This window comes from Streptomyces sp. NPDC093261, assembly GCF_044753645.1.
Taxonomy (GTDB): Bacteria; Actinomycetota; Actinomycetes; order Streptomycetales; family Streptomycetaceae; genus Streptomyces.
In genome coordinates this window covers 1-56,880 of the sequence record NZ_JBIVNO010000002.1, presented here as the reverse complement: position 1 = coordinate 56,880, position 56,880 = coordinate 1, and the positions used below count along the sequence as shown (strand labels likewise).

Genomic DNA, 56,880 nt, shown 5'->3' with positions numbered 1-56,880 from the left:
GGTTCGGGGGTGGGTCTGTACGGGTTGGGAGGCGGCCCCGGCGGACCCGTACGGGGTCGAGGGCGGACGCGACCGGTTCGCCGACCGCGCCCTGACCCCGGAAGCCCGTGGCGGACCACGAGTGCGTCGACCGCGGCGGTCTGCGTCTCCTGGCTGCCGGTGGTGCGTGGGACCCGTCGGAGCGGGCGAAGGGGGTACGGCTGCCGTCGACCACGGCGACTCCGCGCACCTCACCGATCCCGAGGGAACCGGTCATCTCGACTCGCTCCTCCTGTACGACATAACCTTACCCCCGGTAACCTTACTCTGGAGTAAGCAGTCGAACGAGCTGGAGGCCGGACGATGACCGACCGCTATCTGCGCTTCACGGGGAGCGCCCCGGGCCGGTTCCTCACCCGGCGGCTCGGTCTGCCCCAGCCCGTGACGCTGCACCGCTGGTCGGCCGAACGCCCCACCTTGGACGGGCCGTTGTTGCACCTCACGGCGGGCACGTCCGCACTCGACCCGGCCCCGGTGCTCGCCCGGACCGGACTGTCCGCCGGGGACGGCCGTCCCGCCGCGGTGGTCCTCGACGCCACCGGCGTACGGGAGGTCGAGGCCCTCGCCGAGGTGCACGCCGCGCTGCACCCGGTCGTGCGCTCGGTCGCCGAGAGCGGGCGCGTGGTGGTGCTGGGCGCGCCGCTCGACGCGGCCGACCACCACCAGGCGGCGGTGCAGCAGGGCCTTGAGGGGTTCACCCGCTCCCTCGGCAAGGAGATCGGGCGGGGGCGGACCGTGACGCTGCTGCGGCTGACGGACGCCGCGGCCGCCGAGTCGACACTGCGGTTCCTGCTCTCACCGATGTCCGCGTATGTGAGCGGGCAGGTCATCGAGGTCGGCGGGGGGCCCGTCGCCACGCCCGAGGACGGGGCGCGACCCCTCACCGGGCGGACCGCGCTGGTGACCGGGGCCGCGCGCGGGATCGGCGAGGCGGTCGCGGAGGTGCTGGCGCGGGACGGGGCGCGGGTGGTGTGCCTGGATGTGCCGGCCGCCCGGGCGGAGGTTGAGCGGGTGGCCGGGCGGCTCGGTGGGAGCGCGCTGACCCTCGACATCACGGCGGCGGACGCGGGCGCGCGGATCGCCGACGCGCTCCCCGACGGGCTGGACGTCCTCGTCCACAACGCGGGGATCACCAGGGACCGCAGGCTCGCGAACATGGGGGCGGATGGGTGGAGCCCGGTGCTCGACGTGAACCTCGCGAGCGTGCTGTGCACGACGGACGCCCTGCTGTCCCGGAAGGTGCTGCGGACCGGGGGACGGATCGTGGCCACCGCGTCGATCGCCGGGATCGCGGGCAACGCGGGACAGACGAACTACGCGACGAGCAAGGCGGGCGTGATAGGGCTCGTACGGTCGCTGGCCCCGCGGGCGCTCGCGGAGCACGGGGTGACGGTGAACGCCGTGGCCCCCGGATTCATCGAGACGAGGATGACGGCCGCGATTCCGTTCGCCATCCGGGAGGCGGGACGGCGGATGAACTCGCTGGGGCAGGGCGGACTGCCGGTGGACGTGGCGGAGACGACGGCCTGGCTGGCCCACCCGGGCTCGGGTGCCGTGAACGGGCAGGTCGTGCGGGTCTGCGGCCAGAGCCTGCTGGGGGCGTAGACCATGACCGTCCACACCGGCGCCCCCGCCCTGACCCCGCTGCTGGCCCGGGGCGCGCTTCTCTCCCCCTTCAAGCGCCCCCGGCCCGACGCCCCCTTCCCCCGGGCCCGGCTCGTGCTGCCCGGGGTGCGCATCGACCCGGACCGGCTCGCCGCCTACGAGCGGGTCTGCGGCTTCCCGACCGGGATCGACGCGCTGCCCCTCACCTACCCCCATGTTCTCGGCTTTCCGCTCGCCATGCGGATCATGGCGAGCCGGGCGTTCCCACTCCCCCTGGTCGGTCTTGTGCACACGTCCGTCGAGATCATCCAGCACGAGCCGCTCACCCCGGACGGGGAGTACGACATCGGCGTACGGGTGCGGGAGCTCGTGCCCCATCGGCGCGGCACCGAGGCCGTCGTGGTCACCGAGGCCCACCGGGGAACGCGGCCGGTGTGGGCGTCGGCCAGCACCTACCTGGCCCGGCACCGCACCTCCGCCCCGGCCGGGGCGGCGCCGCCCGGGCCCGCCCCCCTGCCCGCCCTCGCCGAATGGCGTCTCGCCGGCGACGTGGGGCGGCGCTACGCGGCCGTCTCCGGGGACCGCAACCCCATCCATCTGCACCCCCTCACCGCCCGCCTGTTCGGTTTCCCGCGGACCATCGCGCACGGGATGTGGACCGTCGCCCGCTGTCTCGCCGAACAGCCCGTCGGCACCGCCGTGCACCTGCGGGCCGAGTTCAAGGCGCCCGTCCTGCTCCCGGGCACGGTGAGCTACGCCGCGGACGGCGGACGCTTCGAACTGCGCGGCCCGGACGGGCGCCTCCACCTCGGCGGGGAGATACGGCCCCCGCGGGAGTGAGCGCGCGCCGCCGGGCACCGTGGGAGAGGACCCGTCCGGGAATTCCGGACGGAAGCCCTCAGACCGGAGCGGAAAACCGGCGGCGACCGCTCGGAGTCCCTCGGGAAAGCCCCGAAAGCCGCCGAAAGCCTGCTGGGAAACACCGCCCGGAATATCGGGCGGAACCCGGCCGAAATCCCGCAGAGGGCCCTCGTCGGCTCGGTCCGGAATCCGCATGGGTCCGGCCCGGAAGGGTACGGGGGAAACATGGGTGTGGTGGCCCGCCTGGACGGTTACCAGCGACAGCATCGCTGGGCGGGTTTTTCTCTGGCCGTGGCCTACAAGTTCTTCGACGACCAGGCCGCATATCTGACCGCGCTGTTGACGTACTACGGCTTTCTGTCCCTGTTCCCGCTGCTGCTCTTCCTCGTCGCCCTGCTGGGTTCCCTGCTCAGCGGCAACCCGCAGCTTCAGCATGCGGTGCTGAACTCGGCGCTGAGCGAGTTCCCGGTGATCGGTGACCAGCTCGGGCACAACATCCACTCCTTCCACGGAAACGGCGTCGCCCTCGCCGTGGGTGTCGTGGGCAGTCTCTACGGCGCCCTGGGCATCGCACAGGCCGCCCAGCTCGCCCTGAACAAGATCTTCGCGGTGCCCCGCCATGCCCGCCCCGATCCCCTCCGCTCCCGGCTGAAGGGCCTGAAGTTCCTGTCGCTGCTCGCGCTCGGGCTCCTGGTCACCACGGCCCTGTCCGCCGGGGAGTCCGAGGCCAGCGTGTTCGGCGCCCGGCTGGCCATCGGCGTGCGGCTCGCCGCAGCGGCCACGGCCATCGTGCTCAACGCCGCACTGCTGATGTTCAGCTACCGCATCCTGGCGCGCCGCCGGCTGCCCGTGCGGCTGATGTACGGCCCGGCCCTGGGCGGTGCCTGCGCCTGGCAGGTGCTCCAGTGGGCCGGCTCGTACTACGTCGGCCATGTGCTGAAGGGCACCACGGCGACCTACGGACTGTTCGGGATCGTGCTGGGCCTGATCGCCTGGCTCTACCTCGGCGCGTTCGTGTATCTCACCACCGCGGAGATCTGCGCGGTGCGGTGTCTGCACCTGTGGCCCCGCAGTCTGCTGAGCCCCTTCACCGACCGTGTCCACCTCAGCCCGGGCGATCTGCGCGCCTACCGCTCGTACGCGGCGACGGAGTCCTTCAAGGGCTTCGAGAAGGTGATGGTCCACTTCGACCATCCCCCGCACGCCCCTCCCGAAGGCGGCGAGGGCCACCCGCCCCCCGAAGGAGGCGGCAAGGAGGAGGAACACCCCCCGGACGGCACCTGAGGGTGCTGTCCGGAGAAGGAGGCCGGCATGCGGGCGGCGAACCCCGGGCTGTCCGGTGTCGTCCCCGTACTGCCTCAGCCGACCGGCGAGTTGCCTCGATCCCCGGCCCCTTCCGGACGGCAGTGGCATCCGAGGGAATGGGGCTAGTCGTGGTCCGGCGGCGACCAGGGGCGGCTTTGCATGAGATCGCCGAGGCCCGCCCAGGCGAAGTTCATCAGCGTCGCGGCGGCCTGCCGGGCGGAGACCTCGGGGGTGGCGTTGGCCCATGCCGCAAGGGACTCCGCCGCGCCGACCAGGGCCTCGGCGAGCCCGGCGACCTCGCGCTCGGGCAGGTCGGGGTCCCGGTGTGCGTCGCGCGCGGCGACGACGATGAGCTGGGTCACGAACGCGACAATCCCCTCGCGCATCGCGTCGACCTCGGCGGCGAAGGGCTCACCGTGCGTACGGGCCTGGAGGTGCAGCACGGTCCAGCCGTCCGGGTTCCGCGCGGTGTGGGTGAAGAACGCGCGCAGCCCTTCCCAGAGTTGGCGGTCGGCGGGCAGCTCCGGCCGGACGCCGGAGCGCACGGCCGCCGTGAGCGCGGCGGCCTCGCGGCGGATGCAGGCGGTGAAGAGGTCTTCCTTGGAGTTCAGGTACAGATACACCAACGGCTTGGAGACGCCCGCCAGTTCGGCGATCTCGTCCATCGACGCGGCGGTGTAGCCACGCCGGGCGAATATCTGCACGGCGGCGTCCATCATCTGCTGCTCGCGCACGGCCCGCGGCATCCGCTTGGTCTTCACGGAACCCATACGCGTAGCGTAAGCCGCCCCGGCGGCCCGAGTTGCGCACCCGGAGACGGCGCACTCGGGGCGCGTTGCCGTCGGTCCCCGTGAGCGCGGCGCGCGCCCGGACCGACGTCCCGCTATGACGCCCGGCCCTGCACCCGGGCCGTGTCGTCGGCCTCGTCCTCCTGGGCACGGTTCGCCTCGATGTTGGCCTTCATGCGGTCGACCTTCCGCACGATCTGCACGGAGGCGCGGTCGCGCTCCCCGCGGAGCAGGACGAAGCTGAGCGGGGCCGAGATCACCAGGGCGAGCAGAATGATCCAGAGCCCGTTGGAGGCACCGAGGCCGCGCGGGGCGAGGCCCGAGTAGACGAGGCCCCAGACGACCACGAGGCAGCCCGCGAGGATACCGAGGCGCATCAGCGTGTAGCGGAGCATCTCAATCCACTCTTCCGTTCCGTGGGAATCTCCCTTTTGGTCACCGTCCAGTGAAGCACGCACCGCCCCCGATCTTGCACGGGGGTGTGGACGGGCCGGTCAGCCCAGGGGCAGCAGCATCGTGATGTCGTCGCGGTCGTCCCCGGGCGCCACCCGTATCGCCCCGGGCACCCGGCCGACCTCCTTGTAGCCGCAGGAGCCGTAGAAGTGCTCCAGTCCGAGGCCGCCGCGGCAGGTGAGCCGTATCGCCTCGACGCCCTCGATACCGCGGGCCGCTTCCGCGGCGGCGGCCAGCAGGTCGCGGCCGTAGCCCTTGCCCTGGTGCCGCGGGTGCACCATCACCGTGTAGAGCCACAGCCAGTGCCTCATCAGCCGGTGGGTGTTGAAGGTGAGGAACGCGGTCGCCGCGACCCGCCCCTGTGCGTCGTACCCGGCGAGCAGCCGGGTGCGCCCCTCGGTCATCGCCGTGAGATGCCTGAGCAGCTCGGGCCGTACGACCTCACGGCTGACCGGTGCCACGAACCCGACGGCCCCGCCGGCGTTGGACACATCCGTCCACAGGTCGAGGACGCCGTCGCGCAGGCCGGGCGTCATGGGCGGATCGAGGACGAACGTAAGGGGCATAGAGGGAGGTTATCTATTACCTCGTTGCGGGCTCAAGCAAGTGTGGCATCCCTCACCCCGGACTCTTCGCCGCACAGAGACGAGCGGGCCCCGGCGTGTGCCGGGGCCCGCTCGGAGCCGGAGGAGGGGTCACACCCGCATCGGCTGGGGAGCGTCACGACGGGCGGGGTCCGGACCCTCGTACTCGCGGATGATCTCGTACCGCGTGTTCCGCTCCACCGGGCGGAAGCCGGCGTCCCGGATCAGGTCGAGCAGATCCTCGCGGGTCAGCTTGTTGGGCGTGCCGTAGTTGTCCGCGTCATGCGTGATCTTGTACTCGACGACCGAGCCGTCCATGTCGTCCGCGCCGTGCTGGAGGGCCAGCTGCGCCGTCTGCACACCGTGCATGACCCAGAAGACCTTGACGTGCGGGACGTTGTCGAAGAGCAGCCGGGAGACCGCGAAGGTCTTCAGCGCCTCCGCGCCCGTCGCCATCTGGGTGCGCGCCTGGAGGCGGTTGCGGACCTTGCCGTCCTTCATGTCCACGAAGTCGTGCTGGTAGCGAAGCGGGATGAAGACCTGGAAGCCGCCCGTCTCGTCCTGGAGCTCACGCAGGCGCAGCACATGGTCCACGCGGTGGCGCGGCTCCTCGATGTGGCCGTACAGCATGGTGCACGGGGTCTTCAGACCCTTCTCGTGCGCCAGGCGGTGGATGCGCGACCAGTCCTCCCAGTGGGTCCTGTGGTCGACGATGTGCTGCCGGACCTCCCAGTCGAAGATCTCGGCACCGCCGCCGGTGAGCGACTCCAGACCCGCGTCGATCAGCTCGTCGAGGATCTCGGACGCGCTCAGGCCCGAGATGGTCTCGAAGTGGTGGATCTCCGTCGCGGTGAACGCCTTCAGCGAGACGTTCGGCAGGGCGGCCTTCAGCTCGCGCAGCGACCGCGGGTAGTAACGCCACGGCAGGTTCGGGTGCAGGCCGTTGACGATGTGCAGCTCGGTGAGGTTCTCCGACTCCATCGCCTTGGCGAGCTTGACCGCCTCCTCGATGCGCATCGTGTACGCGTCCTTCTCGCCCGGCTTGCGCTGGAACGAGCAGTAGGCGCAGGACGCGGTGCACACGTTGGTCATGTTGAGGTGGCGGTTGACGTTGAAGTGGACCACGTCACCGTTCTTGCGGGTCCGCACCTCGTGCGCGAGGCCGCCGAGCCAGGCCAGGTCGTCCGACTCGTACAGCGCGATGCCGTCCTCGCGGGTCAGCCGCTCACCGGCCCGGACCTTGTCCTCCAGCTCGCGCTTGAGCCCGACATCCATGCTTCTGCCTCTCCCTTTGGACAAACCGTCCCCACCGTACTCCCCGCCCCGCGGGCTGCGGCGCCCCCACCCGGCCCCGGCGTTCCGCGCCTAGCGCGACTCCGGAAGTTCCCCCACCCGGTTCTCCCACTTCGTGGACAGCACGATCGTGGTGCGCGTACGGGAGACGCCCTTGGTGCCGGACAGCCGGCGGATGGTCTTCTCCAGGCCGTCCACGTCGGTCGCGCGCACCTTGAGCATGAACGAGTCGTCACCGGCGATGAACCAGCAGTCCTCGATCTCCTGAAGGTCCTTCAGCCGGTGTGCCACGTCCTCGTGGTCCGCGGCGTCGGACAGCGAGATGCCGATGAGGGCGGTCACCCCGAGGCCGAGGGAGGCCGCGTCGACGGTCGCACGGTACCCGGTGATGACCCCGGCCGCCTCGAGCCGGTTGATGCGATCGGTGACGCTCGGCCCGGACAGGCCCACAAGGCGTCCCAGCTCCGCGTACGAGGCCCGGCCGTTCTCCCTCAGGGCCTGGATGAGCTGCCTGTCCACCGCGTCCATGCGATCGAAGCCTTCCACTGAAGAGGTCTGAATACAGAGGTCTGAGAGGTCGGTGCAGAGGTTCGGAGAGATCTGATGCAGAGTCTGAAGGAGGTCCTGAGAGTGACGCGGGCTGCCGCGTGCTACCGCGGCCCGCCCGGTGACGCGCTCGGCCGGCTCTCACGTCGTACGGCTTCCACCGCCCAGTTCGCCCTTCCAGCGGCGGTAGAGCCCGTGCTCCACACCCACCGCGTCGAGCACCCGCCCGGCCACGAAGTCCACCAGGTCCTGGATGTGCGTGGCCCCGGCGTAGAAGGCGGGCGAGGCGGGGACCACCACCGCGCCCGAGTCGTCCAGCGTCACCAGGTGGCGCAGCGTCTGCCCGTTCAGCGGGGTCTCCCGTACGGCGACGGCCAGCGGACGGCCCTCCTTCAGCGTCACGCTCGCCGCCCGTTGCAGCAGGTCCTTCGACAGCCCGAGCGCGACCCCCGCCACGCACGCCGTCGAGGCCGGCACGATCAGCATCCCCTGGGCCGGATAGGACCCCGAGGACGGCCCGGCGGCCAGGTCCCCGGCGCTCCAGTGCCGTACCCCCGCGATGTCCACGTCGAAGGTCCCGGGCTTTCCGTCGGCACCGCGGGACAGCCAGACCCGCAGATCGTCCTGCCAGTGGGCGTCCCGGAAGGGCAGGCCCGTCTCGTCGAGCAGCGTGAGCCGGGAGGCGCGGCTGACCACGAGGTCGACGCTCTCGCCCGCGTCGAGGAGCCCGCGCAGCACGGCAGCGGCGTAGGGGGTGCCGGAGGCGCCCGACACCCCCACGATCCAAGGCCTGCGCGGCGTCTCTCCTGGCTTGACTGGGTTCACGCCCCCGAGCCTATCCGGCGTCGCACACGGGCGACCGGCCAAGGTCCCGGCTCGGGGCTCCGACCGGGGCCGGGGTCAGGACCCGGCGCGCGCCTTCGGGTCCACCGGCAGACGGCCGGTCGCGAGTGTCAGCTTGCCGAGCGGGGAGTCGACGGTCAGGTCGGGGCCGTACGGGACGGTGTCTCGGCCGCGGTAGCCGTCGGGGCCGGGGTTCCACATCGTGACGACATGGCCCTCGAGGGGGTCGAGGACCAGGTGGTTGGCGATGCCCTGGGAGGCGTACCGGCAGGGCTTGAGCTCGTAGTCGCGGCGCACGCTCTCCGGGGAGACCACCTCGGCGACGAACTCGATCAGGTCGGGCGGGTACGCGCTGCGGTTCTCGGCCTCCGCCTGGGCCGGGATGACCGCGATGTCCGGGCAGAACTCGTTGGCGTCGTCGAAGGGGAACGCCACATCGCTGACCAGAGCCCACCCCGACGGCAGCTGTTCCTCGAGGAGTGCCCACACCCTCTGGATCGTCTTCCCGTGGAAAGGCCTGACCGGGTTCATCACGATGCTGCCCTCGACAATTTCCGTCACATAGCCGGGGAACAGGTCCTCCAGCCTGCTGAGCTGCGAGTGCAGGCGGTCGATGCCCGAGACGGTCACGGTGGCCTCCCTGGGTTCCTGCCCTCGATGGTAGGCCGCACGGTATTCAGACGCCCAGGCCCCGAACCACAAGATCGAGCAGCGCGCACACGAACAGGGCAATCCCGATGAACCCGTTGACGCTGAAGAACGCGCGGTTCAGGCGGCTCAGATCGTGGGGCCGCACGATCGAGTGCTCGTAGAGGAAAGCACCCGCCACGATCACCAGGCCGAGCCAGAAGAAGAAGCCCGCGCCGGTGACGACCGCGTACCAGACGAACAGTGCCGTCACGATCGCGTGGCAGACCCGGGCGGCCCGGATCGCCGCCGGGATGCCGAAGCGGGCGGGCACCGACATGACCCCGATCTCCCGGTCCGTCTCCACGTCCTGGCAGGCGTAGATCAGGTCGAAGCCGCCGATCCAGACGCCCACCGCGAGACCGAGGATCACCGCGTCCCAGTCCCACCTGCCGCTGATCGCCAGCCAGCCGCCGATCGGGCCCATGGCCTGGGCGAGGCCCAGGATCGCCTGCGGGAAGTTCGTGAACCTCTTGCCGTAGGGGTACACCACCATCGGGATGACCGCGATGGGGGCCAGGGCCAGGCAGAGGGGGTTCAGCAGGGCCGCCGCTCCCAGGAAGATCACCAGGGCGATCAGGGCGCCGGTCCAGGCATGCCGGACCGACATCGCCCCGGTCACCAGCTCCCGCTGTGCCGTGCGCGGGTTACGGGCGTCGATCTCCCGGTCGATGATCCGGTTGACCGCCATGGCGAACGTGCGCAGACCCACCATGCAGACGGTGACCAGCAGCAGCCGTCCCCAGTGGATGTTCCGGTCCCACTGGTACATCGCGGTCAGCGCGGCGATGTACGCGAAGGGCAGCGCGAAGACGGAGTGCTCGATCATCACCAGGCGCAGGAACGCCTTGGTGCGTCCCGGCTGCGGGATCGCGGCGGAGGCGCTGCTCACAGGCCGTACTCCTTCCAGCGGCGGGTCACCTTCGCCGCCGTCTCCGGGTCCGACAGGACCATCTCGGGCCAGCCGCCGTCCCTCGTATACCCCTCCTCGGGCCACTTCCTCGTCGCGTCGATGCCCGCCTTGCCACCCCAGAACTGCTGGTAGGAGGCGTGGTCGAGGTGGTCGACGGGTCCTTCGACGACGGTGAGGTCGCGGGCGTAGTCGGTGTTGCCGAGGGCGCGCCAGGCGACCTCGTGCAGATCGTGCACATCGCAGTCGGAGTCGACGACCACGATCAGCTTCGTCAGCGACATCATGTGCGCGCCCCAGACGGCGTGCATCACCTTCTGGGCGTGCTTGGGGTACTTCTTGTCGATCGACACGATCGCACAGTTGTGGAAGCCGCCCGCCTCGGGGAGGTGGTAGTCCACGATGTCCGGCACGATGATCTTGAGCAGCGGCAGGAAGAAGCGCTCGGTGGCCCGGCCGAGCGGCCCGTCCTCCGTCGGGGGGCGGCCCACGACGATCGACTGCAGCAGCGGGCGCTTCCGCATGGTGATGCAGTCGATCCTCAGGGCCGGGAAGGGCTCCTGGGGCGTGTAGAAGCCGGTGTGGTCGCCGAACGGCCCCTCGGGGAGCATCTCGCCGGGCTCCAGCCAGCCCTCCAGGACGACCTCGGCACCCGCGGGCACCTGGAGCGGGACCGTCTTGCAGTCGACCATCTCGATCCGCCGGCCCGCGATGAACCCGGCGAAGAGGTACTCGTCGATGTCGCCGGGCAGCGGCGCGGTCGAGGCGTACGTCACGGCGGGCGGACATCCGAAGGCGATGGCGACCGGAAGCCGCTCGCCACGCCGGGCCGCCACCTGGTAGTGGTTGCGGCTGTCCTTGTGGATCTGCCAGTGCATGCCGATCGTGCGCTTGTCGTGGCGCTGGAGGCGGTACAGCCCGAGGTTGCGGATCCCGGTCTCCGGGTCCTTGGTGTGGGTGAGGCCGAGGTTGAAGAAGGAGCCGCCGTCCTGGGGCCAGGTGAACAGGGCCGGGAGGGCGTTCAGGTCGACGTCGTCGCCGTGCAGGACGACCTCCTGCACCGGAGCGCTGTCCGCCTTGACCTTCTTCGGCGGCACGTGGGCCATCGCGCCGAGCTTCCCGAAGGCCTCGCGGATGCCGACGAACCCGTGCGGCAGCTCGGGCCGGAGCAGGCCGCCGATCTTGTCGGAGATCTCGCCGTAGGACTTCAGGCCGAGCGCCTTCAGCAGACGGCGGTCGGTACCGAACACGTTCATGGCCAGCGGCATACGCGACCCGCGCACGTTCTCGAAGAGCAGCGCGGGGCCGCCCGACTTCTGCACCCGGTCGACGATCTCCCCGACCTCCAGAAAGGGGTCGACCTCGGCTTTGATGCGCTTGAGGTCGCCCTCGCGCTCCAGCGCCCGGAGCAGGGACCGAAGATCGTCGTAAGCCATGCGTTCCAGTATCGGGTACCGGCTAACCTGGCCCCGTCACCGGGGCCGTCCCACGCCCCGCCGTCGTCTCCTGGGGGATCCGACCACCATGTTCAGGTATCTGCCCTACCTGCTGGTCCTGGCGCTGTGGATATACGCCTTCATCGACTGCCTGAACACCCCCGAGGAGCAGATCCGGGGCCTGCCCAAGGTGGTCTGGGTCATCGTCATCCTGCTCTTCGGCGAGGTGCTGGTCGGACCGATCGCCTGGCTCGTCGCGGGCAAGGTGCGCCACGCCCCGGCGAACGGCTCGACGCCCTCCGAGTGGCACCGCAACCACCGTATGGACTGGGTCGCTCCCGACGACAATCCCGATTTCCTCAGGTCGCTGAAGGAAGAGAACAAGAAGGACGAGGCACTGCTGAAGGACTGGGAGGCCGATCTGCGCCGCCGCGAGGAGGAGTTGCGCCGCCGGGAACGCGGCGAGGACGCCAAGGACTGAGCGGACCGGGGGCCGACCGATGGAACTCGGCTGCTCGTCACCTTCGAGAAGGTCGCCGCCGTCCTGAGCTTCACCCGGCCGCGGCGGAACCGGCGTACGCGCAGTCCAGCGTGACCAGTCAGGTGCGCGCCCTGGAATCCTCGCTCGGCACCGAACTCTTCGGCCGGCTCGGCGGCCGCATCCGGCGGCCGATCTCGTGGGGCAGCCCCTGCCGGCCGCCGAACCCGCCTGCGCCTACCGGGACTTGTTCGAGCGGGAACTGACCGCGCTCGAACCCGTGGACTTCGCCTCGAACAGCGGGACCCAGTTGAAGACGATGGAGTCACGGGGACGTCCGGTTCCCGGCTTCGCCCTGTCGTCGGACTACCCGGCGTGACAGATGGAGACCGAGAGTGACACCGCCGCTCGAGGTCCGTCTGACGCGGCACGCGGACGCGGACTCAGGAGGCGGCGAACGTATCGTCTCGGACAGTTCGGGGAACGGGAGTTATATGGGCATATGGAATAAACGGGACAATATGCTGGTGCATGAGACTGAACCGTACAACGCTGAACCACCTCCTGGCGCCCTCCTGGCTCAGCTCACCCCCCTGGACACCTTCTACGGCCGCAATCACGGGCCGATCCCCCGCATCGACCCGGCCCGCTGGCGGCTGCGGGTGGACGGTCTCGTCGATCACGCGCTGGAGTTGTCGATCGACGAGCTGCGGCGCCGCTTCCCCGAGCGGAAGCTGGTGGCGACCCTGCAGTGCGCCGGCAACCGCCGCGCCGATCTCATGGAGTTCCGCGACATACCGGGCCAGGTCCCCTGGGGCCCGGCAGCCACCTCCACCGCATGCTGGAGCGGGGTGCGTCTGGCGGATGTGCTGGCATCGGCCGGACTCCGGCGGGAGGCCGCCCATATCGCCTTCACCGGCACCGACGTCTCGCAGCAGACCGACCCGCCGGCGCCCTTCGGCGGCTCCGTCCCGGCGGCGAAGGCGCTCTCCGACGAGGTGCTGCTGGCCTGGGCGATGAACGACGAGCCGCTGCCCGCCGCGCACGGCGCTCCGCTGCGCGTGGTCGTCCCGGGCTGGATCGGCGCCCGCAGCGTCAAATGGCTCCAGCGCATCACCGCCCGAACAGAACCGTCCGACAACTACTTCCAGACCGAATACAGCATCCTGCCGCCGGAAGCCGACCCGCGCACGGCCGCACCGGGCGACGGCATCACGCTGGGCCCGATCGCCCTCCACTGCGCCATCCTCCAGCCGGACAGGGACGCCCGGCTGCCCGCCGGACCCACCGAGGTCACCGGCTACGCCCTCGCCGGGGAGGACCGGACCGTGGCGCGCGTCGACGTCTCCCCCGACAACGGCGGAAGCTGGACCCACGCCGATCTGGACGCACCGGAGAACCCCTGGACGTGGCAGCACTGGCGCACCACGCTCACGCTGCCCGCCGGCGAGACGGAACTCCTCGCCCGCGCCTGGGACTCCACCGGAGCCGTAGAGCCCGAATCACCGGCGACGGTCTGGAACCCCAGGGGATACGCCAACAACTCCTGGGCCGGCCTGCACGTCACCTGCCACACCTGACGACCGCGCATGAACACCGCTGACCCGAGGGACGATCATTCGCGGCCGGCAGCGGAAGACTTTCGTAACCCAACGGACATCGCGCACCCTAGTCCGAATCAACTCCCCCTTTTTACACTGGCCTTGGTAGACCTCACAGCAGCACATCGGATCGGACCGCTCCGGGGGGAGACGCGGTGCACAGACCGCTGCACGGCCGGGGGCCGCTGTTCGACACCGACCCGCCCGGCCTCGCTGCGCGGCTCGTCGGTCTGCGTCCGTACCAGCTCCGCTCCTCGCCCCGGGAACACGAGGGCGACCTGCCGTTCGTGGTGTTCGCCGGCGGGCGCGGGCTCGGCAAGAGCGCCCTGCTCGCCGAGACGCGCACCGCCTACCAGGGGCATACGCCCGTCGCGCTGATCGACGCCGAGGAGGCGCAGTTCGCGGCGGCGCCCCCGGAACGGCCCGGCGAGGCCTGGTCGCCGGTCTCCCAGGCCCTCACGACCGTCGCCGAGCAGCTCGCCGAGCCGGTGAAGGGAGCGGGCCGGATCAATTTCCCGCGGCTTGCCTCGGGGCTGCTGGCCGTCGCGGCCGGCGGCTGGAACGACCGGGACGTGCCGAGGATCCGGCAAGAGGCGGAGCGGATCCTGCTGCTGAACGACGCCCGGTCCTTCCTCGACGGGTTCGCGGGGCGCTGGGTGGGCAAGGTGGTCGCCAAGCTCGTCGCCTCCATGTCGAACACCGGGCCCGTCGTCGAGCCGATCATCGAAGCGACCCTGGAGTCCTTCAGCGAAGGGGTCTCGCCGACCCACCGGCGGCTGCGGAGGGCCGCCACCTGGTATCGGGACTACCCGAACGCGGGCGGCAACCCCAAGCTCGGGCTGATCCTGCTCTCGGGGCACTTCCGGGCCGGCGGCGACGCCCGCACCCACGCCGAGCGCTATCTCGTACGGGCCCTGCTGGCCGACCTCGACGACGCGTACGCCGGGGTCATGCAGCGCTCCCACCGGCTGGGCCGCCCCGTCGTGCTGATCGACAACGTGCAGGCACCCGCCGGGCGCGGCCTCATGGAGTCCGTGCTGCGCGACCGCGCGGACGGCATCCGTGACCAGGTCGTCTTCTTCGCCGCCCTGCGCGGATACGCCCACCCCGCGCTCCGGAACGCCGGCCGTCGGGCCCTCACCGAGGTCGCCCGCACCACCGGCTGGGAGCCGGCTGCCTCCCCGTCCTCCCGGGCGCTGCTCGTGTCGCTGCCGCCGCTGACGCCCGACGCCACCCTGCACCTCGTGGGCGCCGCGTGCCAGGGCCTTCAGGTGCCGCCCCGGCTTCCGCACGTCACCCACCGCCTGACCGGTGGCAGCCCGCTCGGCATCACCCTGCTCGCCGAGTCCGCCCGGCAGAACCTGCCCCGCGGTGCCCGCTCCCTCGGCGCGCTGCTCACCGCGGACGTCGCCCTCCACGCCGACCACGACGGCCATCCCGCCTACCGGCAGTTACTCGACCGGCTGGTGCCGGGCGGCCGGCTCGACGAACTGACCGTGCTCGCCGCCGCGCACGACCGGGACTCGGCGCTGGCGCTCGCCGCGGACCGGCTCCCGGACGACTTCGGCGCCGCCGGGGTGCTCGGATTACAGGAGCGGCTCGCCGAGGAGGGGTGGCCGACGGCGGCCGGGCAGTTCGTCGGCGACCCGTTCCTGCGGGCACTGCTCCTGCTGCGGCTGCACCACCTCGACGCGGACCACGCGCAGTGGCAGGCGGCCCACCGGGCGGTCATCGACCACTACGGCGAGCGGGGCACCCCGGACGCGGCCCGCTATCGGCTGCACCATGAACTGGCCCTCGGCAAGGCCGACTTCGCGGTGGCCCATCTGCGGGACACCTTCCCGGTCACGGAGGTCGGCGCCTGGCTGTCCGATCTGGTCTTCATCGCGTCCGCGCCCTACTACCACGCACACGACCCCGAGGGCCACGACTTCGACGGCCACGACCATCGGGCCGCGGTGGCACTCGGCCGTACGGACCCGGCACAGCGGCCGCCCGAGGGCGTGGACGCCGCCCTGCACCTGCGCGTACGGCGGCTGCTGCACGCGGTGTGGCAGCTCACCGACCCGCTGGTGCTGCCCGACCCCGAGGTGGCCGAGCGGCTGCGTTTCGAGCTGGAGCAGTTGTCGAACCTGCGGCCCGGGGGCACGGCCCTGCTGTGGCGCGCCTCGCGGGACTGGCCCTCGGACGCGTCGGCCGGCCGTCCCCTGCGGATCCCGGCCGAGGACGGGGACGGGGACGGGGGCGGGGGCGGGGGCCAGGGGTGACGTGCGTGGCATGGGTGGCCTTGGGAACTGACGGGTCTTTGTACGAGGGCGGGGGTCGATGATGGCGGCACGGCTGTGGAGATGGCTGCGCGAGGACGTCTGGGAGATTCGCTTCCGCCGGTATGTGGCGCTGCTGCTGGCCGCCGTGGTCGTGGCCGCGGCCGTGTGGTCGGGTCTCGTGATGACCAAGGAGGACCGTTCCTGCGCGCCGGGGGTGTCCCGTCCCCAGGACAGCGACGACTGCGTGGGCGTGTCGGCGACGGCGTACGACTTCGGCCGCTCCCCGTTCACCGCCACCGTGCGGGCGATCGACCGGGAGAACCGCCGGCTCAAGCCCGGCAGCTATGTGACCGTCGCCCTGTTCCTGCCGTTCACCGCGTCGGCCCCGGCCAGCCTCAACGACATCCAGCACCAGTTGCAGGGCGCCTATCTGGCCCAGTACCAGGCCAACCACGACACCACCGGCCAGTCCCCGTCCATCCGGCTCGTCCTCGCCAACCCCGGTGCGGACGGGTCGCACTGGCAGACCGTCGTCGACCGGCTGGACGCGATGGCCAAGGGTCCGGACACCCTGCGGGCGGTCACCGGGATAGGGCAGAGCACCGACGCCAACAAGGAGGCGGTCGAGGCACTGACCCGGCGGGGCATCCCCGTGATCGGCACCTCGATCACCGCCGACGACCTGGCCAACGGACAGGGCGGCAAGGACCCCTACCCGGGGCTCGCCCGGGTCGCCCCCACCAACACGGACGAGGCCCGCGCCCTCGCCTCGTTCGCCGGGGTGTCGGGCGGGCAGGCGCTGTTGGTGTACGACAAGCCGGGGGACCCCTACACGCGGACGCTCCAGGACTCCTTCCAGCGGCTGCTGTCCGGATCGCGGATCGCGCCGCAGGCGTTCACCCCGCCCGCCGACCGCACGCTGGACGGCACGACCGGCAACCAGTTCCGGCAGATCGCGTCCCTCGTGTGCGACACCCCGGCGTCCATGAACACGATCCTGTTCGCCGGACGGCACACCCAACTGCGCCAGTTCGTCAACGCGTTGGGGGACCGAGGCTGCACGGACCGCAGGCTCACCGTGCTCACGGGAGACGAGGGGTCGTATCTCACCGGCGACGGAAAGCTCAACCGGGACGCCCTCACCCGCAACCTCGCCGTCCGCTACACCTCGCTGGCCCACCCGGACGCCTGGCGGAAACAGACCCCGGCGACGGGCGGCAGCACCGCGGACGCCAAGGCGCTGGACGATCTGCTCGCCCGGAGCGAGGACCAGCCGATCGGGCCGATCGGACCGACGGCCCTGGGGGACGGACAGCTGATCATCGCGTACGACGGGATGCGGCTCGCGGTGCAGGGGCTGCGGGAGGCCACGCCGACCGGCCAGGCCGTGCCACCGCTCGCCGACGTGGTCAACGAGTGGTCGTACATCAAGGGCTCGCACCGGGTGAACGGCGCGAGCGGATGGATCTGCCTCGACGGGCACGGGAACCCCTACGACAAGGCCGTGGCGGTCGTGGAGCTGACCCCTTCGGGCGGCTCGCGGTTCGTGAAACTGGCCTGGCCGGAGGGCAAGCCGCCCGCAAAGGAGTGCCTGCCGCCGGCGTGAGCCCCGTCCCGTCAGAGGACGTCGGCCTCCACGACGGCGAGCAGACGCTCGAAGCGCTTGCGCCAGCCCGGGTCGACGTCCTGCCTGCTCTCGTGCGTGAAGCGCACGGTGGTGCCCACCGGGCGGCCCGGCTCCAGATGGAAGCGGATACGGCCGCGGCCCTCCAGGGTGTACTCGGCGACCCGTTCCACGTCCCAGGCCGTGATCCGGCCCCTGGCCGTGCCCTCCGGCAGCCGGAGCGCCACCGCTCCGCCGAGCCGGGGCTCGAACGGCTCGACGGGAGCCAGCCACTCCCCCAGGCCCGCGGAGGTGGCCAGGGCGGGCCAGACCTCCTCCACGGGCCGGGCCAGGCGCAGCAGATAGTGGCGTACGTGCAGATCCCCCCGGTGCTCGGCGTTGCCCCCCTGGATGGGATTGGTCATGACACCAGCCTGGCCCGGCGGCCGGGGTTCCGCACGTGTTACGGACGCTCGCCCGCCTTGTCGACCACGGCCCGTGTGAGCACCGCGCTCGCGCCCGTGACCTGGCCCTTCGTGTCCAGCTCTCGCTCCCCGGGGAAGGTGTGGCTCTTCGGGTCGAGGATCAGCCGCTCGCTTTGGCGCCCGATCGTCCGCGTGACCGCGACCCCCTCGCGGCCGGCCGGGTCCTCCACTCCGCGGACCAGCCGGACGCCGGGGATCGTCGCGGCGGCCCGGTGGAGGGCGGGGCTCACCCTGGGCGGCTCCCCGTCTGTCCGTACGGCAAAGGCCGGTTCCGGTGACTCAGGTCACAGGGAACCGGCCTTCGCGACAGGGCGCTACACGCCCGCGTAGGAGTGCTTGCCGCCCACGAAGATGTTCACGCCGTAGTAGTTGAACAGCCAGCAGCCGAAGGCGATGAGCGCGATGTACGCGGCCTTGCGGCCCTTCCAGCCGGCCGTGGAGCGGGCGTGCAGATAACAGGCGTACGCGACCCAGGTGATGAAGGCCCAGGTCTCCTTGGGGTCCCAGCCCCAGTAGCGGCCCCAGGCCGACTCGGCCCAGATGGCGCCCGCGATGATCGTGAACGTCCACAGCGGGAAGACGGCGGCGTTCACGCGGTAGGCGAACTTGTCGAGGGACGCCGAGGCGGGCAGCCGCTCCAGGACGGAGGTGGCGAAGGTGCCGGGCTTGCCGCCGTTCGCGAGCTTGTTCTCGTAGGAGTCCTTGAAGAGGTAGAGGAGCGTGCCGACCGCCCCGACGTAGAAGACCGCGCCGCAGACGATGGCCGTGGAGACGTGGATGTACAGCCAGTACGAGTGCAGCGCGGGGACGAGCTGGTCGCTGGCCGTGTACAGCACGGTGACGGCGAGACCGAGGTCGAGCAGGACCGTGGTGGTGAGGAAGAGGCCGAGCCAGCGCACGTTCTTCTTCAGGGCGAGCAGCGCGAGGTACACGCCGACGGCGACCGTGGAGAAGGTGATGTTGAACTCGTACATGTTGCCCCACGGCGCCCGCTCCACGGAGGCCGCGCGGGCGATGACACCCGCCAGCTCCACGAGGAAGGCCAGCACGGTGAGGGAGACGGCGATCCGGCCGTAGAGGTCGCCCTGGGCGTCACCGCCGTGGGCGCCGGGGCCGTCCGGCACGTCACGGGCGCCGGCCGCGGAGCGGGTGACGACCTTCGGTCGCTCCAGCACCGCGGTGCCCCCGGCCTTCTTGACCGTGACGGCGGGCGCCTCGGCCTGCTGCGCGCCGCCCGCGGTGAGGGCGTGCGCGGTGCGGGCGACCTTGCTGCGGCTGCCGAAGAGCCATTCGGCGATGTAGGCGAAGAAGGCCAGGGTGTAGACGGCCATCGCGGAGTAGATCAGCGTGTTGCTGATGTCCGCGAGGTGTTCGTTGGTGGCGGTGGCGAGGGTCACTTCTTCTGAGCCCCTTCAGCGGCGGGTACGGGGGTTTCGGCGCCCGGCTCCTGGTCGGGGTCGGCGTCGTCCTTCTCGTCGGTCTTGGCGGGTGCCCGGTCGTGGACGAGCGCGGCCAGGTCGCCGAGTTCCTCGGGCAGCTTCGCGGACTCGCTCCGTCCGAGGCCCGCCATCTCCACCACGGTCACCCCGTCGGGGCCGGCCGCGGCCCGCACCCAGACACGGCGGCGCTGGATGAACAGGGAGCCTGCCAGACCGAAGATGGCGGCGACGGCACCGCCGAGCGCCCAGCCGCTCGCCGGCTGCTGCACGATCTGGAAGCCGGCCCATTCCCTGACCTGCTTGTCGAAGGTGATCGAGCCGTTGCCGCCGGGCAGCTGCATGGTCTCGCCGGGCAGCAGACGGGCCTTGACGAGGTTGCCCTTGGCGTCCTTGAAGGGCTTCAGGTTCTTCGTGTTGAGCTGGTACACGTTCTGCGGGATGCCCGAGTTGACGCCCAGGTCGCCGTGGTACGCGGACACCGCGAGCACGGGGAAGTCCAGCGCCGGGAACTGGGAGAACATCGTGCCCTTGCCGGCGCCGGCGAAGGTCGGCACGAAGAAGGCCGCGAAGCCGAGCTGGTCGGCCTGCCCCTGGGCGTTGCGGTAGCCGTCGTAGACCTTGACGGCGCCCTGGGAGGTGACGTTGGGGTCGATCGGCAGCAGCGGCACGGCGTCGTGGAAGACGACGCCGCCCTTGCCGTCGCGGACGGTGACGACGGGCGCGTATCCGTGGCTGACCAGGTAGACCTTCGCGTCGCCGATGTTCAGCGGCTCGTTGACCTTGACGGCGGTCTTCCGGTCCTTGCCGTAGGCGCCCACGTTGTAGGTGATGTTCGCCTGGTACGTGCGCGGGGTGCCCTTGTTGGGACCGGTGCGCTCGTAGGTGCCCTTGAAGTCGTCCAGCCGGAAGCTGAACGGCACCAGGTCGTCGTCGGTGAAGAGGTTGCCGGACTTGAAGTCGTCGTACTGGGTGAGGGTGTTGGAGAATCCGTCGCCCTCGACGATCAGCTTGTTGCCCTCGGACTTGAAGAGCTGGCCCCAGGCGAAGGCGATCAGCATCACGATCAGGGCGAGATGGAAGGCCAGGTTGCCGGCCTCGCGCAGATAGCCCTTCTCGGCCGCGACCGCGTCCCCGGCCACATGCGACCGGAAGCGGCGCCGCCTGAGCAGCTCGAGCGCGGCCTCGCGGACCTGCTCGGGGTCGGCGTCGGTGCGCCAGGTCGCGTACGCGGGCAGCCGGGTCAGCCGCTTGGGGGCGGCCGGCGGGCGGCCCCTGAGCTGGCCGACGAACTGCCAGGTGCGCGGGACGATACAGCCGATGAGGGAGACGAACAGCAGGATGTAGATCGCCGAGAACCACACCGAGCTGTAGACGTGGAACAGCCCGAGCCTGTCGTAGAGGGGGCCCAGTGTCCTGTGGGCGTCCTTGAAGTCCTGCACCTTCAGCGCGTCGGTGCCGGCCTGCGGGATCAGCGAGCCCGGGATCGCGCCGAGCGAGAGCAGGAAGAGCAGGATCAGCGCGACCCGCATGGAGGTCAGCTGCCGCCAGAACCAGCGGGCCCAGCCGGTGACCTCACGCGCGGCCCAGGTGGTCCAGCCCAGGGCGCCGGGCTCCCGGGAGCCGCCGAAGGAGCCGGGCATGGCGACCTCGGCGGGGGCGGTGGACAGTTGCGAGCCGGCCTCACCGAGATCGCCGTCGGGGGTCGTGTCCGTCGTCTCGCTGTGCACGTCGGTGCTCCGTGTGTCGCTCATGGATCAGATCCCCACCGTGAAGCCGTCGGACCAGCTCTGCATCTGCTGCACGATCCCGTCCCAGACGCCCGTCAGCAGCAGCAGGCCGGTCACGATCATCATGGTGCCTCCGATGCGCATGACCCAGACGTAGTGACGCTTGACCCAGCCGAACGCGCCGAGCGCCTTGCGGAAGGCGACCGCGGCGAGGACGAAGGGGATACCGAGGCCGAGGCAGTACGCGACGGTCAGCAGAGCCCCGCGTCCGGCGCTCGCCTGGTCGAAGGAGAGCGCCTGCACGGAGGCGAGGGTCGGGCCGATGCACGGGGTCCAGCCGATGCCGAAGAGCGCGCCGAGCAGGGGCGCGCCGACCAGGCCGGTGGCGGGCCTCCGGTGGAACCGGAACTCGCGCTGGGTGAGCCAGGGCATCAGGCCCATGAAGAAGACGCCCAGCAGGATCATGAGCACGCCGAGCACCTTGGTGAGGGTGCCGTCGTGCTCCTGAAGCGTGTGCCCGAAGTACCCGAACAGCGCCCCGCCGGACACGAACACGGCGGTGAAGCCGAGCACGAACAGCGAGGCGCCCGCGGCCATCCGGCCCCGCCTGGCCTCGGCGAGGTCGGTACCGGCGACCCCGGTGACGTAGGAGAGGTAGCCGGGCACGAGGGGCAGCACGCACGGCGAGAAGAAGGAGACGAGTCCGCCGAGGACGGCGACCGGCAGGGCGAGCAGCAGCGCACCGGGCAGGGCCGAGCCGGTGGTCGCGGCGAGCAGGGTCACTCCGGGCACGTCACTTCTCCGCGACGACCGGGTCGACCATCTCGCGCAGCTTGTCCTCGGTGAGGGGCTGCAGGGTCCGCGCGGCGATCTTCCCGTTCCGGTCGAGGACCAGCGTGGAGGGGATCGCCTGCGGGTTCAGGGTGCCCTTCTTGAAGCGGAGCATCAGCCGGCCGGTCGGGTCGTACAGGCTCGGATACGTGACGCCGTACTGCTTCTCGAAGGCGCGGGCCGGCTCGGTGCTGGTGTCGCGGGTGTTGATGCCGACGAACTGGACGCCCTTGTCCGCGGTGTCCTTGGCGACCTTGACGAAGTTCGTCGCCTCCGCGCGGCACGGCGGGCACCAGGAGCCCCACACATTGATGACGACGACCTTGCCCTTGTAGTCGGCGACATCGAGCTTCTGCCCGTCGATCGTCGTGCCGGACAGGTCGGGGGCTGCGGCCCGCTCGCCCTTCTTGACGGTCGCGATGCCGTCCTTGCCGGTGATGAAGTTGGTGTTGCCCGAACCCCCGGAGGTACCGCCGGAACCGCAGGCGGACAGCACAAGCGCCGCCACGGCGGCCCCGGCGGAGGCGAGGGCGGCGCGGCGGCGACTGCGGCTACGGGTGCGGTTCAGGCGCTGGGGGGCGCGGCAGGCGGCACTCATGTGAAAAGTTTCGCATGTCCGTTCCGGGGATCTTGCGCACCCCCCTCGCGGACGGAAAACCGCATTTCACGCGGTCTTCGACGGGGTACTCGAAGCCCCCTTGCCGCTGTCCGCGAGGAACTGCTTCCAGCCGCCCGTCGGCTGCTGTCCCACACCGAGGCTCTGCAGCTTGCGGACGGTCTCGGGCCGCTGCACGTCGAGCCAGTCCGTGAACTGCCTGAAGGAGACGAGCCGCACATCGGCGCCCTTCTCCTTCTCGCGCGCGATGTGCTTGAACGCCGCCTCGACCGCGTCCATGTAGATGCCGCCGTTCCAGTGCTCGAAGTGGTTCCCTATGAAGAAGGGCGCACGGTTTGTCTGATATGCCCGCTCAAATCCGGCTACGTACGCCTGGGTCGCCTGGGTGCGCCAGCCGGGGTAGTTGGACGGGGGCGCCTTCGTGGTCGCGATCGACTGGTTGGCGAGGATGTTGTAGTCCATGGACAGCACCTCGAAGGTGTGCCCCGGGAACGGTATCGCCTGGAGCGGGTAGTCCCACACGCCCTGCCGCTTGACCGGCCACATCTGCCGGCCACCGGGCGAGGAGGCGTCGTAGCGCCAGCCGAGTTCGCGGGCGGTGGGCAGCAGGTTGTCCTGCCCGAGCAGGCAGGGCGTACGTGCGCCGACCAGCTCCTTGTCGTAGTCGAAGGGCAGCGGCGGCAGGTCCGTGAACCCGGTGTTGGTCTTCCACTCCTTGACGAAGGCCTTGGCCTGCCGGATCTCGCTGTGCCACTGCTTGGGCGTCCACCACTTCACCGAGGTGTGGCTCTCGCCACAGAAGTGGCCGTTGAAGTGGGTGCCTATCTCGTGGCCCTCGAGCCAGGCCCGGCGGACGTTCTGGAGCGTGGAGCGGATGTGCGCGTCGGTCAGATAGCCGATGTCGGAGGCGCCCGGCCGGTTGTTGGGGGGCAGGTACATGCGCTTCTTCGACTCGGGCAGCAGATAGAGCCCGGAGAGGAAGAAGGTCATGTGCGCGCCGTGCTCCTTGGCGAGGTCCAGGAAGCGCGGGAAGAGACCGTTGCCGACCTCGCCGGCCCCGTCCCACGAGAAGATCACGAACTGCGGCGGGGTCTCACCGGGCTCCAGGGGCACCGGCTTGGCCGGCTGGTGGGGCTGCTTGCCGGTGTCGGCGGTGGAGCCGTCACCGAGCGGACGCGCGGAGGCCGTGGGGCTGTCGGGGGCGTCGGAGCCCCCCTTGCCGGAACCACCGCCGGACCGGGCGTCCTTACGCCCCTGGGTGCCGCACGCGACCAGTCCCATAGCGGCCGCGGTGCCCGCCCCGAGCCCGATCAGTCCCCGTCGGCTGATGTCCCGCATCCCGTCCCCATCTCATAGCGTCCTCTCAGTGGTCACACAATGAGAGGACACAACCGAGACCGCGGTTCCGCCGAACGCACTTATATGTAGGGGATTTTACGAAGATACCAGTGGATGACGGGACCGAATACGCTTTGTGACGCAGCGTACGCCTTCGCGTAAGCCGTACGCCTTGTCGCGGGTGTACGCCTCACCGAGAGGCGTACACCCACCACGCACTCAGGGCCCCGTACCGCCAGGCGGTCAAGCCCCGCGCGCTCAGGCCCCGAACGCCTTGCCCGCCCCCTTCACCGGCTTGGCGCCCGCCAGCAGATGAGGCGGTACCAGGTCCCGGGCCGGCTCGCTGTACCCCACCGACACGATTCTGTCGCCCTGGTACGTGAACGTGGTAAGAGAGGCGAGCGTGCACTGCCGCTTGCGCGGGTCGTGCCACAGCCGCCGCTTCTCCACGAAGCTGCGCACGATCCAGATCGGCAGCTGGTGGCTGACGCACACGGCCTCATGACCGCGCGCGGCGTCCTTGGCGGCGTCCAGCGCCGCCGTCATCCGGACCACCTGCTCCACATACGGCTCGCCCCACGACGGCTTGAACGGGTTGACCAGGTGCTTCCAGTTCTCCGGCCGCCGCAGCGCGCCGTCCCCGACCCCGAAGGTCTTGCCCTGGAACACGTTCTCGGCCTCGATGAGCCGCTCGTCGACGGCGAGGTCCAGGCCGTGCGCCTTGGCGATCGGGGTGGCCGTCTCCTGGGCCCGCTCCAGCGGGGAGGCGACGACGTGGGTGATGTCCCGGGAGGCGAGATGCTCGGCGACCCGCTCGGCCATCTGCCGGCCGAGCTCGGAGAGGTGGTAGCCGGGCAGCCGCCCGTACAGCACCCCGCTCGGGTTGGCGACCTCGCCGTGGCGCATCAGGTGGACGACGGTGATGTCACTCATGCTGCCGTGGCCTCCGCTGCTGCCCGGGCCGCCGCCGGAAGGGCGTCGGCGATGCGCTGGATCGCCCGCTCGTCGTGGGCGGTGGAGACGAACCAGGACTCGAACGACGAGGGCGGCAGATAGACGCCCTGGGAGAGAAGGGAGTGGAAGAAGGCGGTGAACCGGAAGGACTCCTGCGCCTTGGCGTCCTCGTAGTCGACCACCGGACGGTCGGTGAAGAACACGGAGAACATGTTGGACGCGCTCTGGAGCCGGTGCGCCACGCCCTCCTTGGCGAGCGCGTCCGTGACGAGCGCACGGATCTCGGCCGACACCGCGTCGACCTTCTCGTACGCGGCGTCGTCGAGCAGCCGCAGCTGGGCGAGGCCGGCGGCGGTGGCGACCGGGTTCCCGGAGAGGGTGCCGGCCTGGTACACCGGGCCGGCCGGGGCGAGGTGCGCCATGACGTCGGCGCGCCCGCCGAAGGCGGCGGCGGGGAAACCGCCGCCCATGACCTTGCCGAAGGTCATCAGGTCCGGCTTCACGCCGTCGATGCCGTACCAGCCCGCGCGGCTGGTACGGAATCCGGTCATGACCTCGTCGGAGATGTACAGGGCCCCGTTTGCGTGGCAGAGATCCTTGAGCCCCTGGTTGAACCCGGGCAGCGGCGGCACCACGCCCATGTTCCCGGGCGACGCCTCGGTGATCACACAGGCGATCTCACCGGGGTGGGCGGCGAAGGCGGCGCGCACGGCGTCGAGGTCGTTGTACGGCAGCACGATCGTGTCCCCGGCCTGGGCACCGGTGACGCCGGGCGTGTCGGGCAGGGCGAAGGTGGCGACGCCGCTGCCGGCGGCGGCGAGCAGCGAGTCGACGTGCCCGTGATAACAACCGGCGAACTTGACCACCTTCGACCGCCGGGTGAATCCGCGGGCGAGCCGGATCGCCGACATGGTGGCCTCGGTCCCGCTGGAGACGAGCCGCACCTGCTCGACCGGCTCCACCCGGGCGACGATCTCCTCGGCGAGCGCGACCTCGCCCTCACCGGGGGTGCCGAAGGACGTACCGCGCGAGACGGCCTCCTGGACGGCGGCGATCACCTCGGGGTGGGAGTGCCCGAGAATCATGGGCCCCCACGAACAAACAAGATCAACGTATTCGCGTCCATCGGCATCGGTCAGATAGGGACCGTTACCGGACACCATGAACCGGGGCGTACCGCCCACGGCGCGGAAGGCGCGCACCGGAGAGTTCACGCCGCCGGGCGTGACGGCCGCCGCGCGCTCGAAAAGAGTCTGCGAAACTGGGGCTTCGTACGGATAGCTCACACTAGCCATGGTGTCAGAGGCCGCGAAGATCCTGCGGACAGGTGTTTCACCGCACGTTTCGGCGGGCGGCCGTGGGGGAGGTCACTGACACGATGATCGGGTTGCGCGGCGGGGGCCACGCGTCCTAGAACAGCAGTCGGGTGGAGATATGCATCGCGGTGGCGGACTGGGCGAGGGGACCGATGACCTGGGTCCTCGGCGTGCCCGGCGGGGAAGGCACCGGCGCGACGCGGAGGAAACGACGGAAACACATCGGGCGCAGGGTCCTTACGAGGCGCACGAGCCGCAGGGCTCGCGCGGTTCCCAGGTTCCCCAGAACCCGGCGGATCGACCGATTTCTCAGGGTTCGCAAAGTTCACAGAGTTCACAAGGTGCGCAGGGTTCGAAGGCTTCGCCGGCTGATCCTGAGCGAATCGAGCGTGCGGCGCGTATGGACAGAAGAGGCCGCGCGGTCGACCGGCTCAGGGTAGGGAGCGGGAATGGTGGTCGGGTGGGGGTGACGTACAAGTACTTCGGCGCGCCGGACGGCGCGACGGCAGCCCGCGTCCCGATCTCGATGCGGCCCGAGGAGCTGGGCGGCGACGAGCTCGGCATGGGCGGCATGTTCACCAAGATCAAGCCCGAGACGATGGCGGCGATGGTCCTCACGGGCATCGAGGGCGTCCCGCTGCACAAGGTCCCGCCGCTGGAACTGGTGGTCCTGCATCCCGACTACGCGGTGGTCAAACTCCCCATGACGGTCGTGGACCCGCTGCGCGGCATCGGCGAGGAGGCCGTGGGCGCGGCGGCCTTCATCTGGTCCACGGTTCCGGACCGCGGCGGCCCCCGGGACGCCTTCAACGTGTACCAACTGCTGCACGAGTGGCAGGACTTCAGCCACCGGCTGCATGAAGCGGGGCATCAGCCGTACTGCCTGGTTTGGCCCTGACCGGCTCTGAGCTGGGGTTTCTTGCGGGTTGGGCGGGGTCTTCGGGCCTCGCCCTTTTTGGTGCCGGGGAGGGCCGTCAGGCGGCCAGGGCACATTGAGGGCACATTGGTTTTGCTGGGGGTGCTGATGTGCCCTGGGCTGCGGGTGGGTCGCCGTCGTTTTCCGCCTCGGCTTCCGTTTCCGTGAAGGCGTCGTCGATCGCCTTGCGGGTGCGGGTCTCGCTGGACGGCAGCAAGTGCGTGTACGTCCGGAGCGTGAAGCCCGGGTCCGAGTGGCCGAGGTACTCGGAGAGCGCCTTTATGCTCTCACCCGCGTCCAGGAGCACGGAGGCGTAGGCGTGCCGGAGGGCGTGCATCCCGTCTTCGGGGGCCGCCTGGAGGTACCTCGCGCCGCGCTCGCGGGGAGGGATCACGCCGGCGGCAGCCAGAGCGCGCTTCCAGTCGCCCATGTTGAAGACGCTGCGGTTGTAGGCCCGCCCCTTCTGGTCGACGAAGAGGAGACGGAAGGTCTTCGGCTCGCCGTCCGGCTTGGCCCACGGCAGGGTGACCTCGACCGGCGGGAACTCCTTCGTGTGGGCCTTGAGGGCGGCAGCAAGCTGGGCCGGTAGAGGCACAGATCGGATCTTGTTCCCCTTGGGCAGGGCGAAGACGGGCTTCGTGCCGACGAGCCGTACCTGGCGGTTGACGTGGATCCAGCCGGTCTTGAAGTCGATGTCCTCGACGGCAAAGCCGAAGACCTCGCCCTGACGCAGGCCGCAGCCGAAGGCGAGCTTGCCGCCGGCCTGGAAGCGCTTGGGCAGGCCGGCGAGGACTGCCCGGACGCGCTCCAGCGGCCAAGGGATGATCTTCTTCTTGGTCGCGGTCGGCAGCTTGACCGACTTCGCCTTGCAGGGGTTCTTCGGCAGCAGCCCATCCTCCACGGCCGCGCCGAGGATGCTGGAGAGGATGTCGAAAATGCCCTCGATCGTCGACACCTCCAGGCGGGCGTCCTGGAGCCTGCGGATCCAGCCCTGGATGACCGAGGGCTGGTTGAGGGAACGCAGCTCGCGTCGCCCGAGGTGCTCGACGATGTGGTTGCGGACCGTCGCCTCGTAGCGGAGGGCTGTCGTCGGACCGACGGAGTTCGCGTCCAGCCACTTCTGCGCGTAGGCGCCGAGCGTCTGCTTCGTCTCGGCTGGTACGACGTAGGAGCCGCGCCGGATCTCGACGTCGACCTCGGCGGCCCGGTTGTCCGCCTCGGCCTTGGTGTCGAAGTTCTCCTTGCGCTGGCGGCCGTCCAGATCGCGGTAGCGGACCTGCCACCGCTTGCCGACGCCGTGATCGGCGGTGGGGACCATCTGCCGCGTACGGCTCTTGTGTTCACCGCACTCGGCCTCGGTGGGCTTGGGATGGGACTTGTGCCAGCGGTCGTACACGTCAGCCAAGAAGGACCCCCTGGATGCGCTCCCAGGTCTGGATCGCAGAGGTCTCCAGAGGCAGCAGGACTGCGGGCGAGACGCCGAGGGCGGCGGCGATCGCGACGAGGTCGTCGACGTCACAGCGGCGGTGGGCGCGCTCGGTGCGGCTGAGGGCTGTGTTGGACATCGGGCGGCCCAGCGCGGTGCATCGGGCAGCCAGCTGGTGCTGGGTCAGGCCGCGCGCGATGCGTATTCGCTCTATGGCGCGGGCGGCGTGGAGGCCGGCGGGGCCTATTTCAACGGGTCGAGTTGCCATGACAGGTAGCTGTAACTTGCAGCCGACCTTTATGGCAAGAGTTGGCTCTAAAACTCTACAGAAGTCGTTGCAGGGTGACCATGGGGCGGCGTGGCGTTTATCTCGCCCATTCACGAGGCACGGACGGGTAATTCCGGGAGTCGCCGTGCTAACTTGCCGTCGCGCGTGAACTTTGGGCGTTTTGAGCCGGTAACCGATGATGTGCTCACCGCTTGCTTCAGCTCACCTGATCACCTGCCCAGACAGGCTCCGGCCTGCACCAACCGACGAGACGGGCCCGGTCGGTGCCCCCCCCGGGCGATCAGGGATGAGGAGGTAGTCGCCAACTTTTTGGTCAACGGCCGATCCACCTCTACGGTTATTACCCCTCCCAGCCACGCCGAGGGAATTAGTGGAGAGTTTTAGAACCAACGCTGGACTTCTTCGCTGGCGGTGTGGCTGTGTTGTCCAGGCACGCTGTCCAAGACCGAAAAGGAGCCCTGTGCCGAATACCTCTCTCCGCAGCGCGAACGCCCCTTCCTCCGCCGACGCTGCCCGGCGCGGCCCGTTGGCCACCCCGGCGGAAGTCGCTGCCTATCTCGGGGTGCCGGTGAAAACGCTCTACCAGTGGAAGTACCGGGGCATCGGCCCCAACGTGCACAAGGTCGGCCGCCACCTCCGCTACCGCTGGTCCGAGGTGGACGCCTGGGTGAACGCCCAGTCCGCGTACGACCTCACGGCCTGAAGCCGCTCTGCCGGGACAGCGAAGCGGCTCTCCGCGAGCCACCGCCGAGAGCCACAGAGTCCCCGCCCCCATCGCCCTTGAACGATCGAATCGGTGGGCCGGGCCTTGCCCGTCCGGCCCACCGGGAAGGAACGCCTATGGACGAATCTACGTCCCCCGACTCCTCCGCCGCATCCTCGATACCCACCTGGCCGCCCGTCGCCGCCCTGGGCCAGGACGCCACCGCGAAAGCCTCGACCTCGGAGGACGACGAGCCAGGGCAGCCCGGAGAAGGCGCACAGCTACTGGACGAGCTGCAGGAAGCCATCGCGCGGTACGTGATCCTGCCCAGCAGTGAGGCGCTGACCGCCGTCACGCTGTGGGTGGCGGCCACGCACATCCAGCCCGCCCTCCAGCACGCACCTCGCCTCGCCGTGGTCGGGCCTGCGAAGCGGTGCGGTAAGTCCCGCCTGCTGGACGTGCTCACCGAGACTGTGCGCGAGCCGCTGATCACGGTCAACACCAGCCCGGCGGTGGTCTTCCGCGCCATCGGTGCGGACCCGCCCACCCTGCTGGTGGACGAGGCCGACACCATCTTCGGCAGCATCAAGGCCGCCGAAAAGAACGAGGAGCTGCGTGGCCTCCTCAACGCCGGCCACCAGCGCAACCGGCCCGCCCTGCGGATCTCCGGGCCGGAGCACAAGCCGCAGGCGTTCCCCACCTTCGCCATGGCCGCGCTCGCCGGCATCGGGGACCTGCCGGACACGGTCATGGACCGGGCCGTGGTGATCCGAATGCAGCGGCGCAAGCCAGGTGAGCGGGTGGAACAGTTCCGCTCCCGCCGCGACATACCCGCCCTGCACGCCCTACGTGACCGGCTGACTGCCTGGCTGCGCCCGCTGATGGACACCGCAGCCGACCTGGTGCCGCCGATGCCGGTGCAGGACCGTGCGGCCGACACCTGGGAACCGCTGGTGGTCGTCGCCGAACTGGCAGGCGACTCCTGGCCGGAGCGAGCACGCGAAGCGTGCGTGGCCATGTGTGCCGCCGAGGTCGGCCAGGACGACGAGTCCAACGTGAAGACACGCCTGCTGAAGGACATCCGCCGCGTCTTCGCGTGCTACGGCGATCCTGACACCGTGCGCACGCGGGACCTGCTGGAAGAGCTACTCAAGGACCAGGAGGCGCCGTGGGCGGAGTACCGCAACACCGGTCTGACCCCGCGCTACCTGGGGATCCTGCTGAAGGACTTCGGTATCCAGGCAGCCGTCCTCCGCTTCGAAGGCGGACGGCAGGCCCGGGGATTCACCCACGCACAGTTCACCGATGCCTGGGCCCGCTACTGCCCCGAGGAGCAGCCACCCGACGGCGGTGAGACCACACGTCACGGGTCGGCCGTACACCCGTAAACACCCGTCGCACACGTCGCACCGCAGGTCATCCCCGTGACGGGTCCGGCAACTGTGACGGGTCCTCCCGTATCACGCCAGGTTCCCGTACCTGCCCTGACCAGGCATGCGACGGGTGCGACGAGTCCGCCGCCCTCCCCACTGGCAACCCCGCACCGTGCCTAGGCACCCGTCTCCCCCTGGAGTACCACGCTTGCCCTCACTCACCGCCCAAGCCCCCGTGCCGCCAGTGACCGTAGCGATCCGCCTCGGGGTCGCCCTGGTCGGCACGATTGGCTTCGCCCTCTCCTACGACGCCCTGCGGCAGATGGCCGTCGCCATCCACATCCGCGGAGTCCTCACCTACGCCTTCCCCCTCATGATCGACGGGTTCATCGCCATCGGCGTCGCCGCCCTGCTCATCCTCCGTACCGCGCCCTGGCGTTCTCGCCTGTACGTCTGGGCACTGGTCGGTCTCGCCACCGTCACGAGCATCTGGGCGAACGCTCTGCACGCCGTCCGCCTCAACCAGCAGGCACACACCGCCGGGCTCCATCTGGACGATGTCACCGTCGGCGCCCTGTCCGCGATAGCTCCGCTCGCCCTGGCCGGCGCGGTCCACCTCGACCTCGTCATCCGCCGCCACCCCACGAGTCTGGGCGAAGAGGCCGCCGCCACACCGGGCCACAACTCCTCTGGCCACAGCCACAACGGCACGCACAGCGCCATGCGGCCTGCCCGTTCGCAAGACGATGACTTCCTGCCGAAGGAGGCACAGAGCTCGCGTGACGTGGCCGAGCGCCCAGACCTGGCGGAGGCAGCCGCCAACGTGCCGCGGGCCCCGAAGCCGCTCTCCAAAGACGAGGGCCACGAACGGGATGTCACCTTCGACGAACTCCTCGCCATCGCCCGCACCGCACCGCTGGGACGCGGGGACCGTGCCTCACGCCGCAACATCGAGGCGGCCATCCGAGCCGCTGAGTACCGCATCGGCAAGGACCGTCTCACTCAGCTCAAGGACCGAGTACAGGCCGAACTCGACCGGGCTGCCCGCCAGCGACAGGCCGAGCCCGACACGGCCCCCGTCGGCACGCGCTGAGGGCCGCCGCCCCACCCCGATCGACCCCCTCCGCTCGTTCCCGCACAGCCCGGAGCGGGGACGAGCGGCCCACTAGGCGACACGGCCTCGCCCCCCAACACCGCACGGAGAACCCCTCAATGCACGACCAGCACCCCGAACTCGCCACCGACCGGACGCAGATGATGACCATCGCCACCAGCGCAGCAAGGTATGGCGTTGGACCGTCCAAGGGCCGGTCCAACGCAGGCACCTCCGCCCCGGGGGTGGCGGAGGACCTCGGGCACCAGGGGGTGCCCGAGGAGGTAACGCCCGGCGACGCAGCCGAACAGCCGCCCGCCGCCCCCGCCGACGAAGTCACCCTGCGTCGCATCGCTCGCCGCCGTACCCGCGAGAGCGTCCAGCGCAAGCAACGTGTCGATGTCCGCTACAGCAGCGATGAGAAGGCCCGGATCCTTACCCGTGCCCGCAAGATGGGCATCGCCGGCGCCCACCTCGTCGGCGCCGTGATCACGGCCTACCTCGACGGTGATCTCGCCGTGGGCCTGGCCGGGCAGCGCACCCAGCTCGATGACTGCCTCGACAAGCTCGACGCCCTACGGGCCGAAGTCGCGCGCATCGGCAACAACGTCAACCAGATCGCGCACCGCCTCAACGCCGGAGGCGATCCACACCCTGTGGACGCCACCGTCCTCGCCCAGACCGAACGCACCCTGGTCGCCGTCCGCGGCGCCATCAGCGACATCGCGCAGACCATGAACCACGCCGTCTCCGTGAAGGCGGCCTGGTGATCGCCAAGATCGGCAGCGGCAAGAGCACCGCCGGCCTGATCCGGTATCTGTTCGACACGAAGAAGGCCAAGGACCACACCGACCCGCACCTGGTCGCTTCCTGGGACGGCTTCGCTCCCGATCCCGGCCGCGCCGACGGCTTCGACGCCACAAAGAAGCGGCTCGTGGCCGACCTCGACCTGCGGGTTAAGCAAGCCCGCCGACTGGGCCGGGCGCCCGAGCGGCACGTGTGGCACTGCTCGGTACGTGCCGCCCCCGGCGACCGGCACCTCACCGACGCCGAGTGGGCGGACATCGCGCGCCGCGTTGTGGCGGCCACTGGCATCGCGCCACAAGGCGATCCGGACGGGTGCCGGTGGGTCGCCGTCCGCCACGCCGACGACCACATCCACATCGCCGCCACCAAGGTCCGTGGCGACCTGCGCACCGCCCGCCACTGGAACGACTACCTGACCGCCGACAAGGAACTCGCCGCCATCGAGAAGGAATACGGCCTCAAGCAGGTCGTGCGCGGCGACCGCACCGCCGCCAAGCGCCCCACCCGCGCCGAGACGGAGAAGGCCCGCCGCGTCGGCAAGACCCAGACCTCCCGCGAACGCCTGCGCACCACCGTCCGCCAGCTAGTGTCCATCGCCACCAGCCCGGAGGAGTTCCTCCTTCTGCTCGACGGCGTCGAGGGCGTCCTTGTGGACGTGCAGCACTTTCCCTCCGGTGACGTGCGCGGGTACAAGGTCGCCGTGGAAGGCGACACCAACGCCGCCGGCGAGCCGATCTGGTTCTCCGGCGCCAAACTCGCCCCCGACCTGTCCTTCCCCAAGATCCGCGAACTCCTCACCGCCATCGATGCCCCGCCCGCAGCGGAGCCGGGCAGCCGACGCAGGCCCAACCCGTGGCACCAGGCCACGGCAGCAGCCGAGCGCATCCTCCACCACCTCGACCACGGCGACGACGAAGCCGCCCAGGCCCACATCGCTGCGCTCGGCGAAGCCATCGACGTCCTGCCGCTGCTCGCCCCCAGCCACCTGCGGCCACATCTGCAGCAGGCCGCCGTCGCCTTCGAGCGCGCCACCCGCTCCCGCATCCGCGCCCAGCAGGACCAGGCCCGCGCCCTGCGGGGTGCCGTCCGAGCCCTGCGCACCGCGCCGGTCACCAGCGACGGCTCCGGGCTGGCGATGTTCCTCGACATCGCCGTCCTCATCGTCATCGCCACAGCTCGCTGGCACCAAGCCCGCCGGCACAACCAGCAGGTCGCCGCCGCCCACCAGACCCTGGCCCATCTCCAGACCGCCTACCGACAGGCTGCTGCCGGGCCGCTGGCCGCCCTGGCTCAGCGCCAACCACCGGCACGCGCCATGGAACGGCACGCCCAGTGGATCCTCGTGATCCTGCCAGACCACGCCCAACAGGTCCTCGACGACCCTGCCTGGCCCGCCCTGGCCGCAGTCCTCACCGAAGCCGAGAACGCCGGCCACGACCCCGAGCAACTCCTCCAGCACGCCGCACGTCAGCGCACCCTCGACGACGCCCGCTCCACCGCCAGGACCCTCACCTGGCGCGTCCAACGCCTCGCCGCCCGGCAGGCTCCCAGCGCCCGAGCACGGGCTGCCCAAGCCCGCACCAGGGTTGCAGCCCGACCGGCACAGCCTGGCCAGACTCCATCCAGCCCGTCACAGCCTGGCCTGGCGGCACCTGCTCGACACCGGTGATGCCGTCAGCGGGCGCGGAGGTACCTGTCGCGTCCACCCTTCAGGTTTCCCACACCGAGGGAACAGCGTCACCGCACCGTGTTGACCAGAGGCTCCAGCAAGTCCAGTGCTTCCTCCCAGCGGAAGCGGTCCGCCGCGCCGCCGGCCCTCGGCCGGTGCGGTTCGCAGGAACCGATCAGGACACCCATCCCCCGTAGCCGGTCCAGGCTCTGCTGGTAGGCGGGGTGGGCGGCCTGGGCGGAGTTCAGGTAGGGCAGTGCCACGGTCGGGATGGCCATGCCGTACGCCTCGCACAGGATGCCCAGGGCGAGGGTGTCGGAGATCCCGGCGGCCCACTTGTTGATCGTGTTGAAGGTGGCGGGAGCCACGGCGATCGCGTCCGCCGGGGGCAGTGGGCGCGGGTCTCCCGGTGAACGCCAGGCGGAGCGGATCGGGTAGCCGGTCTGTGCCTCGATCGCCGTAGCGTCGATGAAGCCAAATCCCTGCGGTGTGGCGATGACGCCGACATCCCAGTTCGCCTCCTGGGCGGCCGTGATCAGCTTGCCGACGTCACGGGCCACGCCTGCCGCGCACACGACGACGTACAGGAAGGGCTTCTTGTCCGGGGCAGTCGGTTCGGTCACGCGGGGACTCCCAGTTGGCGGCTGAAGTGGTGCAGTTCCGGCAGGGTACGTCGGCGGTCGCGGGCGGCCATATCGGCGACCAGGTTGCGGACGTCGGGGCGGCGGATGTCCTGGGCGGCGCAGGTCTCGGCGATCCTCAGGGCTTGGTAGCCGTCGGCCAGGCGTCCCTGCTGGCTGTAGGCGCGAGCCGCTTCGACCCATAGTGCGGCCCGGCGTTCGGGGACCGGGATGTGCCGGCGCATGAGGGGCCTGGCCGCCTGAAGGGCGAGGCCGGCGTCGCCGAAGGCCACCAGGGCGCTCAGCTCGTGCAGGGCGACGTTGGTCGGGCTGAAGGTGGCCCAGGCGTCGGGCCGGTCGAGAGTGACGTACCGCGAGACTTCTTTCGCCTCGGTGAGGAATTCCTTCGTGGCCGCGCGATCACCACGACTGCTGGCCGCGGTCACACCGCGCAGGAGCAGCAGTCCCACGGCGGCGAGGTACTTCGGTGAACGCCGGTCGTAGGAGCCGGTGAGCTGGTCGGCGGTGTGCCGGACCAAGGTGACGGCCTCCGTGGCGTGCTTCTCACGGACCAGCACGTGGGCCTGGACACGGACGCTGGAGGCGAGGACGACTGGGTCGCCTGAGCGTTCGGCTTCTGCCATCGCCCGGCCGACGGCGAGCCATGCGTTGCCCTGGTCGTGCTGCTTGAGCAGCAGGCTCGTCGTCGTCTGGTACGCCGTGGCCAGGAGCCGGGACACCGTGTCCCCGTCCGTCGCATCACCGACCGCCAGTCGCAGGTCGGCAATCAGGCTCGGGAGGGTGCGCTCCAACTCCGTGTATTGGCAGGTGTGGAAGAGCCTCAGTGCTGATCCGACGCGTTCGTACAGGACGGCCGTGCCCTGGGGGCCACCGGTGCCCGCGGGGCCGGGACCGGGCAGGAGGGCCTGGACGAGGGCGGTGTGCGAGGCCGAAGAGCCGGCCGGGGCCGCGAGCGCTGCGATGCTCGCGGCGAGGAAGGTGCGGCGGTGCATGTCGTCAGCTTCTCGATCGGCGGCGGAGACGTCCTGAGACGGGGCGAGGCCCAACTCATGAGGCGGGATGTTCAGTTCCTGCGCGATGGCGCGTAATACGCGGATGTCCTCCGTGCCGCGACCGCTCTCCAGACGGCTCACCTTGGACTGGTGATACCCAAGCGCTGCGGCCACGCCGTGCTGTGAACGCCGCTGTAACACCCGTGCCCGACGGATCCGGTCTCCGATCCGTCTCGCTTCCCCATGCGCGTCGGCCATCTGCCACGGCTCCTTCCGCCGTCGCTGATCCTGCCTGCTCAATCGAGCATAGATCAGCCGTAGTTGGCCGTGATGCAGCCCCTGCATAAGTCATGCATCGCCCGCGTCAGGGCTCACCACTCGCGGCGACGGACTGGTTGCTTGGTGTGGCCCCACCTACACCGGGAGGCCGCTCATGGAAGCGCACCAGCTCGCTCTTTCCCTACCCGCGACGCCCGCCGCAGCAAGCCAGGCCCGGCACCAGGCCGTGGACGCGATAGCGGGCTGGGGCTCGGGACTGGGCGCCGAGGTGGTGCACACAGCCGAACTGCTGGTCAGCGAGCTCGTCACCAACGCGGTCCAGTACGCCGGCACCGGATCCGTCTCGCTCGCGGTCTGTCTCGACGAGGCCGTCCTGCGGATCGAGGTCTGCGACACGAGCCCGGTCCTGCCCCAGCCGGCTCTGCCCGACGCGGACAGCGAGGGCGGCCGGGGTCTGTTCCTCGTCGCCGCTCTCGCCGACCGGTACCACGCCGAACCGACGAAGAACGGCAAGTTCTGCTGGGCCGAGATCGATCTGACCAGCAAACCCAGCCAGGAAGTCGCCTGTTTCCTGCCCCTCCAGAGGAGTTGATGATGACGACCACCCACGCCCCCGGCGTGGCCGCCGAGGTGATCGCCGTACGCCCCGGGCCGCCGCTCGCCGGCACCGTGAGCGTCGACGGCTCCAAGAACGCCGCTCTGCCGCTCCTGGCCGCCGCGGCGGCCCTCGGTCGCCCGGGCCGATTGAGCAACGTCCCGGACAGCACGGACGTCCAGATCATGCTCACTCTGCTGCACCAGGCGGGTTGGCATGTCACGCAGCCCGTCGGCGAACCAGCCACTTACGTGATCCTGCCGACGGAGGCATCTCAACGACTGCCCGATCTGGCGCAGGCAGCCCACATCCGCGCCTCGTACTACCTCGTCCCCGCCCTGCTCGCGCGTTACGGCCAGGCGCGGCTGCCTTGGCCGGGTGGCTGCCGGATCGGTGCGCGCGGGATGGAGCTGCACTTCAAGGTGTACGAGGCGTTCGGCGACCGGAGCCGGCAGAACAGCTCCGGTTACGGCATCGAAGCCCTCAGCTCTCACACGGGCACCGTCTCCATCGCACTGCCCTTCCGCTCTCGCGGTGCGACCGTGGCCGCGATACTGCGCGCCCTCACAACCGGCCGCCCCTTACGGCTGGGCCAACCCAACCTCTCACCCGAAGTCCTGAGCGTGCTCGACGCCCTGAGTTCGGTGGGCTGGGAGACGCGCGCCAACGAGCATGTACTGACTCTCTCGCCGCCCTCCTCGCCGCCGACTGCCCCCGCTGCCTGGACCGTGCCCGGAGACAAGATCGAGGCAGCCACGCTGGCCTGCGCGATCGCCGCGACGCGCGGTACTGCCCGTATCGACGGCGTGCAGGGCAAGGACGTAGGCCCGTTCGTGGCTGCCCTTCATCAGCTCGGCATCCCCGCAGACGCGGAGCCGGGTGGCCTTACTGTCCGCGCGCATGAGACAGCCCCCACTGGTCGTCCCCTGCGGGCCGTCGCCTCTCTGAGCCCTGCGGGCCTCGACGCCGACTTCGAACCACCGCTCATGGCACTCGCCCTCGGACTGCCCGGCACGCATCTGTTCGCCGACGCCATCAATCCCGGCCGCCACGGCAACCTGCTGCCGCAGCTGACCCGCCTGGGCGCCGGGATCGAGGAGATCTCCCCCACCGAATGCCGCCTGACCGGGCCCCAGCAGCTGACGGGCGCGGGCGTCGAAGCCACCGACATCCGCACCGGGTCCGCCCTCATGGTCGTCGGCATCACGGCCCGGGGCGTCACCACCATCGGCGGCCTCGACCAGCTGCGCCGCGGCCACGCCGACCTGTCCGGCAAGCTGCGCATCCTGGGCGCCGACATCTGCGAGGTCACCCCATGACCACCGACGGCCGGAACCTGCGCCAGATCGTCGCCACGACCGACGTCCATTCCGCTTTCGACAACGCCGCGCCCTTCCTGACCCACCTCCACGCGCTGCGCCCGACCTCGCTCATCGTGGACTGCGGCGACTTCTTCGAAGGCAGTGGGTACTACCGCCTCGGTCGCGGCACGATCGAGCGCGAGATCCTGCTCGGGCTGTACGACGTGCTGGCCCCTGGCAACCACGGCTGGCCCCACCACTTCGAACCCGACCTCCACCTGCACACTGTCTGTGCCAACGCCGTCGATGCCAACACCGGCGACGCACTCTTCCGCCGCTTGTACATCGCGGACATCACTGGACGTCGCATCGGCGTAACCGCTGTGATCGGCCGACAAGCCTTCCACTCGATCCCGGTCGCCCAGCGAGCCGGCCACTGCGTCACTGATCCCGTCCAGGCCCTACGCGAGCTGATGCTCGCTCACCACCACGAGGTGGACAGCTGGGTCCTGCTCAGCCACTCCGGCTTCGACGAGGACCGGAAACTCGCGGCAGCCTGTCCGTTCCTCGATGTGGTCTTCGCCGGGCACTGCCACAGCGATCAGTACGGGCCGGTCCGGGTCGACGACACCCTGGTCGTCAAGGGTCGGGAACTCGCCGGCGGCTATACCATCGCCACGCCCGTGGGCACGGGATGGGGTGCGGGCACCACGTCCTTCCCGGATCGGGCCCCGAGCGTCGTTCCCACGGAGCTTGCGGGCCTGCACTCACGCATCGAGGACGTCAAGCAGCAGCTGGCCGGCGTCCTCGGCCCGATCAGACCGGCCTACCGCCACCAGTCCCTCGACCGGCGCAGCCTGCTCGTGGACCTCACCGCCCGCCTGCGTACGGCACTCGGGGCAGACACGGTCATCCTCAACGAGACGGCACTACGCGCCGTACCACTCGGCGACACCCTCACCCAGGGCCACCTGCTCTCCATCGAACCGTTCGCCAACCAGCTGGTGCACGCCCACGTACCTGAGCCGGCACGCAGCGACCTCCCCGGCTGGCTGTCACATCTGACCACCCAGACCGGCCCGCTCGTCACCGCCCCCGATCCCTTGCCGGATGCCGTCACCACCGTGCTGACCACCGACTACCTCGCCGACAACTACCTCGGCGAGCGCACGCACGAGGCCGGCCTGCGTCTGGACCAGGCTGTCCAGCACGTCCTCACCGCCCCCGACACCGCGGAAGGAGGCAGTTAATGATCCTCACCGGCCCGGAGATCACCGCAGCCGCTCACGACGGCCGCCTCCGCATCACCCCCTTCGCCGCCGACCAGGTCAACCCCAACAGCTACAACGTGCGTCTGGGCCCCACCTTGATCACGTACACGAGCACGGTCCTGGACGCCCACCGGCCCAACCCCACCCGCGAAACCACCATCGGCCCGGACGGGCACGTCCTCCAGCCAGGCGAGCTCTACCTCGGCCACACCCTCGAAGAGGTCGGCTCCGACACCTTCGTCCCGCTGCTGTTCGGCCGCTCCTCCGTCGGCCGCCTCGGCCTGTTCGTCGAGATCACCGCCCCTATCGGCGACATCGGCTTCCACGGCCAGTGGACACTCATGCTCACCCCGATCCGACCGCTGCGCGTGTACGCCGGCATGAAAATCGGGCAGATCATGTTCTTCCTCTCCACCGGCGCCATCGACCTCTACCGCGGCAAGTACCAGGCCGCCACAGGGCCGCAGCCCTCCGCCTACTGGCGAGACCTCGCCCGGCTCCAGGTGGTGGCATCGTGATCCTCACCGGTCCCGCCATCGCCGCCGCCGTCCAGGCCGGCGAGATCACCATCGAGCCGTACGAGCCCAGCCGCGTCTCCCCCAACGCCTACGACTGGCGGCTGGGCGCCACCATCCGCGTCTGCGACGGCGACCTCGACGCCGCAACCCCCACCGCCTTCACCGAGCAGTCCATCCCCGACGCCGGCTTCGTGCTGCGCCCTGGCCTGCTCTACCTCGGCATCACCCTGGAGCGGACCGGTTCGGAGACGTACGCGCAGCTGCTGAACGGCGACCGCACCACCGGCTCCCTGGGCATCTGGGTCCACGTTTCGGCTCCGCTCGGACACCAGGGCCATGCGATCCGGTGGACGCTGGAGATCCGCGCCGCCCGACCTGTGCGCGTGTATCCGGGCATGACCTTCGGCAAGCTCGTCTTCCTCACCACCTTCGGCGCACCGGCCAGCTACCAGCAACAGCCCGCCAAGTACGCGACCACGGAAGGCATCGACGTCTCGCGCCTTTACGAGGAGATCGACGGAGGCACGCGGTGAACGCTCGCTCGGCCACCGGCCCGATGGCCGCCACCTTCCTGGACCTTCCCGCCGGAAGTCCCGGCGGCAGCGTCGAGCTCTTCCTCGACCTCTACACCGGCCAGCAGCCCCTCATCCCGGCCCGCGCCTTCATGCTTGCGCCACCCGGTCACGATCCCCGACCGCCCGTCGGGCTCAACCTGCTACCCGTTACAGGCAAATGCCTGGAAGGAACGGCCTTCAGCCGCTACGTCGCCACGCTTCGCAGAGCGCTCACAGCTGCGGTCGATCCCACACAGATCGATGTCCTCCACTTGCAGCACCTCGCGTTCGGCGCCACCCCAGCCCTCATCCACGCTCTGCCCGCGCATCCCCGGATCGCTCTCGTCCACGGCACAGACCTGCTCTTCGCCGAGACCCATCGAGACCAGCTCCAGGTGCTACGCGAAACAGCCAGGGCCGCCGACGCCATCGTGGTCCCGACCACCGCAATGGCCGACCGCCTCCTCAAGCTCGCCCCGCAGATCGAACGCCGCAAGATCACCCACATCCCCTGGGGCATCCCCGACCACCTGCTTACCGCCCCGCCCGCCCGGCCGGCACGCACCTCCGCCAGCCACCTGCGGCTCCTGTACGCAGGACGCCTGACCAACGAAAAGGGTGCCGAGGCCCTGATCAAGAGCCTGGCTCCCGTGCCCGGTATCGAGCTGAGCGTCGCAGCGCCCAAAGCCCAGTTCCACGTACTGGCCCCACTGCTGCAGCGAGCCGGCGTACGGGTCCGCTACCTCGGCTGGCTCCGCCGCCCACAGCTATGGAAAGCCTTCACCGAACACGACGTATTAGTCGTGCCGTCCACCACCCTGGAAGCCATGGGACTCGTCGCATTGGAAGCCCAAGCGTGCGGGCTCCCCGTCCTCTACCAGCCCGTCCCCGGCCTCAATCAAGCCCTCGCCGCTTCCGGCATGGCCACCGACTTCACCCACTCCGCCGCACTCGCGCGCGACCTCGACCGGCTGAGAAGGACACCCGGGCTGATGACTGCCCTCCGGCAGGCGGGCTATGCCAACGCGGCACGCTATCCCCTCTCGGCGACCGCACGATCCCTGACCGACCTCGGCCGACAGCTCACCTGAACCGACCGCCAGACGACCCGACACGTCACTACCCGAACCGCTCCACGAACGTCACTACGCTGACCGGCGGGACACCCCGGCGAAGAGGGAGACCATGACGTACGACCGCGACCGCATCGAAGCCCTGCTCGACGAGGGAGTCCGCGACAAGGTGTACCCGGGCGCCGTGTGGGCCCTCGGCGACGCCACCGGCACCCTCGCCCGGGGCACCACCGGGGTCCTCGACCCCGACGAGCCGGAGGTGCCGATGCGCACCGACACCGTCTTCGACGCCGCCAGCCTCACCAAGATCCTGGCCGTCTGGTCCTCCATCGGAGCCCTGTGGGAGGACGGCACCCTCGACCTCGACCAGCCGCTCGGCAGCTTCTGGCAGGAGGTCACCGGGCACCCGCTCGGATCCGTCACCGCCCGGCAGCTGCTGACGCACACCGCCGGCGTCCCACTGCGGGCGCAGCTGAAGAACCTCTACGGCACCGACCCCTACGAGATTCGCCGAGGCGTCCTCCAAGAACAACTTCATCGGACACCCGGAGAAGCCGTCGAGTACACCGACCGGGCCGCCCTCATCCTGGGCTATCTCGCCGAACACCTCTCCGGCCAGCCCTTGGACCAACTGGCCACCACCCGCACCTGGCTCCCACTGGGCATGACCTCCACCCGCTTCGGCCCCTTGCCCGCCAGCCTCGCGGCGCGCTGCGCGCCCACCGAACTAGACCAGGACACCGACACCCACCTCAAGGGAGTCGCCCACGACTTCTCGGCCCGCCTCTTGTGCGGCGTCTGCGGCATCGCCGGCGCCTTCACCGTCCTCGACGACCTCGCCGTCTTCCTCCAGTACATGCTCGCCCCCGCAGCGTCACAGCTCCGGGCTGGTTTCGGCATCGAGTGGATCAACGGGTCCCTGGCCATCGAGACGGGGCAGCTCCAGCCCGCTCGCGGCCTGTTCTGGCACCCCGCTCCCGGCACCACCATCGAGGAGGACGTCTGGGTCCACTACGGCTTCACCGGCACGGGCATGTGGATCTCACCCACCAAGGACCGCTGGGCGGTGCTCCTGACCAACAAGCTCTACTACACCCGCGACCGCGCACCGCTGACCGATGTCCGCAACAACTTCCGAGAGCTCGCCTTCAAGTAGAGGAGCCGATCGAGAGGTACGGCCGAGATGCCCACCGATCCGGTCGGCGAAGGGACCCCCGTGGCTCAGCCGACAACCGATGACCAGCCAAAAGCGCTCATGCCCACCCTGGAATCCATGCCCCTGCTGGTCGCCGCCGTCATCGTCCATGACAAGGCCACCAGCCGCGTGGTCCTCCTCCAGCGCAGCGACCAGGCCAAATTCGGCAGGGGCAAGTGGGATCTCCCGGTCGGCAAGAGCGAGCCCGGCTAGCCGATCACCGCGACGGCCTCCGCGAGCTGTACGAGGAGACCGGTATGACCGTCAAGCCGGAAGCGCTCAAGGTCGCCCACGTCATCCACGGCGCCTGGGGCGTGGAAGCCCCCAACGGCTTCCTCACGGTCGTCTTCGTCGCCCATGAATGGTCCGGCGAGCCGGAGAACCGCGAACCGCGCAAGCACGCCCAAGTCCGCTGGGTCGACACCGGTGCCATCCCCGAAGAGTTCGTGGAGACCACCGCCAGCGCCCTTCATCGCTACCTGGCCGGCGGGCCTCAGGTGTCGCTGGACGGTTGGAACTGACCGAGCGCCTCTTCTGGGATAGCGTCTCGCCCCCACGGTGAGATGAGTGACCGCGTTCAGCTTCGCCGACCTCGCCGCTTTCCTCCGCTACATGCTCGCCCCTGCCACGTCCCCCTTCGCGGGACGGTTTCGGTAACAGGTGGGTCATCTGCTCCATGAGCGCTGGCTTTCACGTAGGGACCGATCCTCCTGGCGTGCGACGTTTCGCTCGAATGGGTTCGGAGACCCGGTGAGTGGAGGTCGTGTCGCGTGTGGGTTCGGAAGTGAGCTGGCATTCAATTCGTCCGCCCGCTCTGCCGCCCGGCTTCGATCGCGGGCGGCAGTGTTGTGCTGTGTCCAGGGGAACTGCGCGGCGGCCAGTGTTGTGTCCAGAGCGGCGCGCATCCGGGCACCTGTCGCGACAGGGCAGGGGCGAGGTGGTGCCCCCTTACCCTGCCGGCCCTCGGCTGTGAGGCGCACACGTACCAGCAGCCGCAGCATCACCACCGTTCTGACGTTGGAGAACGGCCTTTCAAGTGACGCGGCCCCTACCGTGCCGCGCCCTTCGACCCAGCCGCTTCCGGTTGCGGCAGACGTACGGTTGAAGTACCGAGGGCATCACGCACTCCGGGCCACCACGCCGGGTCGTCCTCGGCGAGAGACGAGTGAATCCGGGCCGCCCCAGCGGTCGGCGCGGAGACGGGTCGGGGCCATGTACGCCGCGGTCGAAGCAACTCAGCGCAAGCTCATCACGGCAAGGGTCGCGCTGAGCGCCCGTGCAGGTCCGCAACCTCGCCGAGGGGAGACGTGATGACCTTTTCCCGGCTGGACATCCATCGGCGAAACCGAGGAGAGCGGACGCTCGTCACGCTTGCCGGCGACATCGGGCCGGCCACGACGCCGCTGCTGCGGGCCGCAGTGGAGCAGTGTCTGCTGGACGGTGTCACCGTGATCGACATCGACCTGACCACAGTCGGCTCCTGCGACGCCAGGGGCTTGGACGTCCTCCTGTCGGCAGCACAGCGCGCCGGCCGGGTCCACGCTCGCCTGCGGCTGCACCATCCGTGCGCTCAGATCACCCGGGTCCTCGATGCCACGGGATCGACTTCGCTGCTCCCTACGGCCCCCGCGAGTCCCGTGCCGCCCGCCGCATCCGACGGCTTCATGAGTGCGGCGACGGGGGCGCCCGAGGACTCCGCTCGCCGACCGGACCAGCCGGTCCTCAAGGACGGGATCCGCCTTCGTCGGCTGACCCGCTGGCAGGCAGAAGACATGGGCGCAGACATCGCGGACCTGGCTGCGGAGTCCGTCGCAGGCACCACGGGCGAGCGGTACCACAACCGCGGGGACTTCCTGCACCGCTTGTCGATCACCGCCCGCCGCCCCGGCTTCGCCCTGCTGGTCGCCGAGACGACGGTGCTGGTCGGTTGCGCCTTCGGTTTTCCGATGGGCTCTGAAGGCCCCGGCAGCCGGGGGTCCGACGGAACGCTCCAGGAGATCATCCAGCGGCTCACCTCCCGCGCACGGTTCGTCGTCCTCACCCAGGTCGTGGCCCACCCGCACGTTCAGCACCGCGACATCGCCCGCCGGCTGCAACAGCGTCTGCTCACAGAGCTGCACTCCTCCCTCGGGATCACCCTGCTGCATCCTGCCGACCGGGCAGGACAAGCCGCCTTCTCGTCCTGGGGCTGGCAGAACATGGGTGAGGTCGTCGGGCTGCCCGGCTCCGTAGCCCCCTGCGTGTTGACCCTGTCCGCCGAAGGGCAGCCCTCGGCACGCCGATGACGTGGCAGAGGAGCGATGAGCCGGCGGTCGTACCGGCCGGGGCGGTCACGTGACCCGTCGTCCGCCGTACCGAGGTGCCTCCACGCGATGGCTGCCTGCCTCTCGGCGCGATGGCTGCGCACCACGCCGCCCGCCACGGCTGGGAGTAGCGTGGGAGGTACCGAGAACTTCCGGGCGTACGACCACGGCGGCGCCGTTCCCGGCGAGTGACTGACACGGGCAGCCGGAAAGCAGCGCCCGGAACGGGATCGCACGATGAACGCCATCACAAAGCCCGCCGAAGGTACCGCGCCAGGTTACGGACACTCCTACCGGATGCCCATGCCCCGGCTGCGCCTCACGCCGGACGTCAGCCATGGCCCGCTGGACGGCGCATGGTGGCCGCGCTGCGACGCACTCGAACTCGAATTGCCCGCGCTGGTCGGCTCCCTGGATCCGAGCAGCGGCACCGTCACCCGCGTTACCGTGGGGTCCGCCGCCTGGCCCGATGCTCCGCAGGAGGTGATGGCGCCCGGCCACGTGATCGAGGTGGTCCTGACCGATTCGGCCGCCGAGGCGCATGCCATCACCGTGGACTGCGGCACCGTGGGACGCTGGGAACTGCTGGTGATCCCCCCGGACGAGCCGGTCGGAGTAGCCACCAGGCTGCTGACCGCCGCCGCCGACGCCGGGAACCCACTGTCGGCTCCGCGCCTGCTGGCACTCGCCGAGAGCGGCCTCGACGGACAGAACGCTTGGGAGTCGGAAGGCGGAGCCGGACCGAGATGAGCAGCCCGACCCGGCCGACTCCGTGGCCGGCAGGCCGGGCGTCCACGACCCCGTGATGGAGCCATGGCACCGACAGACCCTTCGTCATCCTGGCCCGCCCCCACACGAAGCGTGACCGCGGCAGGTGAGGGGATGACGGCAGTACAGCGTACGGACCGGTCCGAAAGCTTCGGGGAAGCTCTCCTGGGAAAGATCCTCGACAGCGCGCACGAACTCCCGCCCCACCTCATCGGGCCCCTGGTCGCCGACGTCGTGGAGCGGCTCGGTGGCCGCCGTCCACAGGTGCTGTTGCAGGACTACGGCCAGCTGCTGCTCGTACCGCTGCCCGGTGAGTGCCTCGCCGGCGGGGAACCGCAGGTTATCGACGACTCCGAGGCGGGCCGCTGCTTTCTCGACGCGGTCCCCGTGGAGGTGCCCCAGGAAGACGGCGTCCGGATCCATCTGCCTCTGCTGGACGGCGGTGACCAGGTAGGGGTCATGGCGGTGACGCTGGACAGCATCGACGCCCACGACCGCCGCCTGCTGCTCAGGATCTCCGGCCTGGTGGCCGACCTTCTGGTGACCAAGCACGGCTACTCCGACCTGTTCTTCGACGTCCGACGCGGTGAGGCGATGAGCGTCGCCGCGGAGATCCAGTGGTCACTGCTGCCACCGCTTGCGATGATCATGCCCCGGGTCGCTGTGGCCGGGATCCTGGAACCCGCCTACGACGTGGGCGGCGACAGCTTCGACTACGCGCTCAACCACGACGTCCTCCACGTGGCCATGATCGACGCGATGGGCCACGGACTGGACGCAGCCACCATGGCCACGGTGGCCATCGGCGCCTACCGCCACGCCCGCCGCGCCGGCATCGGACTGTCGGAGATCTACGCGTTCATGGACCGCGCCGTGGCCAGGCAATTCGGTCCCGAGCATTTCGTCACCGCGCAGATGATGCAGCTGGACACGACGACGGGACGGGTGCAGTGGGTCAACGCCGGACACCCGCCGCCGATCCTCGTCCGCGACCACCGCGTCGCGCGGCGTCTGGCCGCCCCGACGACCCTCCCCGTCGGCCTCGGTGGTTCGGAGCCCCGGATCAGCGAGCTGGGGCTGGCGCCCGGGGACCGAGTCCTCTGCTTCACGGACGGAGTGGTCGAGGAGCACAGGAGCGGTGGGGAGGAGTTCGGGGAGGACCAGCTGATCGACTGCGTGAACCATCTGGAGAGGACCGGCCGCGGCATCCGGGCGGTGACGCGCTCCCTGTCCCACACGCTCAAGCAGGCGCGGGGCGGACAGACCAGCGATGACGCAACGCTGCTCATGGTGGAGTGGCGCGGCTGATCTCCCCCGCCGTCCGACACCGCTCGGCCGGTCACGCCCAGCGGCAGGCCCGTCAGCGCGGCGAACCGTGCCCGCTCCCGGTGTCGATGAGAATCTGCTCGGCCTGGCTGATGTTGTCTGCCCGGACCGCCTGGGCCATCGCGGCGCGGGCGGCGTCCGGTGCCGCGTCCGGCGGGACCACGAGCAGAGAGAAGATGTCCGTGTCGCCCCGGGTAATCAGGACCGTGTCGTCACCGACCGGGAAGGCATCGATGTGCACCACCCGGTCGTCCACGGCGATACGCGTCGGGAGACCTTCCCAGGCCGCGGTGTCCAGTCCCACACGGGTCACGGGGCCGAGGTGGGCAATGAGGGCGCTCAGGAGCGCGGGCAGCTCAGCACCGATGTCGCGCGAGCGCGGCCACCACGCGCCGTCGAGGACGCCTTCGCGTGATTCGGTCGTTTCCAGCCGGAGAAGCGCACACCCTGGCCGCACCGCCTCGTGGACGCCGCTGGGCAGACGCCGGGGAACAGGTGGTGTATCCGAGCTGGTCATGATGACCACCCGTCTGTAGGGCCGGTGCGACGACGGGACTCCGCCCCGCACCTGCCACGTTACTCCTGGTGTCACGCGCGACGGCATCTCCGAAGCTCCCCCTCGTCCGGCCCCGGAGGGAACGGATGCAGCACACAGGACGTCCGTCGCATGTCGAGAGCTCCCTAGGCGCGAAAACTGGGCATGAACGCCTCCCCAGCCAGGTCCCCGGAGGGCACATCCAGGGCACATGAGTCCGGGAAACGGCGTTGACCCGTGAGAACTACCGAGGAGTGTTTCCGCAGGTCAACGCACGCTTCACAGAGAAACCCCAGGCCAGCGCCCCGCCCCTCCCAATCGCTGCACGAATGGCAGGATTTCAGCCATCGGTTGCATGAGGCGGGGCATCAGCCGTATTGCCTGGTGTGGCCCTGAGCCGGGGCTTTGCGGGGGTTGGGCGGGGTTTTAGGACCTCGCCCTTTTCATGTGCCGGGAGGGGCCGTCGGGTGGCCTGGGCGAGCTTCACCCCCTGAACGCGGTCGAGGGGCTGCGCGGCAGCGTGGGGCACAGGCTGGGGCTGTCCGGGGCATGGACGGGACACCATGCCCCTCGAAGAAGCCCCCGCGTTACAACAAGTCCCCGACCCATCGCACGCAGGACAGGGCGTCCAGCAGAAATCGGTCCGCTTCCGGCGTTCCGGCCATCGGGGGCGGTCGGTGCTCGCGGCCGACGGCGAAGGCGTGTCCGATGCCTGTGGCGTTGGGCACCTCGGACTCGGCTGCCAGCCGCAGGACGCTGCGGGCCGCGGTCACGCGGACGCCCTCGCACAGGAACTTGTAGCGCAGTGCGTCAAGGCAGAAGCGCGAGGCGAGCCAGGCGTCCCGAAGGGGGTCTGTGCGCGCCCGATCGGACGAGGTCAACCGCGTCCAGAGGACGTTCTCCGCGGTTTGCGCCCAGAACCTGCCCTCAGCCGCCAGAGCGTCCGTGGTCGGCCATGCCACTCCTGCCTGCTCCAGCGAACCCACCACAGGGTGGCGTTCCGACAGGAGTCGGCACGCGACGAGCGGTGTTCGGGCCACCGCGGCGGCCTGGGTGACGTTCACTCTCAAGGTGGCGATGTGCCGGTTCATGGCCGTCGCCCGGGAGCGCCAGTACTCGCCATAGGGGTCACCGTCGACGATGACGGACATGTCGATGTCGCTGAAGCGGCTGACCGAGGCGGGATCGAGCGCCGACCCCGTGAGGACGACCGCCAGGACATCCCGCTCTCCGAGGAGCAGCTTCCGGGCCCAAGCCGCGATTTCCCCGGGCGCCGGAAGGGCGGGCACACCGGGCCGCCCGACGACGGCCCCTTCTGCCGGGCGCCCCGCTTCCGCCGTGGGCCCATCGGCAGTCGGAGCACCGGTCACCTGCCGGGTACGGACCGTCAGCTCGGCCCCCAGCAGGCTTCTGACCGCAGCGGCGACCACCGTGCGCTGCACCTCCGAAGCCGGCCGCTCGTCTCGATGCTCCAGCACCACCTCGTCACCGTCGCGGATGACGCGAGCCACGCCGAGGTCGAGGTGCCTGCAGAGCTTGGCCAGATCGATCATTCGCAGATCCCGGCCACTCGGGCCGGTCACCACCGCACGCTCGGACCGAGCCGTCCGCAGCCGCAGGCGAGGGCCAGAACGTCCGCAGTCGCAGGGACCGTCGACCCAGACGCCCTTGTCCCCGGTCTGGTAGCGCAGAAGCGGCATCGCGTGGTTCGCGAGAGGGGTCACGGCGACGTCGCCGGGCACGCCGGTCGGCAGTGGCAGCCCCTCGTCTCCGACCACTTCCAGGAACGCACCGGCTTCATCGACGTGATAGCTGCCGCTCTCGCCGCATTCGTGCCCGGCGACGCCGGCCTCGGCGAGTGTGTAGAGCGTGGTGACGGGGCAGCCGAAGGTCTGTGCCACCCGTGCACGAACGCTCGATGTGACATGCTCGCCGGAGAGAACAACCAGCCGCGGTCGGGCGAGTCGACCGCGCCACCGGCCAAGGCGGTCGCACAGCGCGGCCATCACGCTGGGCATGGCGGTGATCACCTGCCCCGCCAACTCCTCCAGGGCGTGGCTGAACTCCTCGTCGGGCAACTGCCACACACGGCTGAGATTCCACTTCGACAATCTGGTGCGGGGCGGTTCGGGCGCGACTGAGGTACGGGAGACCGACGCCAGATGGAGCGTCAGGTGGAGGATCGAAAACCCGGAGCGTGCTCCGACATGGCTTTCCACATGCCGCATCAGGGAGGCGAGTTCAGCTCGCTGTGCGGCTTGGTCAACGACGATCTCCAGCGGCGTGCCGGTTGTCCCCGTGGTGTGGACGGTGCGCCAGCGCCGCGGGTCTCCCGCCGCCGACCACAGGCGGGGCCGCTCCCGTCTGACCTCGTCCCGCTGAAGCAGGGGGAGCCGGCGGAGGACTGCGACCGCGTTGTCGTGGGTGACGGGAGTCGGGGGAATCAGCCCCTGGTAGTACGGGACGTGGCGGCGGGCGTGATCGAGCAGTTCGGCGAGCGCCGTGGTCATACCCTTCGTCATTGCGGGAGCCAGTCGACGGCTTCGTGATCGACGTCCGAGAGGAACACGGACAATTCCTCGATGTCATGACCGCTGGAGACCCAGAAGTGCGAGAAGGCGGCGGCCGCGTCACCGTCCTCGCCCGGCTTTTTCGTGGGTGCCGGATGCAGAGCCCGGCTTCGGTATTCCATCATCTTGACCAGCCTGAGCAGCTTCGCAGACGATCCTCCCTCGGCGGACCACCGGCTCAGCAGGTCGGCCTGGAACCTCTCGGTGTCCAGGGTCACCTCCGTGCCCCCTGCGTCGTGGGCGGGCAGCAGCAGACAGGTGATGAGAAGGGCACCCGTCTCTTGGCTCAAGCGGGCGGGAGCGGCCTCCAGAAACGCGTTGCGGAGGTATTCCGGAACTCCGGCCTTGCGCAGGACCTGCTTCATCACCCGTGCCGGTGCATTGCGACGTGCACCCCTTGCCCACCTCACGAATCCGCCCGACCTGTCCGGTGGCCGGATCCCGGCCTCAGATTCTCCAGGCGCCACACCAGACGGTCCACCGCCGCCCGTACCGCCGGGTCGTTCGCCCTTGCCAACGCCGCCTGCCGGGCCACTTCAAGGGCCCGTGTGGACAGTCCCTGCCTCTCGTACAGCAGCGCGAGCGCGTGCAAGGCTCGCGGCAGTTCACTGTGCACCGAGAGTGCGCGCATCTCTCGTACCACCCGTTCCAAGCGAAGCACGGCCGTCTCACTGATCCCCTGCCGGGATTCGCATATCGCCAGGCTCGTCTCCGCGTCCAAGCGGTGCCGAGCGTCGGCTTCGTCTCCGCCGGCTGTCAACGCGGCACGATAAGCAGCCGCGGCCTTCTTGTGCTTCTGCTGGCGCAGGTAGACGTTTCCCTCCAGTTTGTGTGCGATCAGCAGACCGCCTGCGTCACCTTCACGCGTCCGCCACTCCACGCAGTCCTTCAATTCCCGCAACGTGGACTTGTCGTCCCCTTGCAGATAGGAGAGAAAGGCTCGCAGCCCTGCCAGATCGCCGCGCAGGGCGGGCGAGTCCAGCGTACTTGTCACCGTTTCGGCTTCACGCAGGAGATCCCAGGCGGTGCGGGTATCGCCGAGCTGCCCCAATTTGCGCGACGCACGGACACGCAGCCCCACCCGTGCCGTTTCGTCCCCCAGATGGTCGGCGGCACTGATGAGGGCCCGGGCGAGCAGGACGTACTCTTTCCAGAACCCGCCGGAGTTGAGCCGGTCGAGGAAGCGTGGAGGGATGATCTCCCGCAGTTCCCGCCACTGTCCGGCGGAAGCCAGCATGAGCGCGATGCGCGGCAGCACACGAGCCATGGACACGAGGGCAGTGTCGTCCGCCTCTCGGACGGCCTCGCCGAGTTGGGCCATGACGTCGCGCAAAGCCGCTCGCCGAGCGGACGGGGCGGCGATGTCGAGCGCCTCCGCGACCAGTCGCGGTACCTCGATGCCGCCGGCGACATGACTGACCAGGCAGCGACCGGCCAGGTCCTGCAGGGCGACGGTGAACCCGGGCGGCAGAACCACACCGGCCTTCAGGAGATCCGCGAGCGGCACCTGGTCGAGCACCACGGCGTGGGCCAAGGCGTCCTGGTGCTCGGCAGGCAGTTGGGCGACCACCGTGGCCACCAGGGACCGCGCCGAGAGGACGTCGGTCGGCAGCTCGGGATCGACGAGCAAGGGCGTCGGCACGAACCTGGTGTGCGCGAGGAAGGTGCGCAGTGCGAGCGGATGAGAGAGCACGTCGCCCGGTAGCCGGTCGGCGATGTCCCCCGGATCGACCGGCAGGCTCATGCTCTCCACCACATGGGCGATGAACTCGGCACTCTCCTCTCGTGACATCGGAGGCACGACCACATGGCCGGCCTCATGAGCGGCGCCGAGATGACCGCGAGCGGTGGCCAGCACCAGGCCTTCGGGGAGCGCCGAGAAGACCCGCAGCACCGTGTCCACGAATGAGCCGGCGACAAGGTCGTCCAGCAGCACCAGGAGCCGTTCGTCGGCCACTTGCCGCAACAGGAGGGCGAGCGCGTCCGGCCATTCGTGCCTGTACAGGTCCTCTGCGGCGAGCGCCCCGTCGAAGTTCGTGGCCAACCAGGTGTTGACCTCGTCCACGAGATAGCGCGGCTCCGCCGCGGCCGTCCCGCCCACCGGCAGCGCGAGCACCCTCCGGCCCGAGCGGTTCTCGTCGGCCACGTCGCACAGCACGGTGGTCTTGCCGACGCCCGGCAGTCCGTACAGCACGAGGGGTGTCCTGGCTGCTGCGACCGCTCCGCGAGCCGCTTCCACGACGGAGACGCGCCGCCAGTTGGCCGCCATGACGTTGAAGCGTGATCGGAAATCCATCCGTGCCGGCTCATCGGACGCCGCCGACGTGGCCGGAAACGAAGGGCCTGGTGCCTCTCCTTGGATGCCCGCGCAGAGGCGTTCGAAGGCGCGGGGCTGTTCAAGGGCCTGGCGGAAGTCGCAGTAGGTGAACCGCCACAGGAAAGGGACGGATCTGTAGGCCGAGTCGGCGGAGCCGGGCAGCAGGACGGGAACGACGCGCGTCCTGCGACCGCTGACCCGCGCCTCGATCGCGGCGTGCACCTCCTCGTTCTGCCAGGGACCGAGCCCCTGCGGACCGCACATGACAAGACAGCACTTGCTGCGGTCCAGCGCGTCCACCAGGGCCTCCTGCCATGTCTCGCCCGGCACGAGACACCATTCGTCCAGAAACACCTGGAAGCCCCGCTCACGGAGCATTTCGGCAAGCCGCTGCACGACGTCCAGGTCGGCGGAGTTGTAGCTGATGAAGGCGTCATACGTCGGCGTGGGCCGCCGGGCTTCGTTCCGCACCGATGCTGGGTCCCCTCGATGGCCGTGATCGACGATCCACACGCATTGCTGAGCAGCGGTTCCAGCCGACCCCCCACGTCCACGACAGCCACGGATCGAGGCATCGGCACCCCATAGAGTATCCGGCGGCCAGGCGGCCAACGCGCCGACGCCGCAGCCGCGTTCCGCGTGGGCGGGCCTCGTGAAACCGGCCTCGCACCGGCCGCACCCACGTCGACCACCGGCAGATGGGGCGCGGTTGATCGCCACCGCGGCCCTCGCCCGGAACAGCCCCGACGTCCTGCCGCAACGCCGCGCCGGGCCGGAACGGTCCCGCCCTCTCAGTCCTCGCCGTGCTGGCGCCGGATCCTGGCCGCCACCTCGTTCTCCTCGGTCTCCCACCAGGGGCGTACGCGGTCGGCGGGCGGGGTCTCGCCGGGGTGCGGGGCGGCCACGGGGGCGGGGGTGAGTTCCGCGTCGAGGCGGCGGTCGAGGGCCGCCGCCTGGACGCGCTCGGCGCGTGCCCACTGCACGAGGATGGCCAGCAGGAAGGGCAGCGCGACCAGTTCGGCGATGCTGAGCATCGCCCCGCCGCCGATCTGCTGGTCGTGGTGGACGTCCGGTGCCCAGGACGGGGCATGGTGCAGATACCAGGCTCCCGCGATCAGCGTGCCGTGCGTCATGACGACGACCCCCGGCACCGCGTCGACGATGCCGTCCAGGAACACCAGCGCGGCCCGTACCGGATGGGTGCACCAGGCGGGCAGCGTCTGCTCATGGGTGAGCACCGGCACGACGAACAGGGATCCGGCCGCGAGCAGATGGAGGTACATCAGCTCGTGCAGCCAGCCGACGCGCAGGGCCGTGGCGAAGTAGGGCGTGAAGTAGACGGTCAGCTCGGTGGCGAGCACCAGGGCGGTGCTGACCAGGGGGAAGGTCAGCACCCGCACCACCCGGCCGGTCATCCCCCGGCGGACCCGGCCGGCGGCCGCCTCGGGCAGCGCCTCGACGGCGAGCCGCAGGGGATCGCCGAGGGCCAGGCCGAGGGGCGCCACCAGGTCGAGCAGGATGTTCTGCACGGCCGCCGGCCAGAACAGCACCCGGTCGTACACGGCCAGTCCGGACATCGTGGCCACCACCAGCGCGCCGAGTCCGAGCAGCACGAAGGCGGCGAGACGGGTGAGCGGCCAGGGCTCGCCCCGTTGCCGTAGCCGGGCGACACCCCAGCCGTAGAGCCCGCCCAGAAGGACGACCAGCAGCAGCGCGGGGACGTCCCACTGCCACGAGGACAGCAGGCGTCCCGTGGTCAGCTCCGCGAGCGAACCCGCGGACAGAGCGGACATATCGGCCACTGCGTGATCAAGCATACGGATCGTCCTCCTTCAGTCCGTACCGTAGCGAGCCGGCTCGGCTCCCAGGGGGAAGGTAGCCTCCGCGGGCCGGCCGGCGGACGGCGGGGTGTCCGAGGGCGCGCGGAAGCGGAACGTCACCACCCATGGCGCCCGGAGCACGGCACCGGGCGTCGGGCACGGGCGGCGGCACCGTGGCCACCGCTTGTTCGCCGCCTCCCCAGCATGGCGGCGGGGAGGGCATGTTGATGGAGCGTCAGGCCGTACAGCGGGCGCCTGCCTACGGCATCCACGGGTAGCGTGCCGCGGGTACAGACGCCCTCGGCGCGGACCCGGCACCGTACACCCGGTGACAGAGTGACCCGTGAGGCCTCCGGTGGACACGTCCCGCGGGGCGGCGCAGCATGGAGGCGATGGCACACCTGTTCGAAGGTGACCGCGTGGACGCGCTGCGGCGGCAGACGCGTGGCGCCCCGCACGACCGCACGTCCGGTGCCCCCCGTTCGGGCACGGGGCGCGGCGGGCGCAGCAGAGGGCGGCTCGGATCCACGGGTCGGTGGCCGGCCCCGCGGTGACGCCCGAGTCCGGGCAGGATCGCCGCCGTTTCTCGCGCCCTGTTACCCACCTTCGCCGCGCTGCGCCTTCCGCAAAGAGGGCCGCCGCTCCGCCGGCGGGCCCCCATCCCGTTCACGGGAGGTAGAACATGATCCGCACGAGCCGTCTCGCGATGATCGCCCCGCTGGTCGTCTCCTCACTGGCCTTCGGACCAGCGGTCGCCGCCCACGCAGCGACAGGACAGGCACCCACCACCGTGCCCGCCAAGGCGAGGTGTCTGCTCACCGAGGACGCGAAGTCGACATCCGACAACCCCACGTTCACCCTCGTCGGGTCGGGATTCGAGCCCGGATTCGTGTCGTTCTCCGGCAGCAAGGCAGGGGGAGGGGTCAAGACCACCACGGGGACCTTCTCCATCGGCGGCCTGCCCGCCGGGCACTACACCGCCTCCAGCAGCACGAACGGGAAGGTGAACTGCGGCAGCACACCGAAGTCCAAGGGGTCCAAGGACGCCGAGGCCCAGTACAAGAAGGGCTTCAGGGACGGCTTCACAACGATCAAGAAGAACTGCAGCGGCAAGATGCCGCAGGGCATAGCCGGAGTCGACCCCAACTACGAGAAGGGCTTCAAGGACGGGGCAGCCCTGGCCGCCAAGCAGTTCTGCAGCGAGGAGTAGCAGGCGGCGCCGGCCCAGGCCCAGCCGACGGATACGGGAAAGGGGCGCCCCGGGCCCGGGGCGCCCCTCAGCCTCTCGGCGTCACGTCGAAGCGATGCCTTTCGGCGTCACTCGCGTGAGATACCCAGTGGCGTCAGGTCACTTCACGGTAACGGTCACCGTCGGCGACATGGTGTTGCCGTGGATGACACGGAACCTCTCCGTGCCCCTGACGGCGAGCTTGGTGGCCGAGATGGTGTAGGTGTCACCCTGCGCGACCCTGACACTCTTCACGATGACCCACTTGCCACCGCTGTACCGCTCGAGGTTGAGCACGTCGCCTGCCTTCAGGCCCTGGGTGCGGCCGGTGAAGGTCACCGACTCACCCATCCGCAGCTCGGTCTTGGAGGGCTGCACGGTGATCGACGCGGCGATCACATTCGCGCTCTTGGCGTCCGTGTGGGTGGCGGCGAAGGCACCGGGCGCCCCGGCCGTCAGCAGCGCGACGGCGAGCACACCGGTGGGGAGGACACGGGCGGAGCGGGTACGAAGCGAGGATTTCACGTTTCTCTCCTGTGCTGTGACAGATCCCCCCTGACGGATTCCCCCAACTGCGCGCACCTTCGAGGCTTCCATGGAGCCGTCCGGGCGGCGACCCGGCCGTCACTGGATTGCAGTAACGAAAGAGTCCGAAAAGTGGTCACCATCTGTGATAGGGCCAGGTCATTTGCGTAATTTCGAGCGCTCCACTTCTTACCTTCGGCTCATGTGAACCAGCCGGCCGCGACGCCTACGGCGACAGGCGCGCCCCGTCCGCCACGCCCCCGCCGGGGAAGCGTGCCCGCCGGGGCCGGGTCCGCCCCGCCGGCGCCGCAGCACCCGTCCGGCAGGGGCGGATAGGGACTGAACTCGGCTGCTCTCACAGGCAGTTGCCCCGAAGGCCGATACGTCCCCAGGCGACGCCCCGGAGTCGTCGCGGGGTCGCCGCGGGGCGTCCCGGGGTCGTCGCGGGGTCGTCCCGGCTCCGGCGCATCGGCGGGTCCCGGTGCGCAGGCCCCCGGCGCGCTCTCTGCCTAGGCTGGAAACGCCGACTTCTCGATGGCCGGAATCGTTCGCAGAGCCGTACGCCAGGAGAGCACGCCGATGGCCGCTACGGAGCACGCCCGCCCGAGCCGGTTGCGATCGTGGATGCTGGAGGGGCTGTCCGACATGGGCAAGGGCACCTCGCAGGGCCCGTATGCCCAGCCCCAGCCGGCGCACAAGGGCCAGCGCTGGTGGCGGGTGATGTGCCTGACCGGTGTCGACTACTTCTCCACCCTCGGCTACCAGCCGGGCATCGCCGCCCTCGCCGC

At 70.1% G+C, this 56,880-nt stretch carries 53 protein-coding genes and 3 pseudogenes; 28 read left to right on the top strand and 28 right to left on the bottom strand.

The genetic code is table 11. The features are described 5' to 3' along the window. Positions 1-342 precede the first annotated feature (342 nt). The 3 genes from ACIP94_RS06630 (at position 343) to ACIP94_RS06620 (ending at position 3,789) form a co-directional block, all read left to right on the top strand. Positions 343-1,644, top strand: coding sequence for a 3-oxoacyl-ACP reductase (locus tag ACIP94_RS06630; protein WP_402420531.1), 1,302 nt, complete (start codon positions 343-345; stop codon positions 1,642-1,644). A 3-nt stretch (positions 1,645-1,647) separates the two neighbouring features. After that, positions 1,648-2,484 carry a MaoC family dehydratase gene (locus tag ACIP94_RS06625; protein ID WP_402420528.1) on the top strand — a complete coding sequence of 279 codons (837 nt, stop codon included), beginning with the start codon at positions 1,648-1,650 and terminating at the stop codon, positions 2,482-2,484. A 246-nt stretch (positions 2,485-2,730) separates the two neighbouring features. Next, positions 2,731-3,789, top strand: coding sequence for a YihY/virulence factor BrkB family protein (locus tag ACIP94_RS06620; protein ID WP_402420525.1), 1,059 nt, complete (start codon positions 2,731-2,733; stop codon positions 3,787-3,789). Positions 3,790-3,932: 143 nt separating this feature from the next. Here the strand turns inward: ACIP94_RS06620 and ACIP94_RS06615 are convergent, their stop codons facing one another. The 9 genes from ACIP94_RS06615 to ACIP94_RS06575 all read right to left on the bottom strand — a co-directional run bounded on the left by ACIP94_RS06615 (position 3,933) and on the right by ACIP94_RS06575 (position 11,350). Continuing rightward, a complete protein-coding gene (locus ACIP94_RS06615) occupies positions 3,933-4,580 on the bottom strand; it encodes a TetR/AcrR family transcriptional regulator (RefSeq protein ID WP_402420522.1) in 648 nt (215 codons plus the stop codon). A gap of 113 nt (positions 4,581-4,693) precedes the next feature. Further along, positions 4,694-4,993 (bottom strand): DUF4229 domain-containing protein, encoded by a 300-nt coding sequence (locus tag ACIP94_RS06610; protein WP_402420519.1) that lies wholly within the window; start codon positions 4,991-4,993, stop codon positions 4,694-4,696. A gap of 99 nt (positions 4,994-5,092) precedes the next feature. Continuing rightward, on the bottom strand, positions 5,093-5,617 hold the full coding sequence (locus tag ACIP94_RS06605; RefSeq protein ID WP_402420516.1) for a GNAT family N-acetyltransferase: 525 nt from the start codon (positions 5,615-5,617) through the stop codon (positions 5,093-5,095). A 129-nt stretch (positions 5,618-5,746) separates the two neighbouring features. Next, positions 5,747-6,910 carry an aminofutalosine synthase MqnE gene (gene mqnE, locus ACIP94_RS06600; protein ID WP_402420514.1) on the bottom strand — a complete coding sequence of 388 codons (1,164 nt, stop codon included), beginning with the start codon at positions 6,908-6,910 and terminating at the stop codon, positions 5,747-5,749. 90 nt (positions 6,911-7,000) lie between these two features. After that, positions 7,001-7,456 (bottom strand): Lrp/AsnC family transcriptional regulator, encoded by a 456-nt coding sequence (locus ACIP94_RS06595; RefSeq protein ID WP_402421701.1) that lies wholly within the window; start codon positions 7,454-7,456, stop codon positions 7,001-7,003. 159 nt (positions 7,457-7,615) lie between these two features. Further along, positions 7,616-8,299 carry a UbiX family flavin prenyltransferase gene (locus ACIP94_RS06590; RefSeq protein ID WP_402420511.1) on the bottom strand — a complete coding sequence of 228 codons (684 nt, stop codon included), beginning with the start codon at positions 8,297-8,299 and terminating at the stop codon, positions 7,616-7,618. A 75-nt stretch (positions 8,300-8,374) separates the two neighbouring features. Then, positions 8,375-8,947: a Uma2 family endonuclease gene (locus tag ACIP94_RS06585; RefSeq protein WP_402420508.1), complete on the bottom strand. Its 573-nt coding sequence runs from the start codon at positions 8,945-8,947 to the stop codon at positions 8,375-8,377. A gap of 46 nt (positions 8,948-8,993) precedes the next feature. After that, on the bottom strand, positions 8,994-9,896 hold the full coding sequence (gene mqnP, locus ACIP94_RS06580; RefSeq protein ID WP_402420505.1) for a menaquinone biosynthesis prenyltransferase MqnP: 903 nt from the start codon (positions 9,894-9,896) through the stop codon (positions 8,994-8,996). Next, entirely contained in the window at positions 9,893-11,350 is a 1,458-nt protein-coding gene (locus tag ACIP94_RS06575; RefSeq protein WP_402420502.1) for a menaquinone biosynthesis decarboxylase, read from the bottom strand. The genes mqnP and ACIP94_RS06575 overlap by 4 nt, the downstream gene beginning before the upstream one ends. Before the next feature lie 88 nt (positions 11,351-11,438). Between ACIP94_RS06575 and ACIP94_RS06570 the strand changes: the two genes are divergently transcribed. The 6 genes and pseudogenes from ACIP94_RS06570 (at position 11,439) to ACIP94_RS06545 (ending at position 17,302) form a co-directional block, all read left to right on the top strand. After that, entirely contained in the window at positions 11,439-11,831 is a 393-nt protein-coding gene (locus ACIP94_RS06570; protein ID WP_402420499.1) for a PLD nuclease N-terminal domain-containing protein, read from the top strand. Between the two features lie 30 nt (positions 11,832-11,861). Then, positions 11,862-12,016, top strand: a pseudogene (locus ACIP94_RS06565) (LysR family transcriptional regulator); the annotation flags it as partial. Between the two features lie 11 nt (positions 12,017-12,027). After that, the gene (locus ACIP94_RS06560) at positions 12,028-12,207 is read left to right on the top strand and encodes a hypothetical protein (RefSeq protein WP_402420496.1); all 180 of its coding nucleotides are present in this window, start codon (positions 12,028-12,030) and stop codon (positions 12,205-12,207) included. Positions 12,208-12,349: 142 nt separating this feature from the next. Then, positions 12,350-13,408 (top strand): sulfite oxidase, encoded by a 1,059-nt coding sequence (locus tag ACIP94_RS06555; protein WP_402420493.1) that lies wholly within the window; start codon positions 12,350-12,352, stop codon positions 13,406-13,408. A 176-nt stretch (positions 13,409-13,584) separates the two neighbouring features. Next, a complete protein-coding gene (locus ACIP94_RS06550; protein WP_402420490.1) occupies positions 13,585-15,696 on the top strand; it encodes a hypothetical protein in 2,112 nt (703 codons plus the stop codon). 61 nt (positions 15,697-15,757) lie between these two features. After that, positions 15,758-17,302, top strand: coding sequence for an ABC transporter substrate-binding protein (locus ACIP94_RS06545; RefSeq protein WP_402421698.1), 1,545 nt, complete (start codon positions 15,758-15,760; stop codon positions 17,300-17,302). A gap of 11 nt (positions 17,303-17,313) precedes the next feature. On the opposite strand, the gene ACIP94_RS06540 is transcribed toward ACIP94_RS06545, so the two are convergent. From ACIP94_RS06540 to hemL, 9 genes are all read right to left on the bottom strand, one after another. After that, positions 17,314-17,724 carry an SRPBCC domain-containing protein gene (locus ACIP94_RS06540; RefSeq protein WP_402420487.1) on the bottom strand — a complete coding sequence of 137 codons (411 nt, stop codon included), beginning with the start codon at positions 17,722-17,724 and terminating at the stop codon, positions 17,314-17,316. A gap of 38 nt (positions 17,725-17,762) precedes the next feature. Continuing rightward, the gene (locus ACIP94_RS06535) at positions 17,763-18,014 is read right to left on the bottom strand and encodes a hypothetical protein (protein ID WP_402420484.1); all 252 of its coding nucleotides are present in this window, start codon (positions 18,012-18,014) and stop codon (positions 17,763-17,765) included. Between the two features lie 84 nt (positions 18,015-18,098). Continuing rightward, positions 18,099-19,181, bottom strand: coding sequence for a c-type cytochrome biogenesis protein CcsB (ccsB, locus tag ACIP94_RS06530; protein WP_402420482.1), 1,083 nt, complete (start codon positions 19,179-19,181; stop codon positions 18,099-18,101). Further along, complete coding sequence (locus tag ACIP94_RS06525; RefSeq protein ID WP_402420479.1) at positions 19,178-20,974, bottom strand: cytochrome c biogenesis protein ResB; 1,797 nt, start codon at positions 20,972-20,974, stop codon at positions 19,178-19,180. Before ACIP94_RS06525 ends, ccsB begins: the two co-directional genes overlap by 4 nt. A 3-nt stretch (positions 20,975-20,977) precedes the next feature. Then, positions 20,978-21,742, bottom strand: coding sequence for a cytochrome c biogenesis CcdA family protein (locus ACIP94_RS06520; RefSeq protein WP_402420476.1), 765 nt, complete (start codon positions 21,740-21,742; stop codon positions 20,978-20,980). A 1-nt stretch (position 21,743) separates the two neighbouring features. Beyond that, positions 21,744-22,379 carry a TlpA family protein disulfide reductase gene (locus ACIP94_RS06515; protein WP_402420473.1) on the bottom strand — a complete coding sequence of 212 codons (636 nt, stop codon included), beginning with the start codon at positions 22,377-22,379 and terminating at the stop codon, positions 21,744-21,746. A 66-nt stretch (positions 22,380-22,445) separates the two neighbouring features. Continuing rightward, positions 22,446-23,735 carry a hypothetical protein gene (locus ACIP94_RS06510; RefSeq protein WP_402420470.1) on the bottom strand — a complete coding sequence of 430 codons (1,290 nt, stop codon included), beginning with the start codon at positions 23,733-23,735 and terminating at the stop codon, positions 22,446-22,448. A 258-nt stretch (positions 23,736-23,993) separates the two neighbouring features. After that, entirely contained in the window at positions 23,994-24,668 is a 675-nt protein-coding gene (locus tag ACIP94_RS06505) for a histidine phosphatase family protein (RefSeq protein ID WP_402420467.1), read from the bottom strand. Next, on the bottom strand, positions 24,665-25,984 hold the full coding sequence (gene hemL, locus ACIP94_RS06500) for a glutamate-1-semialdehyde 2,1-aminomutase (RefSeq protein ID WP_402420465.1): 1,320 nt from the start codon (positions 25,982-25,984) through the stop codon (positions 24,665-24,667). The genes ACIP94_RS06505 and hemL overlap by 4 nt, the downstream gene beginning before the upstream one ends. A 421-nt stretch (positions 25,985-26,405) precedes the next feature. On the opposite strand from hemL, the gene ACIP94_RS06495 reads away from it, so the two are divergent. Next, complete coding sequence (locus ACIP94_RS06495; protein ID WP_234518336.1) at positions 26,406-26,903, top strand: hypothetical protein; 498 nt, start codon at positions 26,406-26,408, stop codon at positions 26,901-26,903. Between the two features lie 76 nt (positions 26,904-26,979). On the opposite strand, the gene ACIP94_RS06490 is transcribed toward ACIP94_RS06495, so the two are convergent. Both ACIP94_RS06490 and ACIP94_RS06485 read right to left on the bottom strand, forming a co-directional pair. Then, positions 26,980-28,317 carry a tyrosine-type recombinase/integrase gene (locus ACIP94_RS06490; RefSeq protein WP_351222893.1) on the bottom strand — a complete coding sequence of 446 codons (1,338 nt, stop codon included), beginning with the start codon at positions 28,315-28,317 and terminating at the stop codon, positions 26,980-26,982. Position 28,318: 1 nt separating this feature from the next. Next, positions 28,319-28,615: a helix-turn-helix transcriptional regulator gene (locus tag ACIP94_RS06485; RefSeq protein WP_351222860.1), complete on the bottom strand. Its 297-nt coding sequence runs from the start codon at positions 28,613-28,615 to the stop codon at positions 28,319-28,321. Between the two features lie 481 nt (positions 28,616-29,096). On the opposite strand from ACIP94_RS06485, the gene ACIP94_RS06480 reads away from it, so the two are divergent. From ACIP94_RS06480 to ACIP94_RS06460, 5 genes are all read left to right on the top strand, one after another. Then, complete coding sequence (locus ACIP94_RS06480) at positions 29,097-29,339, top strand: AlpA family transcriptional regulator (RefSeq protein ID WP_079088060.1); 243 nt, start codon at positions 29,097-29,099, stop codon at positions 29,337-29,339. 137 nt (positions 29,340-29,476) lie between these two features. Further along, entirely contained in the window at positions 29,477-30,727 is a 1,251-nt protein-coding gene (locus ACIP94_RS06475) for a DUF3631 domain-containing protein (protein ID WP_058081473.1), read from the top strand. A 220-nt stretch (positions 30,728-30,947) separates the two neighbouring features. Next, a complete protein-coding gene (locus ACIP94_RS06470; RefSeq protein WP_402421695.1) occupies positions 30,948-31,805 on the top strand; it encodes a DUF2637 domain-containing protein in 858 nt (285 codons plus the stop codon). A 119-nt stretch (positions 31,806-31,924) separates the two neighbouring features. After that, positions 31,925-32,575: a MobC family plasmid mobilization relaxosome protein gene (locus ACIP94_RS06465; protein WP_402420460.1), complete on the top strand. Its 651-nt coding sequence runs from the start codon at positions 31,925-31,927 to the stop codon at positions 32,573-32,575. Next, positions 32,572-34,281, top strand: coding sequence for a relaxase/mobilization nuclease domain-containing protein (locus tag ACIP94_RS06460; RefSeq protein ID WP_390682968.1), 1,710 nt, complete (start codon positions 32,572-32,574; stop codon positions 34,279-34,281). The genes ACIP94_RS06465 and ACIP94_RS06460 overlap by 4 nt, the downstream gene beginning before the upstream one ends. Positions 34,282-34,349: 68 nt before the next feature. Here ACIP94_RS06460 and ACIP94_RS06455 read toward each other — a convergent pair whose 3' ends face one another. Together ACIP94_RS06455 and ACIP94_RS06450 are read right to left on the bottom strand one after the other, a co-directional pair. Then, on the bottom strand, positions 34,350-34,904 hold the full coding sequence (locus ACIP94_RS06455) for a flavoprotein (protein ID WP_355941094.1): 555 nt from the start codon (positions 34,902-34,904) through the stop codon (positions 34,350-34,352). Then, positions 34,901-36,172, bottom strand: coding sequence for a helix-turn-helix domain-containing protein (locus tag ACIP94_RS06450; RefSeq protein ID WP_079088059.1), 1,272 nt, complete (start codon positions 36,170-36,172; stop codon positions 34,901-34,903). Before ACIP94_RS06450 ends, ACIP94_RS06455 begins: the two co-directional genes overlap by 4 nt. A 175-nt stretch (positions 36,173-36,347) precedes the next feature. Here ACIP94_RS06450 and ACIP94_RS06445 point away from each other — a divergent pair, with 175 nt between their 5' ends. The 11 genes and pseudogenes from ACIP94_RS06445 (at position 36,348) to ACIP94_RS06395 (ending at position 47,079) form a co-directional block, all read left to right on the top strand. Continuing rightward, positions 36,348-36,785: an ATP-binding protein gene (locus ACIP94_RS06445; protein ID WP_094056867.1), complete on the top strand. Its 438-nt coding sequence runs from the start codon at positions 36,348-36,350 to the stop codon at positions 36,783-36,785. 2 nt (positions 36,786-36,787) lie between these two features. Further along, positions 36,788-38,107, top strand: a complete 1,320-nt coding sequence (locus ACIP94_RS06440) for a UDP-N-acetylglucosamine 1-carboxyvinyltransferase (RefSeq protein ID WP_382011429.1) — start codon at positions 36,788-36,790, stop codon at positions 38,105-38,107. Beyond that, the gene (locus ACIP94_RS06435; protein WP_351222852.1) at positions 38,104-39,339 is read left to right on the top strand and encodes a bifunctional metallophosphatase/5'-nucleotidase; all 1,236 of its coding nucleotides are present in this window, start codon (positions 38,104-38,106) and stop codon (positions 39,337-39,339) included. The genes ACIP94_RS06440 and ACIP94_RS06435 overlap by 4 nt, the downstream gene beginning before the upstream one ends. Beyond that, entirely contained in the window at positions 39,339-39,878 is a 540-nt protein-coding gene (dcd, locus tag ACIP94_RS06430; RefSeq protein ID WP_351222850.1) for a dCTP deaminase, read from the top strand. The genes ACIP94_RS06435 and dcd overlap by 1 nt, the downstream gene beginning before the upstream one ends. Beyond that, the gene (locus ACIP94_RS06425; RefSeq protein ID WP_030823100.1) at positions 39,875-40,411 is read left to right on the top strand and encodes a dCTP deaminase domain-containing protein; all 537 of its coding nucleotides are present in this window, start codon (positions 39,875-39,877) and stop codon (positions 40,409-40,411) included. The genes dcd and ACIP94_RS06425 overlap by 4 nt, the downstream gene beginning before the upstream one ends. Positions 40,412-40,434: 23 nt before the next feature. Then, on the top strand, positions 40,435-41,523 hold the full coding sequence (locus tag ACIP94_RS06420; protein ID WP_351222888.1) for a glycosyltransferase family 4 protein: 1,089 nt from the start codon (positions 40,435-40,437) through the stop codon (positions 41,521-41,523). 94 nt (positions 41,524-41,617) lie between these two features. After that, entirely contained in the window at positions 41,618-42,661 is a 1,044-nt protein-coding gene (locus ACIP94_RS06415; RefSeq protein WP_351222846.1) for a serine hydrolase domain-containing protein, read from the top strand. A gap of 27 nt (positions 42,662-42,688) precedes the next feature. Next, positions 42,689-43,221 (top strand): annotated as a pseudogene (locus ACIP94_RS06410) (NUDIX domain-containing protein). Positions 43,222-44,010: 789 nt separating this feature from the next. After that, positions 44,011-44,985 (top strand): STAS domain-containing protein, encoded by a 975-nt coding sequence (locus tag ACIP94_RS06405; protein ID WP_079133892.1) that lies wholly within the window; start codon positions 44,011-44,013, stop codon positions 44,983-44,985. A 255-nt stretch (positions 44,986-45,240) separates the two neighbouring features. Next, positions 45,241-45,753: a DUF5994 family protein gene (locus ACIP94_RS06400; protein WP_351222842.1), complete on the top strand. Its 513-nt coding sequence runs from the start codon at positions 45,241-45,243 to the stop codon at positions 45,751-45,753. 132 nt (positions 45,754-45,885) lie between these two features. Continuing rightward, complete coding sequence (locus ACIP94_RS06395; protein ID WP_402420450.1) at positions 45,886-47,079, top strand: PP2C family protein-serine/threonine phosphatase; 1,194 nt, start codon at positions 45,886-45,888, stop codon at positions 47,077-47,079. Between the two features lie 52 nt (positions 47,080-47,131). Here ACIP94_RS06395 and ACIP94_RS06390 read toward each other — a convergent pair whose 3' ends face one another. The 5 genes from ACIP94_RS06390 to ACIP94_RS06370 form a co-directional block, all read right to left on the bottom strand. After that, a complete protein-coding gene (locus ACIP94_RS06390) occupies positions 47,132-47,614 on the bottom strand; it encodes a DUF5994 family protein (RefSeq protein WP_402420447.1) in 483 nt (160 codons plus the stop codon). A gap of 605 nt (positions 47,615-48,219) precedes the next feature. Then, positions 48,220-50,142 (bottom strand): AMP-binding protein, encoded by a 1,923-nt coding sequence (locus tag ACIP94_RS06385; protein ID WP_402420444.1) that lies wholly within the window; start codon positions 50,140-50,142, stop codon positions 48,220-48,222. 8 nt (positions 50,143-50,150) lie between these two features. After that, on the bottom strand, positions 50,151-50,570 hold the full coding sequence (locus tag ACIP94_RS06380; protein WP_402420441.1) for a hypothetical protein: 420 nt from the start codon (positions 50,568-50,570) through the stop codon (positions 50,151-50,153). Positions 50,571-50,608: 38 nt separating this feature from the next. Next, on the bottom strand, positions 50,609-53,239 hold the full coding sequence (locus ACIP94_RS06375; RefSeq protein WP_402420438.1) for a TIR domain-containing protein: 2,631 nt from the start codon (positions 53,237-53,239) through the stop codon (positions 50,609-50,611). Positions 53,240-53,310: 71 nt separating this feature from the next. Continuing rightward, positions 53,311-54,336, bottom strand: a complete 1,026-nt coding sequence (locus ACIP94_RS06370; protein ID WP_402420435.1) for a cytochrome c oxidase assembly protein — start codon at positions 54,334-54,336, stop codon at positions 53,311-53,313. A gap of 685 nt (positions 54,337-55,021) precedes the next feature. Between ACIP94_RS06370 and ACIP94_RS06365 the strand changes: the two genes are divergently transcribed. Further along, positions 55,022-55,549 (top strand): hypothetical protein, encoded by a 528-nt coding sequence (locus tag ACIP94_RS06365; protein WP_402420432.1) that lies wholly within the window; start codon positions 55,022-55,024, stop codon positions 55,547-55,549. 138 nt (positions 55,550-55,687) lie between these two features. On the opposite strand, the gene ACIP94_RS06360 is transcribed toward ACIP94_RS06365, so the two are convergent. After that, the gene (locus ACIP94_RS06360) at positions 55,688-56,092 is read right to left on the bottom strand and encodes a hypothetical protein (RefSeq protein ID WP_402420429.1); all 405 of its coding nucleotides are present in this window, start codon (positions 56,090-56,092) and stop codon (positions 55,688-55,690) included. Positions 56,093-56,671: 579 nt separating this feature from the next. On the opposite strand from ACIP94_RS06360, the pseudogene ACIP94_RS06355 reads away from it, so the two are divergent. Next, a pseudogene (locus tag ACIP94_RS06355) lies at positions 56,672-56,880 on the top strand (amino acid transporter); the annotation flags it as partial.

Coding starts and splice junctions, on each gene's coding strand:
- ACIP94_RS06630 (WP_402420531.1), top strand. CDS start 343: ATGACCGACCGCTATCTGCGCTTCACGGGGAGCGCCCCGGGCCGGTTC.
- ACIP94_RS06625 (WP_402420528.1), top strand. CDS start 1,648: ATGACCGTCCACACCGGCGCCCCCGCCCTGACCCCGCTGCTGGCCCGG.
- ACIP94_RS06620 (WP_402420525.1), top strand. CDS start 2,731: ATGGGTGTGGTGGCCCGCCTGGACGGTTACCAGCGACAGCATCGCTGG.
- ACIP94_RS06615 (WP_402420522.1), bottom strand. CDS start 4,580: ATGGGTTCCGTGAAGACCAAGCGGATGCCGCGGGCCGTGCGCGAGCAG.
- ACIP94_RS06610 (WP_402420519.1), bottom strand. CDS start 4,993: ATGCTCCGCTACACGCTGATGCGCCTCGGTATCCTCGCGGGCTGCCTC.
- ACIP94_RS06605 (WP_402420516.1), bottom strand. CDS start 5,617: ATGCCCCTTACGTTCGTCCTCGATCCGCCCATGACGCCCGGCCTGCGC.
- mqnE (WP_402420514.1), bottom strand. CDS start 6,910: ATGGATGTCGGGCTCAAGCGCGAGCTGGAGGACAAGGTCCGGGCCGGT.
- ACIP94_RS06595 (WP_402421701.1), bottom strand. CDS start 7,456: ATGGACGCGGTGGACAGGCAGCTCATCCAGGCCCTGAGGGAGAACGGC.
- ACIP94_RS06575 (WP_402420502.1), bottom strand. CDS start 11,350: ATGGCTTACGACGATCTTCGGTCCCTGCTCCGGGCGCTGGAGCGCGAG.
- ACIP94_RS06570 (WP_402420499.1), top strand. CDS start 11,439: ATGTTCAGGTATCTGCCCTACCTGCTGGTCCTGGCGCTGTGGATATAC.
- ACIP94_RS06555 (WP_402420493.1), top strand. CDS start 12,350: ATGCTGGTGCATGAGACTGAACCGTACAACGCTGAACCACCTCCTGGC.
- ACIP94_RS06545 (WP_402421698.1), top strand. CDS start 15,758: ATGGCGGCACGGCTGTGGAGATGGCTGCGCGAGGACGTCTGGGAGATT.
- ACIP94_RS06540 (WP_402420487.1), bottom strand. CDS start 17,724: ATGACCAATCCCATCCAGGGGGGCAACGCCGAGCACCGGGGGGATCTG.
- ACIP94_RS06525 (WP_402420479.1), bottom strand. CDS start 20,974: ATGAGCGACACACGGAGCACCGACGTGCACAGCGAGACGACGGACACG.
- ACIP94_RS06515 (WP_402420473.1), bottom strand. CDS start 22,379: ATGAGTGCCGCCTGCCGCGCCCCCCAGCGCCTGAACCGCACCCGTAGC.
- ACIP94_RS06510 (WP_402420470.1), bottom strand. CDS start 23,735: ATGCGGGACATCAGCCGACGGGGACTGATCGGGCTCGGGGCGGGCACC.
- ACIP94_RS06505 (WP_402420467.1), bottom strand. CDS start 24,668: ATGAGTGACATCACCGTCGTCCACCTGATGCGCCACGGCGAGGTCGCC.
- hemL (WP_402420465.1), bottom strand. CDS start 25,984: ATGGCTAGTGTGAGCTATCCGTACGAAGCCCCAGTTTCGCAGACTCTT.
- ACIP94_RS06495 (WP_234518336.1), top strand. CDS start 26,406: ATGGACAGAAGAGGCCGCGCGGTCGACCGGCTCAGGGTAGGGAGCGGG.
- ACIP94_RS06485 (WP_351222860.1), bottom strand. CDS start 28,615: ATGGCAACTCGACCCGTTGAAATAGGCCCCGCCGGCCTCCACGCCGCC.
- ACIP94_RS06475 (WP_058081473.1), top strand. CDS start 29,477: ATGGACGAATCTACGTCCCCCGACTCCTCCGCCGCATCCTCGATACCC.
- ACIP94_RS06465 (WP_402420460.1), top strand. CDS start 31,925: ATGCACGACCAGCACCCCGAACTCGCCACCGACCGGACGCAGATGATG.
- ACIP94_RS06450 (WP_079088059.1), bottom strand. CDS start 36,172: ATGGCCGACGCGCATGGGGAAGCGAGACGGATCGGAGACCGGATCCGT.
- ACIP94_RS06445 (WP_094056867.1), top strand. CDS start 36,348: ATGGAAGCGCACCAGCTCGCTCTTTCCCTACCCGCGACGCCCGCCGCA.
- ACIP94_RS06440 (WP_382011429.1), top strand. CDS start 36,788: ATGACGACCACCCACGCCCCCGGCGTGGCCGCCGAGGTGATCGCCGTA.
- ACIP94_RS06435 (WP_351222852.1), top strand. CDS start 38,104: ATGACCACCGACGGCCGGAACCTGCGCCAGATCGTCGCCACGACCGAC.
- dcd (WP_351222850.1), top strand. CDS start 39,339: ATGATCCTCACCGGCCCGGAGATCACCGCAGCCGCTCACGACGGCCGC.
- ACIP94_RS06420 (WP_351222888.1), top strand. CDS start 40,435: ATGGCCGCCACCTTCCTGGACCTTCCCGCCGGAAGTCCCGGCGGCAGC.
- ACIP94_RS06415 (WP_351222846.1), top strand. CDS start 41,618: ATGACGTACGACCGCGACCGCATCGAAGCCCTGCTCGACGAGGGAGTC.
- ACIP94_RS06405 (WP_079133892.1), top strand. CDS start 44,011: ATGACCTTTTCCCGGCTGGACATCCATCGGCGAAACCGAGGAGAGCGG.
- ACIP94_RS06400 (WP_351222842.1), top strand. CDS start 45,241: ATGAACGCCATCACAAAGCCCGCCGAAGGTACCGCGCCAGGTTACGGA.
- ACIP94_RS06395 (WP_402420450.1), top strand. CDS start 45,886: ATGACGGCAGTACAGCGTACGGACCGGTCCGAAAGCTTCGGGGAAGCT.
- ACIP94_RS06390 (WP_402420447.1), bottom strand. CDS start 47,614: ATGACCAGCTCGGATACACCACCTGTTCCCCGGCGTCTGCCCAGCGGC.
- ACIP94_RS06385 (WP_402420444.1), bottom strand. CDS start 50,142: ATGACCACGGCGCTCGCCGAACTGCTCGATCACGCCCGCCGCCACGTC.
- ACIP94_RS06370 (WP_402420435.1), bottom strand. CDS start 54,336: ATGCTTGATCACGCAGTGGCCGATATGTCCGCTCTGTCCGCGGGTTCG.
- ACIP94_RS06365 (WP_402420432.1), top strand. CDS start 55,022: ATGATCCGCACGAGCCGTCTCGCGATGATCGCCCCGCTGGTCGTCTCC.